The 56,960-nt window shown below is 71.4% G+C and carries 53 protein-coding genes and 1 tRNA gene (2 of these 54 running past the window's edge); 28 read left to right on the top strand and 26 right to left on the bottom strand.

The window, feature by feature from the left end:
* The 3 genes from AB0230_RS10695 to AB0230_RS10685 form a co-directional block, all read right to left on the bottom strand.
* Window positions 1–393, bottom strand: partial view of a nuclear transport factor 2 family protein gene (locus AB0230_RS10695; RefSeq protein ID WP_363579369.1) — the 5' portion only. 30 nt of this gene lie to the left of the window's left edge; only the first 393 of its 423 coding nucleotides appear in the window; the start codon lies at window positions 391–393; the stop codon falls past the left edge of the window.
* Window positions 394–497: 104 nt separating this feature from the next.
* On the bottom strand, window positions 498–1,304 hold the full coding sequence (locus AB0230_RS10690) for a carbon-nitrogen hydrolase family protein (protein ID WP_366375681.1): 807 nt from the start codon (window positions 1,302–1,304) through the stop codon (window positions 498–500).
* Window positions 1,301–1,798 carry a DUF6328 family protein gene (locus tag AB0230_RS10685; protein ID WP_315995412.1) on the bottom strand — a complete coding sequence of 166 codons (498 nt, stop codon included), beginning with the start codon at window positions 1,796–1,798 and terminating at the stop codon, window positions 1,301–1,303. Before AB0230_RS10685 ends, AB0230_RS10690 begins: the two co-directional genes overlap by 4 nt.
* A gap of 83 nt (window positions 1,799–1,881) precedes the next feature.
* On the opposite strand from AB0230_RS10685, the gene AB0230_RS10680 reads away from it, so the two are divergent.
* The 5 genes from AB0230_RS10680 to AB0230_RS10660 all read left to right on the top strand — a co-directional run bounded on the left by AB0230_RS10680 (window position 1,882) and on the right by AB0230_RS10660 (window position 4,696).
* Window positions 1,882–1,955 (top strand) — tRNA-Met (locus AB0230_RS10680).
* 253 nt (window positions 1,956–2,208) lie between these two features.
* Window positions 2,209–2,571, top strand: coding sequence for a hypothetical protein (locus AB0230_RS10675; RefSeq protein ID WP_366375678.1), 363 nt, complete (start codon window positions 2,209–2,211; stop codon window positions 2,569–2,571).
* 9 nt (window positions 2,572–2,580) lie between these two features.
* On the top strand, window positions 2,581–3,069 hold the full coding sequence (locus tag AB0230_RS10670; RefSeq protein WP_366375676.1) for a hypothetical protein: 489 nt from the start codon (window positions 2,581–2,583) through the stop codon (window positions 3,067–3,069).
* A gap of 50 nt (window positions 3,070–3,119) precedes the next feature.
* The gene (locus tag AB0230_RS10665; protein WP_366375674.1) at window positions 3,120–4,040 is read left to right on the top strand and encodes an SMP-30/gluconolactonase/LRE family protein; all 921 of its coding nucleotides are present in this window, start codon (window positions 3,120–3,122) and stop codon (window positions 4,038–4,040) included.
* Entirely contained in the window at window positions 4,037–4,696 is a 660-nt protein-coding gene (locus tag AB0230_RS10660; RefSeq protein WP_315995408.1) for an SUMF1/EgtB/PvdO family nonheme iron enzyme, read from the top strand. The genes AB0230_RS10665 and AB0230_RS10660 overlap by 4 nt, the downstream gene beginning before the upstream one ends.
* Before the next feature lie 125 nt (window positions 4,697–4,821).
* On the opposite strand, the gene AB0230_RS10655 is transcribed toward AB0230_RS10660, so the two are convergent.
* Entirely contained in the window at window positions 4,822–5,292 is a 471-nt protein-coding gene (locus tag AB0230_RS10655; protein ID WP_363579379.1) for a MarR family transcriptional regulator, read from the bottom strand.
* Window positions 5,293–5,364: 72 nt separating this feature from the next.
* On the opposite strand from AB0230_RS10655, the gene idi reads away from it, so the two are divergent.
* Genes idi through AB0230_RS10620 form a run of 7 tightly spaced genes read left to right on the top strand, consistent with a single transcriptional unit; the run spans window position 5,365 to window position 10,937 of the window.
* A complete protein-coding gene (gene idi / locus AB0230_RS10650) occupies window positions 5,365–5,916 on the top strand; it encodes an isopentenyl-diphosphate Delta-isomerase (RefSeq protein WP_366375671.1) in 552 nt (183 codons plus the stop codon).
* On the top strand, window positions 5,913–6,980 hold the full coding sequence (locus AB0230_RS10645) for a polyprenyl synthetase family protein (protein WP_363579381.1): 1,068 nt from the start codon (window positions 5,913–5,915) through the stop codon (window positions 6,978–6,980). The genes idi and AB0230_RS10645 overlap by 4 nt, the downstream gene beginning before the upstream one ends.
* Window positions 6,977–7,846 (top strand): squalene/phytoene synthase family protein, encoded by an 870-nt coding sequence (locus AB0230_RS10640; RefSeq protein ID WP_315995404.1) that lies wholly within the window; start codon window positions 6,977–6,979, stop codon window positions 7,844–7,846. The genes AB0230_RS10645 and AB0230_RS10640 overlap by 4 nt, the downstream gene beginning before the upstream one ends.
* Window positions 7,843–9,399, top strand: coding sequence for a phytoene desaturase family protein (gene crtI, locus AB0230_RS10635; RefSeq protein ID WP_315995403.1), 1,557 nt, complete (start codon window positions 7,843–7,845; stop codon window positions 9,397–9,399). Before AB0230_RS10640 ends, crtI begins: the two co-directional genes overlap by 4 nt.
* Before the next feature lies 1 nt (window position 9,400).
* Window positions 9,401–9,736: a lycopene cyclase domain-containing protein gene (locus tag AB0230_RS10630; RefSeq protein WP_363392099.1), complete on the top strand. Its 336-nt coding sequence runs from the start codon at window positions 9,401–9,403 to the stop codon at window positions 9,734–9,736.
* Window positions 9,733–10,050 carry a lycopene cyclase domain-containing protein gene (locus AB0230_RS10625; protein WP_363579386.1) on the top strand — a complete coding sequence of 106 codons (318 nt, stop codon included), beginning with the start codon at window positions 9,733–9,735 and terminating at the stop codon, window positions 10,048–10,050. Before AB0230_RS10630 ends, AB0230_RS10625 begins: the two co-directional genes overlap by 4 nt.
* Window positions 10,047–10,937 (top strand): prenyltransferase, encoded by an 891-nt coding sequence (locus tag AB0230_RS10620; RefSeq protein ID WP_315995400.1) that lies wholly within the window; start codon window positions 10,047–10,049, stop codon window positions 10,935–10,937. Before AB0230_RS10625 ends, AB0230_RS10620 begins: the two co-directional genes overlap by 4 nt.
* A 392-nt stretch (window positions 10,938–11,329) precedes the next feature.
* Here the strand turns inward: AB0230_RS10620 and AB0230_RS10615 are convergent, their stop codons facing one another.
* Window positions 11,330–14,281 carry a UPF0182 family protein gene (locus AB0230_RS10615; RefSeq protein WP_363579413.1) on the bottom strand — a complete coding sequence of 984 codons (2,952 nt, stop codon included), beginning with the start codon at window positions 14,279–14,281 and terminating at the stop codon, window positions 11,330–11,332.
* Between the two features lie 43 nt (window positions 14,282–14,324).
* Window positions 14,325–15,452 carry a S16 family serine protease gene (locus tag AB0230_RS10610; RefSeq protein WP_366375667.1) on the bottom strand — a complete coding sequence of 376 codons (1,128 nt, stop codon included), beginning with the start codon at window positions 15,450–15,452 and terminating at the stop codon, window positions 14,325–14,327.
* A 128-nt stretch (window positions 15,453–15,580) separates the two neighbouring features.
* Here AB0230_RS10610 and AB0230_RS10605 point away from each other — a divergent pair, with 128 nt between their 5' ends.
* Window positions 15,581–17,017 (top strand): zinc-dependent metalloprotease, encoded by a 1,437-nt coding sequence (locus tag AB0230_RS10605; protein ID WP_366375665.1) that lies wholly within the window; start codon window positions 15,581–15,583, stop codon window positions 17,015–17,017.
* Window positions 17,018–17,321: 304 nt separating this feature from the next.
* Here the strand turns inward: AB0230_RS10605 and AB0230_RS10600 are convergent, their stop codons facing one another.
* The 3 genes from AB0230_RS10600 to nudC all read right to left on the bottom strand — a co-directional run bounded on the left by AB0230_RS10600 (window position 17,322) and on the right by nudC (window position 20,711).
* A complete protein-coding gene (locus tag AB0230_RS10600) occupies window positions 17,322–17,627 on the bottom strand; it encodes a hypothetical protein (RefSeq protein WP_366375663.1) in 306 nt (101 codons plus the stop codon).
* Between the two features lie 412 nt (window positions 17,628–18,039).
* Window positions 18,040–19,791 (bottom strand): ATP-dependent helicase, encoded by a 1,752-nt coding sequence (locus tag AB0230_RS10595; RefSeq protein ID WP_366375661.1) that lies wholly within the window; start codon window positions 19,789–19,791, stop codon window positions 18,040–18,042.
* Entirely contained in the window at window positions 19,788–20,711 is a 924-nt protein-coding gene (gene nudC / locus AB0230_RS10590) for an NAD(+) diphosphatase (protein WP_366375659.1), read from the bottom strand. Before nudC ends, AB0230_RS10595 begins: the two co-directional genes overlap by 4 nt.
* A 109-nt stretch (window positions 20,712–20,820) precedes the next feature.
* Here nudC and AB0230_RS10585 point away from each other — a divergent pair, with 109 nt between their 5' ends.
* Complete coding sequence (locus AB0230_RS10585; RefSeq protein ID WP_366375657.1) at window positions 20,821–22,275, top strand: phosphotransferase; 1,455 nt, start codon at window positions 20,821–20,823, stop codon at window positions 22,273–22,275.
* A 230-nt stretch (window positions 22,276–22,505) separates the two neighbouring features.
* Here the strand turns inward: AB0230_RS10585 and AB0230_RS10580 are convergent, their stop codons facing one another.
* Together AB0230_RS10580 and AB0230_RS10575 are read right to left on the bottom strand one after the other, a co-directional pair.
* Window positions 22,506–25,793 carry an ATP-dependent DNA helicase gene (locus tag AB0230_RS10580; protein WP_366375655.1) on the bottom strand — a complete coding sequence of 1,096 codons (3,288 nt, stop codon included), beginning with the start codon at window positions 25,791–25,793 and terminating at the stop codon, window positions 22,506–22,508.
* Entirely contained in the window at window positions 25,790–28,933 is a 3,144-nt protein-coding gene (locus AB0230_RS10575) for an ATP-dependent DNA helicase (RefSeq protein WP_366375653.1), read from the bottom strand. The genes AB0230_RS10580 and AB0230_RS10575 overlap by 4 nt, the downstream gene beginning before the upstream one ends.
* A 302-nt stretch (window positions 28,934–29,235) precedes the next feature.
* Here AB0230_RS10575 and AB0230_RS10570 point away from each other — a divergent pair, with 302 nt between their 5' ends.
* Complete coding sequence (locus tag AB0230_RS10570; protein ID WP_315995391.1) at window positions 29,236–29,460, top strand: DUF3107 domain-containing protein; 225 nt, start codon at window positions 29,236–29,238, stop codon at window positions 29,458–29,460.
* A gap of 10 nt (window positions 29,461–29,470) precedes the next feature.
* Entirely contained in the window at window positions 29,471–29,755 is a 285-nt protein-coding gene (locus AB0230_RS10565; protein ID WP_366375651.1) for a hypothetical protein, read from the top strand.
* Window positions 29,756–29,969: 214 nt separating this feature from the next.
* Here AB0230_RS10565 and AB0230_RS10560 read toward each other — a convergent pair whose 3' ends face one another.
* Complete coding sequence (locus AB0230_RS10560) at window positions 29,970–30,686, bottom strand: ferritin-like fold-containing protein (protein WP_315995389.1); 717 nt, start codon at window positions 30,684–30,686, stop codon at window positions 29,970–29,972.
* A 149-nt stretch (window positions 30,687–30,835) separates the two neighbouring features.
* Between AB0230_RS10560 and AB0230_RS10555 the strand changes: the two genes are divergently transcribed.
* On the top strand, window positions 30,836–32,290 hold the full coding sequence (locus tag AB0230_RS10555) for a DEAD/DEAH box helicase (protein ID WP_366375649.1): 1,455 nt from the start codon (window positions 30,836–30,838) through the stop codon (window positions 32,288–32,290).
* Window positions 32,291–32,364: 74 nt separating this feature from the next.
* Here AB0230_RS10555 and AB0230_RS10550 read toward each other — a convergent pair whose 3' ends face one another.
* Window positions 32,365–33,225, bottom strand: a complete 861-nt coding sequence (locus AB0230_RS10550) for a PHP domain-containing protein (protein ID WP_366375647.1) — start codon at window positions 33,223–33,225, stop codon at window positions 32,365–32,367.
* A 193-nt stretch (window positions 33,226–33,418) separates the two neighbouring features.
* On the opposite strand from AB0230_RS10550, the gene AB0230_RS10545 reads away from it, so the two are divergent.
* The 3 genes from AB0230_RS10545 to AB0230_RS10535 all read left to right on the top strand — a co-directional run bounded on the left by AB0230_RS10545 (window position 33,419) and on the right by AB0230_RS10535 (window position 37,749).
* A complete protein-coding gene (locus AB0230_RS10545) occupies window positions 33,419–34,450 on the top strand; it encodes an endonuclease/exonuclease/phosphatase family protein (protein WP_315995386.1) in 1,032 nt (343 codons plus the stop codon).
* A 75-nt stretch (window positions 34,451–34,525) separates the two neighbouring features.
* Complete coding sequence (locus AB0230_RS10540) at window positions 34,526–35,971, top strand: aminopeptidase P family protein (protein WP_315995385.1); 1,446 nt, start codon at window positions 34,526–34,528, stop codon at window positions 35,969–35,971.
* Window positions 35,968–37,749: a gamma-glutamyltransferase gene (locus AB0230_RS10535; protein ID WP_366375644.1), complete on the top strand. Its 1,782-nt coding sequence runs from the start codon at window positions 35,968–35,970 to the stop codon at window positions 37,747–37,749. Before AB0230_RS10540 ends, AB0230_RS10535 begins: the two co-directional genes overlap by 4 nt.
* A gap of 31 nt (window positions 37,750–37,780) precedes the next feature.
* On the opposite strand, the gene AB0230_RS10530 is transcribed toward AB0230_RS10535, so the two are convergent.
* Both AB0230_RS10530 and AB0230_RS10525 read right to left on the bottom strand, forming a co-directional pair.
* Complete coding sequence (locus tag AB0230_RS10530) at window positions 37,781–38,386, bottom strand: alpha/beta family hydrolase (RefSeq protein ID WP_366376229.1); 606 nt, start codon at window positions 38,384–38,386, stop codon at window positions 37,781–37,783.
* A gap of 77 nt (window positions 38,387–38,463) precedes the next feature.
* On the bottom strand, window positions 38,464–39,261 hold the full coding sequence (locus AB0230_RS10525) for a general stress protein (RefSeq protein ID WP_366375642.1): 798 nt from the start codon (window positions 39,259–39,261) through the stop codon (window positions 38,464–38,466).
* Window positions 39,262–39,332: 71 nt separating this feature from the next.
* Here AB0230_RS10525 and AB0230_RS10520 point away from each other — a divergent pair, with 71 nt between their 5' ends.
* The 3 genes from AB0230_RS10520 to AB0230_RS10510 are packed head-to-tail and all read left to right on the top strand — an operon-like array spanning window position 39,333 to window position 42,342.
* The gene (locus AB0230_RS10520) at window positions 39,333–40,652 is read left to right on the top strand and encodes a CBS domain-containing protein (protein ID WP_315995382.1); all 1,320 of its coding nucleotides are present in this window, start codon (window positions 39,333–39,335) and stop codon (window positions 40,650–40,652) included.
* Window positions 40,652–41,197, top strand: a complete 546-nt coding sequence (locus AB0230_RS10515; RefSeq protein WP_315995381.1) for a DUF1003 domain-containing protein — start codon at window positions 40,652–40,654, stop codon at window positions 41,195–41,197. The genes AB0230_RS10520 and AB0230_RS10515 overlap by 1 nt, the downstream gene beginning before the upstream one ends.
* Entirely contained in the window at window positions 41,194–42,342 is a 1,149-nt protein-coding gene (locus AB0230_RS10510; RefSeq protein WP_366375640.1) for an Mrp/NBP35 family ATP-binding protein, read from the top strand. The genes AB0230_RS10515 and AB0230_RS10510 overlap by 4 nt, the downstream gene beginning before the upstream one ends.
* Window positions 42,343–42,492: 150 nt before the next feature.
* On the opposite strand, the gene AB0230_RS10505 is transcribed toward AB0230_RS10510, so the two are convergent.
* A complete protein-coding gene (locus AB0230_RS10505) occupies window positions 42,493–42,864 on the bottom strand; it encodes a Sec-independent protein translocase TatB (protein WP_315995379.1) in 372 nt (123 codons plus the stop codon).
* A 72-nt stretch (window positions 42,865–42,936) separates the two neighbouring features.
* On the opposite strand from AB0230_RS10505, the gene AB0230_RS10500 reads away from it, so the two are divergent.
* Window positions 42,937–43,575 carry a class I SAM-dependent methyltransferase gene (locus AB0230_RS10500; RefSeq protein ID WP_315995378.1) on the top strand — a complete coding sequence of 213 codons (639 nt, stop codon included), beginning with the start codon at window positions 42,937–42,939 and terminating at the stop codon, window positions 43,573–43,575.
* An 81-nt stretch (window positions 43,576–43,656) separates the two neighbouring features.
* Here the strand turns inward: AB0230_RS10500 and AB0230_RS10495 are convergent, their stop codons facing one another.
* The 3 genes from AB0230_RS10495 to dapE form a co-directional block, all read right to left on the bottom strand.
* On the bottom strand, window positions 43,657–43,830 hold the full coding sequence (locus AB0230_RS10495) for a DUF3117 domain-containing protein (protein ID WP_076490128.1): 174 nt from the start codon (window positions 43,828–43,830) through the stop codon (window positions 43,657–43,659).
* Between the two features lie 107 nt (window positions 43,831–43,937).
* Entirely contained in the window at window positions 43,938–45,161 is a 1,224-nt protein-coding gene (locus AB0230_RS10490; protein WP_366375637.1) for a hypothetical protein, read from the bottom strand.
* Window positions 45,158–46,234 (bottom strand): succinyl-diaminopimelate desuccinylase, encoded by a 1,077-nt coding sequence (dapE, locus tag AB0230_RS10485; protein ID WP_366375635.1) that lies wholly within the window; start codon window positions 46,232–46,234, stop codon window positions 45,158–45,160. Before dapE ends, AB0230_RS10490 begins: the two co-directional genes overlap by 4 nt.
* Window positions 46,235–46,277: 43 nt before the next feature.
* Here dapE and dapD point away from each other — a divergent pair, with 43 nt between their 5' ends.
* Window positions 46,278–47,198: a 2,3,4,5-tetrahydropyridine-2,6-dicarboxylate N-succinyltransferase gene (dapD, locus tag AB0230_RS10480; protein WP_366375633.1), complete on the top strand. Its 921-nt coding sequence runs from the start codon at window positions 46,278–46,280 to the stop codon at window positions 47,196–47,198.
* Between the two features lie 88 nt (window positions 47,199–47,286).
* On the opposite strand, the gene AB0230_RS10475 is transcribed toward dapD, so the two are convergent.
* From AB0230_RS10475 to AB0230_RS10455, 5 genes are all read right to left on the bottom strand, one after another.
* Window positions 47,287–47,481, bottom strand: a complete 195-nt coding sequence (locus tag AB0230_RS10475; protein WP_315995374.1) for a hypothetical protein — start codon at window positions 47,479–47,481, stop codon at window positions 47,287–47,289.
* Window positions 47,482–47,726: 245 nt separating this feature from the next.
* Window positions 47,727–49,022 carry a citrate synthase gene (locus tag AB0230_RS10470; RefSeq protein WP_366375631.1) on the bottom strand — a complete coding sequence of 432 codons (1,296 nt, stop codon included), beginning with the start codon at window positions 49,020–49,022 and terminating at the stop codon, window positions 47,727–47,729.
* Between the two features lie 321 nt (window positions 49,023–49,343).
* Window positions 49,344–50,447, bottom strand: a complete 1,104-nt coding sequence (gene dapC / locus AB0230_RS10465; RefSeq protein ID WP_366375629.1) for a succinyldiaminopimelate transaminase — start codon at window positions 50,445–50,447, stop codon at window positions 49,344–49,346.
* A 3-nt stretch (window positions 50,448–50,450) separates the two neighbouring features.
* Window positions 50,451–50,771, bottom strand: coding sequence for a ferredoxin (gene fdxA, locus AB0230_RS10460; protein WP_076676249.1), 321 nt, complete (start codon window positions 50,769–50,771; stop codon window positions 50,451–50,453).
* Between the two features lie 52 nt (window positions 50,772–50,823).
* Window positions 50,824–51,222: a DUF6113 family protein gene (locus AB0230_RS10455; RefSeq protein ID WP_366375626.1), complete on the bottom strand. Its 399-nt coding sequence runs from the start codon at window positions 51,220–51,222 to the stop codon at window positions 50,824–50,826.
* Between the two features lie 341 nt (window positions 51,223–51,563).
* Between AB0230_RS10455 and AB0230_RS10450 the strand changes: the two genes are divergently transcribed.
* The 3 genes from AB0230_RS10450 to AB0230_RS10440 all read left to right on the top strand — a co-directional run bounded on the left by AB0230_RS10450 (window position 51,564) and on the right by AB0230_RS10440 (window position 56,535).
* Complete coding sequence (locus AB0230_RS10450) at window positions 51,564–54,503, top strand: Ig-like domain-containing protein (RefSeq protein ID WP_366375624.1); 2,940 nt, start codon at window positions 51,564–51,566, stop codon at window positions 54,501–54,503.
* Window positions 54,504–55,023: 520 nt separating this feature from the next.
* The gene (locus AB0230_RS10445; protein ID WP_366375622.1) at window positions 55,024–56,271 is read left to right on the top strand and encodes an Ig-like domain-containing protein; all 1,248 of its coding nucleotides are present in this window, start codon (window positions 55,024–55,026) and stop codon (window positions 56,269–56,271) included.
* Between the two features lie 33 nt (window positions 56,272–56,304).
* Window positions 56,305–56,535, top strand: a complete 231-nt coding sequence (locus tag AB0230_RS10440) for an RCC1 domain-containing protein (RefSeq protein WP_366375620.1) — start codon at window positions 56,305–56,307, stop codon at window positions 56,533–56,535.
* A gap of 54 nt (window positions 56,536–56,589) precedes the next feature.
* Here the strand turns inward: AB0230_RS10440 and AB0230_RS10435 are convergent, their stop codons facing one another.
* Window positions 56,590–56,904, bottom strand: a complete 315-nt coding sequence (locus tag AB0230_RS10435) for an AzlD domain-containing protein (RefSeq protein WP_366375618.1) — start codon at window positions 56,902–56,904, stop codon at window positions 56,590–56,592.
* A protein-coding gene (locus AB0230_RS10430; RefSeq protein WP_366375616.1) for an AzlC family ABC transporter permease crosses the window boundary here: on the bottom strand, window positions 56,901–56,960 show its 3' portion. It continues 669 nt past the right edge of the window; the window shows 60 of its 729 coding nt (coding positions 670–729); its start codon lies off the right edge, out of view; the stop codon is at window positions 56,901–56,903. Before AB0230_RS10430 ends, AB0230_RS10435 begins: the two co-directional genes overlap by 4 nt.

The raw sequence follows: 56,960 nt of genomic DNA, 5'->3' as shown, positions 1-56,960 counted from the left end.
CTCCTCCTCGCTCGACGTTGCCCGCAGCAGCGCGATGCGCCCGTCGACGACGTCGTAGACGCCGAGGCTCGACGAGTGCACGCGCTCGCCGTCGAAGCCCCGCATCGACCACGCGGTCCTCACGACCAGCGATGCCCCCTCGAGATGACTTCCGGTGGCCTCCACCGAGACCTCGCGCGAGATGATCTCGGCCAACCAGGCGCGGATCTCGTCGCTCCCCACCGCGAGGGTCCGGCCGCCGCAGGCCCGGCCGTCGGCGTAGCGCACCCGGATGATGCGCGCTGCGTCGGCGAATACCCGAGCGGCGGTCTCGAGGTCGCCGTCCGTGATCGCCGCCAGCAGGCGTCGCACCGGCTCGATCGGGGTCGGAGGGGTGTGCAGGTCTGCGGTCATGGGGGAGAGGGTAGACAGCCGGCGCACACCGTTGCGCCGAGACCGGCGGGCGCACACCGGGTGATCCGCGCTGACCAGGCGCGCGGAAACGGGCCCCCGTGCGGTCAGCGCGGCGTGACGCGGAACCGGCGCAGCGCCAGCGCGGGATTCACGCGGCGCACGCGGGCGATGGCATCCGGGTCGATGTGGGCGACCGCGACGTCGGTGGACGTGCCGATCTGCGCCATCGCGACCCCCTGCGGGTCGACGATCATCGAGTGCCCCACGCCCAGCGGCGGAGAGTGGTCGGCCGCGGCGACGAAGAAGGTGTTCTCGATCGCCCGCGCCTGCACGAGGGTGCGCCAGTGATGCTCCTTGAGCGGCCCCCGCACCCACTCGGCGGGGATCAGGGCCACGTCGACCGCGGCATCGGCCAGCGTGCGGGCCACCTCCGGGAAGCGCAGGTCGTAGCAGGTCATGAGCCCGAAACGCAGCCCCGCGGTCTCGAACGTCTGGGGCGGCGCGATCTCGCCCGGCTCCACCCAGTCGGACTCCCGTTGCCCGAAGGCGTCGTAGAGGTGCAGCTTGCGGTACACCGCCTGGATGCCGTCGCGCGCCACCGCGACGACCGTGTTGCGCACGCGCCGGCCGTCGTCGGCGCGCTCGAGCAGCCCCGCGACGACCATGACGTCGAGCTCGGCCGCGAGCGCGGTGAGGGCCCGGACGAAAGGCCCGTCGAGATCTTCCGCGTTCTCGGCGAGCGACGCGTCGAACGGGTCGACGAAGTAGCTGGAGTATTCGGGGAACACCACCACCCGGGCCCCGCGCGCGGCGGCCGTGCGGGTGGCATCCGCGATGTGGGCGAGGTTGGCCTCACGCGACGCCGCGGGCGCGAACTGCGCCACCGCGACGCCGACGGTCTCGTGGCTCATCGTGCGGTTCCCCTCCCCCGGTGTCGGACGGACACCGGCACCACGACCCACAGTACGAGGATCACCAGCCCGAGGACGACCCCGGCCGTCACGGCCGCACCCAGGCTCACGACGACGTCGAAGACGAACACCACCACGCCCACCAGCAGAAGGGACACCAGGGCCAGGGCGCCGCGGAGCGCGTTGTGCCCGAACCGCACGAGCGACGGTTTGACCTGCAGATGGAAGACCGCCCGGTGCAGGGCCACCGGCGCCAGCGCGACCACGGCGCTGAGGGCTGCGAGACAGATGAGCACGAGGTAGAACGTGCGCTGCGACGACGACAGATCGGCGAACGACGACTGGAAGGCGAGCGCCAAGAGGAAGCCGGTCAGGATCTGCGTACCCGTCTGCAGCACGCGCAGCTCCTGCAGGATCTCGCTCCAGTTGCGGTCGGCGCGCTGCGCGGGGCTCTCCGGGCGTCCGTCGGCGAAATCGTCGAAAGTGTTGCTCACCAGCCCATCTTGGCGCGACACTCCCGGGAGGTGCGTCCGGATTTGCCATGTCGTTCATCTCGGCGTAATGTTTTCTCTTGTGCCGCGGGGTGGAGCAGCTCGGTAGCTCGCTGGGCTCATAACCCAGAGGTCGCAGGTTCAAATCCTGTCCCCGCAACAAGAAGAAGGCCCCGGATCGCGAGATCCGGGGCCTTCTGCCTTTTCCCCCGCGGTCGTTTCCCGGGGCACCGCGTGCGTCCCCCGATCTCTCGCCGGGCGCCTGGCCGCCTCGACCTGTGCGGGGGTCGGTGTGTTGTGCATCGGGTTCACCCGGGGAATACTGGGGGAATTGATTGATTTCGCTCAACGATGTGTGAAGACCCGACAGGTCACCGTGGCCTTCGTCGCGGACCCCTCGAAAGAAGGCACTCGTGAGACGTACGTTCACGCACGGCGTGTTGTCGCTGGCGCTGGCGACCTGCTTCGCGGTGGGCGGTTCGGCCGGCGCCGGAGCCGCCTCGGCATCCGTCGACACGTCCGCGTCCGCCGCGGCGACCGTCACGACGCCGCGATCGACCGTCGACGGGTCGGGCATCGCGCCCTCGCCGACAGCGCACGCCCTGCGGTCCACGGGTCTCGACGCGTCCACCCTGCTGGGCTTCTGGGTGGGCGGAGGCGCATTGGCGCTCGCGACGGCCGCCGTCCTGGTCACCGTCAAGGTCCGGCAGGCGCGCAAGGAGACGGCCGCGGCGAGCTCGTCAAGCGGGATCGGCGCGCCTCCGCCGCGCGGTTGACTCGCTGTCATGCACACCACCACCACCGCGCCGCTCGACACCGACGGCCGCGACGCCTCGACTCCGCCGTCACTGCCCTTCGTCCACATGTGGACCGATGTCGACGGCACCAGCCGGCTCGATGAGTCGGTGCTCCGCGGCTTCGGGCTGCAGAGCGTGGGCGGCGGCGCCGATCCGCAGTGGATGCGGCCGTTCCCCGGCGAGGTCTCCGCCGTGCTGTTCGCTGCGCTGCCGGTGGGATGGGTGGGGCAGTGGCATCCCTCCCCGCATCCGCAGTGGGTGATTCCCCTGCGGGGGCGCTGGTTCCTCGAGACGCAGGACGGCTCGCGCGTCGAGATGGGACCCGGCGACATCCACTTCGGGCAGGACACCGACACGGCCGAGATCGACGGGACGACGGGGCACCTCTCGGGCACCGTCGGTGACGAACCGTGTCTGCAGGTGCTGATCCAGTTCGCCGCGTCGCCCGCCGCTCCCACGCCCCACCCCTTCGGCTGAGCCCCGTCAACCCGCCTCGGGGTGACCATCTCACGGGGTTGACTGGGCTCATGCCCCAGATCCCCATCGACGGACGCGTCCTGCAGCCTCCCCGCGAACCCCGCTCCGTCGACGTCGCTCCGCCGCGCGTGTGGGACGAACGCCTCGCCGCCGTGCTGCCGGCATCCTCGCGTCTGCTCTCGCTCTACGACGACGCGACCTGGGCCGAGGGGCCGGCGTGGTGGCCGGCCGAGAACGCTCTCGTGTTCAGTGACGTGATCGGGCGTCGCACGCTCGCCCGCTTCGAGGACGGCCGCATCGTCACGGTGCGCGACCGCAGCGACTTCGCCAACGGCAACGCCTTCGACGCCCACGGGCGCCTCGTGCAGGCCGAACACGGCCGCCGTGGCGTCAGCCGCACCGACGCCGACGGCACCCGGCTGCTCGTCGACGCCTACGAGGGTGCTCCCCTGAACTCCCCGAACGACCTCGTCGTGGCCTCCGACGGGGCGATCTGGTTCACCGACCCCACGTACGGCATCTCCGACCCGCGCGAGGGATACCCCGCCGAACCCGCGCTCTCGCACCAGAGCGTGTACCGGTGGCACGACGAGACGGGGCTCGAGCGCATGATCGACCTCGACCAGCCCAACGGCCTCGCCTTCAGTCGCGACGAGCGCACGCTCTACGTCGCCGAGTCCGACGCCACCGCCCTCCCCCGCGTCGTCGCCTGCGCGTGGGACGGGGAGACCCTCGGCCCCCCGCGCACCTTCGCGACGGTGGACGCCGGCATCCCGGACGGATTCGTCGTCGACAGCCGCGACTGGCTCTGGATTTCGAGCGAAGCGGGTGTCGTCATCGTCGACGAGGAGGGTCGGCGGCTCGGGATGATCCCCACGCCCCATGTCGTGAGCAACTGCACCTTCGACGCCGACGAGAAGCGTCTGTTCATCACGGGCGACAGCGACCTGTGGCTCGTGGAGCTGGCGTGACCGACGTCGAGATGGCGCGCATCCCCGCGGGTCGCGTGCTGCGCGGCGATCAGCGGGGCGCGGAGCGGCGCGAGATCGAGGTCGCCTCGTTCGAGATCGGCGTCTATCCCCTGACCGAGGAGCAGCTCGCCGAGCTCCTCGGCATCCCGTCACGGCATCCGCGTCGCCCGGCGACGCAACTCAGCTGGCTGCGGGCCATCCGCCTGTGCAACGCCCTCAGCGAATGGGAGGGGCTCGACCCCCTCTACTCCTTCGACGGCGAGGTGGTGACCGCGGATGCCGACGCCGACGGCTTCCGCCTGCCGACCGAGGACGAGTGGGAGTACGCGTGCCGCGCCGGCTCGACGGGCCCGGCTTACGGCCCCGTGCGGGAGGTCGCATGGACCGCCGGCGACGGTCTGAGCGGCCCCGTCGACGTCGGAGCCCGGATGCCGAACCTCCACGGTCTGTTCGACACCCTCGGCAACGTGTGGGAGTGGTGCAGCGACCTGTACGACCCCGAGGGGGAGAGCGATGCGCGGGTGTTCCGCGGCGGTGGATGGTCGGACGCCCCCGCGCTCGTGCGCGCCTCGGCCCGGCGCGGCGGGCGGCCGCGCGACGCGTTCGACGACGTCGGCGTGCGGGTGGCGCGCGGCCCGCTGCCCTCGCGCAGCTGAGGCGCGGGGGGCACGGACCCCTTCGACAGGCTCAGGGTCCCTCGCGCACGGGTGGGTGAGGGCACGACGGGGGTGGCTGAGCCTGTCGAAGCCACCGACCCCGCGACAGCCGACGGCAACGCGCGTCAGTCGTCGGTCGAGATCGCCTCGGTCAGCTGGTCCATGAACGAGGCGACGGTCTCGAGCTGCGCGTCGTCGAACCCCGCCGCCATCTCGCGCATCGCGCCGAGATGGGCTCCGAAGTGCTGGAAGAACTCGCGCCGCGACTTGTCCGTGAGCACCACCACCCGTGCGCGCCCGTCCGAGGGGTGCGGGAGCCGCTCGAGATGTCCCGAGGCCACCAGACGGTCGATGAGTTTCGTCGTCGACGCCGTCGAGATGCGCAGATGGGCCGCGACGTCGTGGGGACTCACCATCTCTCCGCGCGTCTCGCGGATGGTCAGCATGCGCAGCGTCGCCAGGTCGCTGGCGTTCATCGCCATGTCGCCTTTCATCCCGCTGTGCATGCGATCGAGCGCGTCGCTGAGCGTCTGCACCGCGCGGAGGGTCTGGACCACCGCGGGCCTCGTACCAGAGGTGGAAACGGTCTTGTCCACGGTGGACACCCCCTTTCGCGCTGGGTATAGTCGGGCTCACATCGCTAGCTAAACTAGCAAACGGGAGGCACGATGAGCGAGACCGAATATGTCGTCCTCCTGGACGACTTCGGCAACGAGATCGGCACGGCACCCAAAGCGAGCGTGCACGGCACCGATACGCAACTGCACCTCGCCTTCTCCTGCCATGTCGTGAACAGCCGAGGCGAGGTGCTGGTCACCCGCCGGGCGCTGCACAAGACGACGTGGCCGGGTGTGTGGACGAACTCGTTCTGCGGCCACCCCGGTCCGGCCGAACCCGTGCTCTCGGCCGTGCATCGGCGTGCGGAATTCGAAGTGGGCCTCACGGTCCGCGACCTCGAGCTCGCCCTCCCCCTCTTCCGGTACCGTGCGGTCGACGCGAGCGGCATCGTCGAGCACGAGATCTGCCCCGTCTACGTCGCCCGCACCGACGACGACCCCCAGCCCAACCCCGACGAGGTCGCCGAGTACCGGTGGGTCGACCCGCTCGACCTCGCCGCATCCCTCGAGGCGACGCCGTGGGCATTCAGCCCGTGGTTGGTCCTTCAGGCGCAGCAGCTTCACCTGTTCGAGTCTCCACCCGTGGTCCGGCGCGCGTCATGATCGCGCTCGACTCCACCCCCCTCGCCCGGCAGGGCATCGACGCCGCGATCGACGTCGCCCTCGAGCGCCTCGATCGGCGGGTGGCCCCGCTCGGCGACGGCGCGCGCGCCCTGGCATCCTCGATCCGTCGTGCCGCCTCCGGCGGGAAGCGCTTCCGCCCGCTGCTCGTCGTCGCGGCCTTCGAGACCCTGCACGGCCCCACGATCGGCCGACCGGCGCTCTACGAGGTGGCCGCAGCCTTCGAGCTGTTGCACACGGCCTTCGTCGTGCACGACGACGTGATCGACCACGACGTCGAACGCCGCGGCGTGCCCAACATCGGCGGCGAGTTCCGCCGACGCGGGCTCGAGAAGGGCGCGGATGCCGGTGGCGCGGCGCTCCTCGGAGACGCGGCCGCGATCCTCGCCGGAGACCTGCTGCTGCACGAGGCCGGGCGCATGATCGCGGTCGCCGAGATCCCGGCATCCCTCCGCGGACAGCTGCTGCAGCTCGTCGACGACGCGGTGCTCGTCTCGGCCGCGGGAGAGCTCGCCGACGTCGAGAACGCCGTCTCGCCGGGCGACGTCGACCCCGAGACCGTCCTGCGCACCACGCACGACAAGACAGCCGTGTACTCGTTCTCGGCGCCCCTGCAGGCCGGGGCCGTGATGGCCGGGGCGGAGCGCTCCACCCAGTGGGCGCTCGAGCGCTTCGGCGAGCGGCTCGGACTCGCCTACCAACTGGTCGACGACCTCATCGGCGCCTTCGGCACGGCCGAGGCATCGGGGAAGGACGAGGGCTGCGACCTGCGCGAGGCGAAGAAGACGCACCTCATCACGCTCGCGCGCGAGAGCGCCGATTGGCCCGAGGTCAGCGCGGCGCTCGCGCAGGCGCACACCGGCCCGGTCGCCGTGCGTGCCGCCCAGAGCGCTCTCGCGAAATCCGGCGCCCGTTCGCGGCTCGAGGTGCTCGTGTGCGAGACGCTGGACGAGGCGGTCGCGATCGTGGAGGCGTCGACGCTGCCGACCGAGTGCCGTCTGATGCTGATCGAGTTGGTCGAGGCCGTGCAGGAGCGCATTCCGTGAGCAACGCCCCCACGGGTCTCGAGCTGTATTCGCAGACGGCCGACGACGTCGCCGCCGCCGTCATCTCCCGCTACTCCACCTCGTTCGGCATCGCCGCGCGGCTGCTCGGCCCCCGCCCGCGACCGCACGTGCGCAACATCTACGCCCTCGTTCGCGTCGCCGACGAGATCGTCGACGGACCCGCGCACGATGCCGGGCTCTCACCCGACCGCGAGCGCGCGGTCCTCGACGGGCTCGAAGCCGAGGTGGCGGAGGCCATCGTCACCGGCTTCAGCGCCAATCTCGTCGTGCACGCCTTCGCCCGCACGGCCCGCGAGTGCGGGATCGGCGACGACCTCATCGCCCCGTTCTTCGCGTCGATGCGCACCGATCTCGACACCGCCGCCCACGACGACCTCTCGCACGACGCCTACGTCTACGGCTCGGCGGAGGTCGTCGGGCTCATGTGCCTGCAGGTGTTCCTGAACGCCGGGATGTCGGCGCCCGCGCGCCCCGCCGCCGACCTCGTCGATGGAGCCCGGCGACTCGGGGCGGCGTTCCAGGACGTCAACTTCCTCCGCGACCTCGCCGACGACGCCGACCGTCTCGGCCGCGACTACCTCGACGGCGCGGCCGACGACGAGCGCCGGGTCGCCGTGCTCGACCGCATCGACGCCGACCTCGCCGCCGCGGCATCCGTCATCCCGCACCTTCCGCCGGACTGCCGCGCGGCCGTGACCTGCGCGCACGACCTCTTCGCGGAGTTGTCGCGCCGCCTCCGCCTCTCCCCCGCCGGCGCACCCCGCGTCCGCGTCCCCGACGGTGTCAAAGCCACCCTCGCCGCCCGCGCCCTCTTCGGGCGTCCTCCGAAAGGTTCACGCTCATGAGCGCCCAGCGCATCGTCGTCGTCGGTGGGGGCATCGCCGGACTCGGCACCGCAGCCCTCCTGGCCGACCGCGGCCACGACGTCCAGTTGTTCGAGGCGCGCGATGCGCTCGGCGGCCGCGCCGGGTCGTGGGAGAGCGACGGCTTCCGCTTCGACACCGGTCCGAGCTGGTACCTCATGCCCGAGGTGTTCGACCACTTCTTCCGGCTTCTCGGAACGAGCGCCGACGAGCAGCTCGATCTCGTGCGCCTCGACCCCGCCTACCGCGTCTACGGCCCTCCCGGAAAGGGCGAGCCGATCGACATCGTCTCGGGCCGCGAGGCCGTGCGCGCGCTGTTCGAGGAGCACGAGCCCGGCTCGGGCGACAACCTCGAGGCGTACCTCGACTCCGCGAAGGACGCCTACGAGCTGTCGACGTCGAAGTTCCTCTACGACCCGTACTCGTCGACCAAGGGGCTGCGCGACCCGGCGCTCGTGAAGCGGCTGCCCACCCTCATCCCGCTGCTCACCCGCACGTTGTGGAAGCGCATCACCGACTCGTTCACGAACACGCGCCTGCAGCAGATCCTCGCGTACCCCGCGGTGTTCCTCGGCGGATCGCCGTTCGAGGTGCCGAGCCTGTACCACCTCATGAGCCACCTCGACCTGGGCGACGGCGTGCTGTACCCCAAGGGCGGCATGACCGAGATCATCCGGGCGATCGAGAAGCTCGCCCGCGAGCGCGGCGTGCGCATCGAGACATCCTCTCCGGTGGATGCCATCATCACCGAGTCGGGGATCGCTCGCGGCGTGCGCCTGGCCGACGGGCGGGTCATCTCGGCGGATGCCGTGGTCTCGGGCGCCGATCTGCATCACACCGAGAACGACCTCCTCGAGGAGAAGGACCGCCAGTACCCCGAGAAGTGGTGGAAGGACAAGGTGCCCAGCCCCGGCGCACTCCTGCTGCTGCTCGGGGTGAAGGGCGAGCTGCCGCAGCTCACGCACCACACCCTGCTCTTCACCGACGACTGGCACACGAACTTCGACGCCATCTTCGGCGCGGACAAGAAGATCCCCGACCCGGCGTCGATCTACATCTGCCGCCCCAGCGCATCGGACGACTCGGTCGCACCCGAGGGTCACGAGAACCTGTTCGTCCTCGTGCCCGTGCCCGCCGACCCCGTCAGCGGACGCGGCGGCGTCGACCGGGCCGGAGACGAGCGGATCGAGCAGGCCGCCGACCGCGTGATCGCCCAGATCGCCGAGTGGACCGGCGTCCCCGACCTCGCCGAGCGGATCGTGGTGCGCAAGACCATCGCCCCCGAGGACTTCGCGCACGATCTCAAGGCGTGGCACGGCAACTCGCTCGGGCTCGCGCACACGCTGAACCAGAGCGCGATCTTCCGCCCGAAGAACCGCTCGCGAAAGGTCTCGAACCTCTATTACGCGGGGACCTCGGTGCTGCCCGGCATCGGTCTGCCCATGTGCCTGATCTCGGCCGAGCTGGTGGTCAAGCGCATGACGGGCGACAAGACCCCCGGCCCCCTGGCAGAACCCGCGCGCGCGGTGGTCTGAGGTGCCGGGGATCTACCTGGGTGCGATCCTCTTCTCGCTGGTCGGCATGATGCTCATCGACGGGAAGTACTCGCTCGCCCTCCGGGTCGCGCCCGTGCGCACGGTCGCGGCGGTGCTGATCGGGACGGCGTTCTTCCTCGCGTGGGATCTGGTCGGGATCGTCACGGGCGTCTTCGTGAAGGGCGAGAGTCCGCTCTTCGTCGGCGTGATGCTCGCTCCGCACCTCCCCCTGGAGGAGCTGTTCTTCCTCCTCTTCCTCAGCTACCTCACCGTCGTCCTGTTCGCCGTCTTCGAGCGACGCGCGCGGGCGCGAGCCCGCGTGCGGGAGTCGTCGTGACCTACCCGCTCATCGTCGTGCCGTTCGTGGTGCTCACGGCCATCGTGACCGTCTCGACGGTGCGGATGCCGGGATTCCGCCGCCGCATGGCATCCTCCGGTGTCACCGCCCTCGTGCTGATCGGCCTCACCCTCGTCTTCGACAACCTCATGATCGCCGTCGACCTGTTCTCGTATCCTCAGGAGCACCTGAGCGGGCTGCGGCTCGGCCTCGCGCCGATCGAGGACTTCGCGTACCCCCTGTGCGCGGCGTTCCTGCTCCCGGCGCTGTACACCCTGCTCACGCCCCGCCCTCTGCAGAAGGACTCCGCATGACCACGCCCGCCCTCACCCCCGGTCGCGTGGCGCGCGAGCTCTTCGTGTCGTCGCGGCCGGTCAGCTGGATCAACACGGCCTTCCCCTTCGCCGCCGCCTACCTGCTGACCACGCGGCAGATCGATGCACCGCTGGTCGTCGGCATCCTGTTCTTCCTCGTGCCGTACAACCTCGCGATGTACGGGGTCAACGACGTGTTCGACTACGAATCCGACCTGCGCAATCCCCGCAAGGGCGGCACGCACGGTGCCGTGCTGGCCAAGCGCATGCACCCCATCACCCTGTGGGCCTCGGCCCTGTCGTGCCTGCCGTTCGTGGTGTACCTCGTGATCATCGGGTCGCCGCTGTCGTGGCTCGTGCTCGCGCTGAGCCTCTTCTTCGTCGTGTTCTATTCGGCGCCCCCGCTGCGGCTCAAGGAGCGCCCGTTCCTGGACTCGATGACCAGCAGCATCCACTTCTTCTCCCCCGCCGTCTACGGGCTCGTGCTCGCCGGTGCGGTCTGGACGTGGCAGCTCGTGTTCGTCTTCATCGCCTTCGCCCTGTGGGGCATCGCGTCGCACGCTTTCGGCGCGGTGCAGGACGTCGAGGCCGACCGCGCGGCCGACATCTCGTCGATCGCCACCGCCCGCGGAGCGCGCTGGACCGTGCGCTTCGCCCTGACGGCCTACGCGCTGGCGGGGGTGGCGATGCTCTTCACGGCATGGCCGGGGCCGCTGGCCGCCGTCCTGGTCATCCCGTACCTGGTGGTGTGCTGGCCGTACCGGAACGTGACGGATGCCGAGAGCGACCGCGCCACTGCCGGGTGGAACCGCTTCCTGTGGCTCAACCAGTTCGCCGGCTTCGGTACGACGATGCTGCTCATCTGGTGGTGGTTCCTGAGCGCCTGACGCGCTCCGCGCGCGGGGCGCCCGGCACCCCGTCGAGTGTCCAGGACACGCCGCTGTCCGCCGGTGGATGCGGCGTGTTTCGGACACTCGCGTGCCCTCCGAGCGCCACGCCGACGCTGCTCCCGCGCTGACGAGACGAGGCGCGAGCCGCCCCGCGCCCGCGCGCCGGCGCTCTCCCGCGCCAGCGTGTTGAGGCCGCGGCACCCCCGCGCCCCCGCGGAAACGTCGAGTGTTCAGGACACGCCGCTCGGCGCGCGAGGATGCGGCGTGTCCTGGACACTCGACGGGTTGGGCAGCGCCCGGGAGCGTGTGCGAGCGACCGGAGACACCGGCAACGACGACGCCGGCGCCCCGCGCGAAGCGGGACGCCGGCGTCGTCGTGAGGAGCGAGGTCAGCCCGCGGGCGTGGCCTCGGGGGTCGGCGTCGCGGTCGGCGACAGCGTCGCCGTGCCGCCCTGACCCTGGCTCTCGAGGTCGAGCAAGCGCTGCACGGCCGCGGTCAGGCGGGCGTCCTGCGTGGCGAACTCGGCGAGGTCGCCGCTGGTCAGCGCCGCCTGGCGCGCGCTCAGCGCGTCGCGCGCCTCCTGCAGCGCCGCCGCATAGTCGCCGGCCGGAACCGTGGGATTCGTGGTCGTCCCGTCGCCCGCGTTCTGATCCGTCGGTGTGACCGTCGAGTCACCGGTGCTGGCACCGGAGTCGCCGCCGAACAGCGTGTCGAGGGCTTCGCTCAGCGTGTTCTCGAACGCGATCTTGTTGCCGAAGGCGACCAGCACGCGCCGCAGCTGCGGGAGCTTGGTGTCACCCGACGACTGCACGAACACCGGCTGCACGTACAGCAGACCGCCGCCGACGGGGAGGGTGAGCAGGTTGCCCGGGAGCACCTGCGACTGGCCCTGCTGCAGGATGTTGATCTGCGACGACACGTTCGTGTCGGAGTCGAAGGTGTTCTGCACCTGACCCGGACCGGGCACCGTCGTCGTCGAGTCGATCACGAGCATGCGCAATCGTCCGTAGTCCTCGCGCTTGGTCCCCTTGACGTCACCGGCGTTGGCGTCGACGGCGAGATAGCCGGTCAGCACGTTTCTCGCCTGACCGCCCTGGGATGCCGGGATGAAGCTCGTGAACATCGAGAACGTCGGCTCGTCCTGGCTCGGCATCTTCATCGTCAGGTAGTACGGCGGCTGGAACGTCGCCGGGTCCTGCGGGTCGTTCGGCGTGGTCCACCGGTTGTCCTGGCGGTAGAACGAGGTCGCATCGTCGACGTGGTACACGCCGAGCATCGAGCGCTGCACCTTCATGAGGTCGGTCGGGTAGCGCACGTGGCTCATGAGGTCGGCCGACATGTCGCTCCAGGGCTTGAGCGACGAGGGGTAGATGTTCTGCCATGCCTGCAGCAGCGGGTCCTGGTCGTCCCACGCGTAGAGCTGCACCGAACCGTCGTAGGCGTCGACCGTGGCCTTCACCGAGTTGCGGATGTAGTTGATGTCATCCAGCGCGTAGGTGGGAGCCGGGTTGTTCGAGTCCGCGATGGCGCGCGAGAGCGAGACACCCGTGGAGTACGGGTAGTTCGAGCTCGTGGTGTAGCCGTCGATGACCCACTTGATGCGACCGTCGACGACCGTGGGGTACGGGTCGCTGTCGAGCGTCAGGTACGGCGCGACCTTCTGCACGCGCTCCTTGGGGTCGCGGTCGTAGAGGATCTGCGAGTCGGCGTTGACGCTGTCGGAGAAGAGGATCTGTTCCGACTGGAACTTCAGCGCGTAGATGAGGCGGTTGAAGACGTTGCCCACGCTCGGCCCGCCGTTGCCGGTGAACGTCGTGCGGGTCTCGGTGCCGCCATCGGCGCCCAGGGGGTAGTCGAGCTCGATCGGGTCGGTGCCCTCGGGCGCCCCGACGATCGAGTACTGCGGCGAGCTCTCGCCGAAGTAGACGCGCGGCTCGTAGTTCAGGTCGGTCAGGAAGCCCGTCCCCGGGATCGCCTGCTCGAGGAACACGGGGTCGCCGTCGGCGGTGCGCTCGTTACCGGCGGCCGCGACCATGCCGTAGCCGTGCGTGTAGACGAGGGTGGTGTTCTGCCACGACGCGGCGTCGCCCAGCTGCCCGATGTTCAGCTCGCGCAGCGACACCACGGTGTCCTGCGTCTTGCCGTCGATCGTGTAGCGGTCGACGTCGAGGGGGTTCGTGAACTGGTAGTAGGCCCGGTACTGCTCGAGCTGGCGGACGGTGGGGCCGATGATCGCCGGGTCCATGATGCGCAGCTGCGCCGTGGACTCGGCGTCGTTGCGCAGCTGACCGGCCTCGGCCTCGGTGGTGGCCTGGAAGTTCTCCTTCTCGACGTTGTCGATGCCGTAGGCGGCCTTCGTCCCGTCGAGGTTGCGCTGGTAGTACTGGCTCTCGAGCGTGAGCTCGTTGGGACGCACCTGGAACGTGGTCACGGCCCACGGGATCGCCGCCCCCACCACGATCGCCGAGACGACCAGGAGGGCGGTTCCGATGAGCGGGTAGCGCCAGCGTCCGATGAACGCCGTCACGAAGAACGCCAGGGCGACGATGACCGCCGCGATCGCGAGGATCGTCTGACCGGGGATGACGGCGTTGGCACCCACGTATCCCGGACCGGTGATGCGCTCCGACGGCTCCACGAGCTGGCGGAACCGGTCGAGCCACAGGCTCGCGCCCTGCAGGAGCAGGTAGAGGCCCGCGAGCACGGCGAGCTGGATGCGTGCCGCCTTGGAGATGCGCAGCTCGCGCTGGCCGATGCGGACCGAACCATAGAGGTACGACACGACGCCGGTCAGCAGCAGGCACACCAGCACGACCGCCGACGCGAATCCGAGGGCGGCGGCGTAGAACGGCATCCCGAACAGGTAGAAGCCGGTGTCGAGGCCGAACTGGGGGTCGGTGGTCGAGGTGGCGACGCCGTTGGCCCAGAGCCACGTGGTCTCCCACTGCGCCGAGGCGGCGAAGCCGGCGAAGAAGCCGAAGAAGATCGGGATGCCCCACATCGCCAGGCGACGCAGCGGCTCGACGACCTCCTGGTAGCGGTCGAGCTGCGAGCTCAGCCGCGCGTAGACGGGACGAAGGCGGTACGCCAGCTGGATGACGCCCCAGACCGGGATCGCCATGGCGAGGAAGCCGACGACGAACATCACCGTCCGCGCGATCCATTGGGTGGTCAGCACGCCCGTGAACCCGAGCTGCGAGAACCACAGCCAGTCCGAGTAGAGGTTCGCGAAGACGAAGAACGCCACGACCAGCGCGGCGATCACCGCCAGGGTGATCGAGATGATCCGTCGAGAGCGATTCGGGGGCGTGGCCTGGTTCGGCGCTGAGGTCGTGGTCACCCCTTCATCCTAGGCGCGGCGTTCCGGGGGTTCGCCGTGAATGCTACGTTCCCGAACCACACGTGGGCAGCGCGTCGAGATCACCGCCCTCGCGAATCGTCCGCAGCACCGTCATCGACTGTTCCAGGGTCGAGGTCGAGAACACCCGGATGCCGTCGGGCACGTGGCCGACGACCTCGTTGCAGTTCGATTCCGGGGCGAGGAACACCGTCGCTCCGGCATCCCGCGCTCCGTACAGCTTCTGGCGGATGCCGCCGATCGGGCCCACGTTGCCGTCGGCGTCGATCGTGCCGGTGCCGGCGATGTGCTGGCCGCCGGTGAGGTCTCCGTCGCTCATCTTGTCGATGATGCCGAGGGCGAACATCATGCCGGCGCTCGGTCCGCCGACGTCGTTGAGCTGGATCTTCACATCGACGGGCAGGTCGAAGGACTCCTGCAGGCCGATGCCGAGCAGCCACTGCGGCTGACCGTCCACCTCCGTCTGCTTCGGCGTCACGGTGACCGTGCCCGGGGTGTCGTCGCGGGTGTACGCCACCGTGACCGGCGCTCCGGCCGCGGCCTGCACCGCGGCGCGGACCGCGTCGACGTTGGCCGCGGCCACCGCATCCACCGAGGTGACGACATCGCCCACCTGCAGCGCTCCCGCGGCGGCTCCGGCGTCGTCGACCGTTCCGACGGCGATCTCACCGGGCACGTCGTACCCGAGCTCGCGGAGCGCCGCGGCGCTGGCCTCCAGCTGCGAATCGCTCATCAGGGCGGCGTTCTCGGTGTTGCGCTGCTCGGTGGTCTGCCCGGCGGGGAAGATGCGGTCGATCGGCACGACGGCGCGCGAGCCGTCGAACCACGCCTGGGCGAGCTCGAGCCACGAGGGCGTGCGCTCGCGGTTGCCGCTGACCTGGACCGTGAGCAGGTCGAGCTGGCCGGTGGTCGTGCTGTCCTTCTCCTCCGGTACCGAGATGAGCGGGACCTCCTGGCCGTCGGCGGTGGTCGTGGTGCCGAGGGTGTTGAAGACGGGGCCGGGCTGCTGGATGACGTAGGCCGAGGGCAGCAACGACATCACCAGCAGGATGACGAACGCCACCGCGAGCGACCACACGCCGACGACGGAGCCGCGTCGCCAGCGCTGTCGGGGCGCGGGCGCGGGAGAGGCGTTTTCGTCGAACAGCGTCACAGTGGGGAGTCCTTCGTCGGGGTCGTTCGCGCGCGGCGTAAGCGGCGAGGGGCCGGGCCGACTGTTGCGGGGAAACGTGCGACTAGCGTAGATCTCGTTCCCCCAGACCTGGCTGAAAGGCGGCTGAAGTGGCAGACGACGACAAGAGCCCTGAAGAAGAGTTCCAGGAGCTCATGCGTCGCCTCATGTCGGGCGACACCAGCGGCATCGATCCCGAACAGCTCTCGCGCCTGTCGGGCATGCAGATCGACCCCGCGATGCTGCAGCAGGTGATGAATCAGCTCCAGGGCGCGTTCAACGGCACGCAGGAGGGCGTCGACTGGAGCCTCGCGGAGCGCCAGGCCCTGCACATCGCGAACCAGGACGGTCTCGGGGTGACCACCGGCCAGCGCACCGACCTGGATCAGGCCTTCACCCTCGCGGGTCTCTGGCTGGGCGAGGCGACGGCGATCAGCGACCTCCCGCGCCCCCCGCGCGCCGTCACGCGCGGCGCCTGGGTGAGCGCCACCCTGCCGGTGTGGCAGGAGCTCGCGGAGCCCGTGGCCACGAGCATCGCCGACGCGCTCACCGCCGCCCTCGGGCAGCAGGCTCCCGACGACATGCAGGACATGATCGCGGGCGCCGGACGACTCATGCGCACCGTCGGCGGATCGCTGTTCGCCACGCAGCTGGGTCACGTCGTCGGACGCCTGTCGACCGAGGTCGTGGGCGGCGGAGACGTCGGCATCCCGCTCATGCCCGACGGCGACGCGGCGATCCTGCCGCAGAACTTCGCGGACTTCGGCCGCGACCTCGAGATCCCCGACGATCAGCTCGCCCTCTACCTCGCCACGCGCGAACTCGCCCATGCACGCCTTTTCCGGCACGCGCGGTGGCTGCGGCTGCACGTCATCTCGCAGGTGCGCGACTTCGCGCACGGCATCCGCGTCGACACCGACGCGCTCGAGGAGCTCGCCACGCGCTTCGACCCGTCGCAGCCCGACGAGCTCCGCGGCGCGCTCGAGAGCGGAGCGCTGCTGCCCGAACGCTCCGAGGAGCAGACGGCGGCGCTCACGCGGCTCGAGAACCTGCTCGCGACCATCGAGGGATGGGTCGACGTCGTGACGGAGGACGCCACCTCGCGCCTTCCCTCGGCCGCCCGCATCGCCGAGGCCGTGCGGCGCCGCCGCGCGGTGGGTGGTCCCGCCGAGCAGGCCCTCGGCTCGCTCGTGGGCCTGGAGCTGCGCCCCCGGCGCATGCGCGAAGCCGCCGCCATGTGGCGCGCCGTGACCGCGGCCGTCGGCGTCGAGGGCCGTGACGCGCTGTGGGACTACCCCGACCTCATGCCCTCGTCCGACGACATCGACGACCCGGCCGCCCTCATCGCCCGTGTCACCGCCGCCTCCCGCGGCGAGGCCGCCCCCGCCGACGCGATGGACGACGCGCTCGCCCAGCTGCTGGCCGAGGAGGCCGGCGGCGGCCGATCGGATGCCGACTCCACGACGACCTCGGCCGATGCGGACGGCGCGGCGCCCGAAGCCGACCCCGACGACGACGCCGCACCGGGAGACCAACGACCGGTGTGACGGCGATGGTCGTGGCGAGGGGCTGAGGCTCCTCGCCACGGTCGTCCGTGCGCGTGCGGACGGGTGCGGTCGCGCGGGGCACGCGAGCACGTGGCGGTGGGCGCGGCGCGGGCAGGGTCGGCGCCGGGGCGGGTCGGTCGGCGCGGGGCGGGTTCTTCGGCGCGGGGGCGGGGTGACCGCGCGGGGCGGGTTCTTCGGCGCGGGGACGGGGTGACCGCGCGGGGCGGGTTCGTCGGCGCGGGGTGGGTTCGTCGCGGCGTACACGGGTCGGCCGGCGCGGTGACGCCTCCTCCCCACCCTGTCCTCACCGACGGTACGTGTGGACAACGGCATCCCGGGGCGAGGGTCGCGCGATGATCGGGCCATGATCCGCCTCTCCCCCTCCGCCGTCCCCCTCTGGCGCGATGACGGCCGCGTGCAGTTCGGCGCTCCGGCTCTTGCCGTCACCCCCTCCGCCGCAGAGTGGGTCGACGTCGTCGTGAGCGCTCTCGTCGAGGGCACGACGCACGCGGCCGTCCGCAGCCTGGCGCGCCTGCACGGCGCGCCAGAGAACGAGGCCGATGAGCTGCTCGCGGCCGTCGGCCCCGCGCTGCGCACGCGTCGACGGCATCCCCCGATCGCGCTCCAGACCGCCGACGACCTGCCACCACGCGCTGTCCGCGCGGTCCTGGCCGCCCTCCCCGCGCGCAGCCGGGTGCTCCCGTGGGCCGGGCCGCTGGCGGAAACGGCCCCACCGGGCACCGTGGTCGTGATGCTCGGCGCCTACCGCGTCGACCCGCGTCGGGCCGCGACGTACATGCGCGACGACGTCACGCACCTCCCGCTCACGCTCGACGGAGGGCGGGCGCGGATCGGCCCGGTGGTACGGCCGGGCCGCACGGCCTGCCTGGCCTGCCTCGACGCCGATCGACGTCGCGACGATCCGCAGTGGCCCGTCGTTGCCCCGCAGTTGATCGGACGCCCCCGACCCGACGTCGACGTCGCCCTCGCCGCCGAGGCCGGGCGCGCCGCGCGGTTTCTGCTCAGCGCCCCGACCGGGGTGACGACGAGGTCGCTGCGCCTCGACGTCGATTCGTTCCCGCGGGTCTGGGAGCTTCATCGGCCGAGCGCAGACTGCCACTGCCGATCTCCCGCAGGAAGCGCGACGGCGACCGCTCCATCCGCCCGTAGCCACGAGCCCAGCTCACCGACAACGTCCGCGCGGCGCGCGTGACCCCGACGTAGGCGAGACGACGTTCCTCGTCGACCGCCTCGAACGTCTTCGCATATGAGATGGGCAGCAGCCCCTCACTGACACCGATGAGGTAGACGTGGCTCCATTCGAGACCCTTCGCGGCGTGCAGGGTGGCCAGCGTCACCGTGCGGGTCGTCGGCTCGTGCTGGTCGCGCGCGCGTGCCTGCAGATCATCGGTGAAGCCGCGCAGGTCGGTGCCCTCCGGTGCCTCCTCGGCCAGGCGCAGCAGCGCCGCGCGCGCCTCCCACGCCTCGCGCAGGGCGCCGCCCGCCTCCGGCGGGTCGTCGGTGAGGCCGACGCTGCGCAGCACGTCGCGCACCGTCGGGAGGAATCCCGTCTGCATCGGAGCGACCGAGGCGGCCCGCAACGCCATGAGCGCCTGGCGCACCTCGGGCAGGTCGAAGAACTTGCGTCCTCCGAGCACGGATGCCGCGATCCCCACCGCGGCGAGAGCCGAGATCACCGCGGCGGACTGCGCGTGCGATCGATACAGCACGGCGATGTCGTGCGGATCGACGCCGCGGGCCAGAGCCTCGGCGATCGAGCGCGCGACGGCCGCGGCCTCGGCCTCGTCGTCGTCGTAGGCGCGCACGGTCGGCACCGGAGCCTCGTCGGCGCGGGCCGCGACCAGCTCGAGGGCGCCCACCCGGCCCCGCATGAGGTCGTTGGCGACGGCGAGCACGGGCGCGGCGGAACGGTAGTTGCGCTCGAGGCGCACCACCCGTGCGTCGTCGTGCGTGCGTTCGAACTCCAGCAGGTATCGCGCGTCGGCTCCGGTGAAGGAATACACCGTCTGGCTCGCGTCGCCGACGACGCAGAGGTCGCGCCGGTCGCCGAGCCACAGTTCCAGGAGGCGGTTCTGCAGGGGCGAGACGTCCTGGTACTCGTCGACGGTGAAGTGACGGTACTGCTCGCGCACCGCCGCCGCGACCCTCGGCTCCGCCTCGATCATGCCCGCGCAGGTCAGCAGGACGTCTTCGAAGTCCATCTGTCGACGCTCGTCCTTGAGTTTCTCGTACGCACGCTGCAGCGCGACCACCTGGTCGACGCCGAGACGACCGACACCCTCAGGTCGATCCGTCGCATACTGCTCGATCGAGCGCAGGGTGACCTTCCGCCACTCGATCGCCGCCGCCACGTCGCGCAACGTCGCGGTATCGGGGGCCAGCCCCACCCCGTCGGCGGCATGCGCGAGCATCCGCACCTTGTTGTCGATGATCGACGGGGCCTGGTCGCCCGCGAGCGTGGGCCAGAAGAAGTTGACCTGGGCCAGGGCCGCGGCGTGGAACGTGCGCGCCGACACCCCCGACACCCCGAGTGCACGGAGTCGGCCCCGCATCTCCCCCGCCGCCTTCGCGGTGAAGGTCACCGCCATCACCCGCTGCGGCGAATACGCCCCCGTGTCGACCCCGTGCGCGATGCGCCGCGTGATGACGCGGGTCTTGCCCGTTCCGGCACCCGCGAGCACGCAGACCGGACCCCGCAGGGCGCGCGCCGCCTCGAGCTGGTGCTCGTCGAGGCCGTCGAGAGGCCCCGTCACGCGACGCCCCGGAACCAGTCGTCGATCAGCTTTCGGGCGATGGATGCCGGCCCCGGCAGCTGCACCGATCCCTCGCCCCTCAGGGCGGCGCCGATCTCCTCACGGTCGAACCAGCGCACCTCGACGATCTCCTCGCCATCGGCACGTGCTTCGTCATCGGCCACCACGCGCGCACGGAAGCCCAGCATCAGCGAACGCGGGTACGGCCACGCCTGCGAGCCGCGGTACGAGATGTCGTCGAGCCGCACGCCCGACTCCTCGCCGACCTCGCGGCGCACCGCGTCTTCGAGCGACTCCCCCGCTTCGGCGAACCCGGCGAAGCAGGAGTACCGGTCTCCACCCCAGGCGGCGTTCGCGCCGAGCAGGATGCGGTCATCCGACTCGGCCGACTGCACCAGCACGATCACCGCGGGGTCGGTGCGGGGGAAGTGCTCGCGTCCGCACGAGGGGCAGTGCCGTGACCATCCGGCGTGCCGGAGGTCGGTACGCGCCCCGCACGCGGGGCAGAAGGGCGCGTCGCGCAGCCAGCCCGCCAGAGCGACGGCGGTGGTGAGGACCTCCGCCTCCGACTCGGGCAGATCGCCTCCGGCGGTACGCAGCGCGGCCCATTCGGCATCCCGGACGAGATCGTCGGGGGCGTCGTCGGGCAGCACCGCGAGCAGGAGCGCGACGCCGTCGACGGCGCGCCCCAGGAACGCCCATTCGCGCACCTCGACGCCGGCGGATGCCGGGTGCCCGCGCTCCAGGAGCGCGAGGCGACCGGCACGCACCGGTGCCGCGTCTCGCCGCACCGCCAGGATCCGGGTCGCCGCGTCGGCTCGAGCGCGCTCGAGAAGGCCCTCGTCGTCGCGCTCCGCTCCAGAGCGGTCGACGTGCAGCGGAAGCGGGGACTCGGCCGGGGCGGACGCGGGATGCGGCATCGGACACCTCTCTGACGGGCGGACGCGGACGGGCGGATCGACGGCCCGACCTCACCGCAGAAGGGCGTGGCGCAGGCAGACGGGAGAAAGCCCGACCTACCCTGGGGGCATGGCACGCTCGCCCCTCATTTTAGCCGCGTCGGCGACGGCGGCCCTCCCGCGCACCGCCATCACCAACGTCAGCGCGCTGACCGAGAACAGCGGCGGACGCTTCGATTCCGCCCTCGCTCGAACCGATGACGGGCGCGAGGTCGTGGTGCGCATGCCCGCGACCGAGGAGGCCTCGGCCGACCTCGCCGCGGAGACCCGGGCGCTGCACGCGCTCACCGCGGGCGTGCGGGCACTGCTTCCTTTCGCGGTGCCCGAGGTGCTCGGCGAGGCCGGCTCCGGCGTCCAGCGTGTCCTCGTCGTCGATCACATCGACGGATACCGCATCGACCCCGCGCACCTGCCGAAGGGCCCGGGCTACGCCCCCGCGATCGGTGGAGCGCTGGCCGCGGTGCACGCCCTCCCCGTGTCGATCGTGCGCACCGACGGACTGCCCGTGCGCTCCCCCGAGCAGGTGCGCGACGATGTCCGACGCCTCCTCGACCGTGCCGATGCGACGGGCCGGGTCGGCGACGATCTCATGATGCGCTGGCGGCGCGCTCTCGAGGTCGACGACCTCTGGCGTTTCGAGTCCGCCGTGATCCTCGGCGGAGCGACGAGCTCCTCCATCGTGCTCGCGGACGATGAGCACGATGTGCCACACGTGGTGGGCATCCTGGATTGGGCGGGACTCAGCGTCGGCGATCCCGCCGTCGACCTGCGCTGGCTGGCCTCCTCGCCGCTGGCAGCCGACGACGTGCACGCGGGGTACGCCGGCGCCGGCGAACGCTCGCCCGATCCGCTGCTGCGCGAGCGTGCTCGCCTGTACGCGGAGCTCGAGTTCGCCCGATGGCTCGTGCACGGTCACGACGCCGGTGAGAGCGAGGTCGTCGCCGACGCGGTCGCCCTTCTCGACGCCCTGGCGGACGGCGTGCGCGGCGACCACATCGTCCCGGACTCGCGCAGCGACATCGACGACGCCCTGGCCCTCGTCGAGGCCGTTCCGCCCGTCGTCGCGCCCGCCGTCGTCGACACGTCGATGCAGACCGACGCCTACGATCCCGAGGCTCTCTCGCTGTACCTCTCCGCCGAGCGCGATCGGGTGGCAGCAGCCGAAGCGCTCGCCGAGGCCCTCGACACCCCCGGACCGGATGCCGACACCGGCGCGATCCACATCGACCAACTGCCGGCGCGCGACGATATCGACCCCGAGGCCACTGCACCGATCGACCTCGACGGGTGGGACGATGCCGCGCGCGAATCCACGCCGATCCCGCGCGCAGAGTCCAGCGCGCCGTCGGCGATGTCGGACCTGCCCGGTGCCTCGGAGACCCCCGTCACCGACGAAGAGACCCCCCTCCGCCAGCCCCGCCCCTCCGACGACCCGGCCGTCACTGCGGTCGACGATGAGGAGGACGCTGCGCGTGCGAGTCGCGCGGCGCTCCGCCGCTGGGGCGTGTCGGACGACACCGTCTGAGTCCGCCTCGCGCGCACCGACCAGAGATCCTGCGGGCGCATCGGGTGACACCGCCCGAGCCGGCGTCTCGCGCGCCCGACCCGAACGGCTCGGGGCCGGCTGGCTCGGCTGCGTTCCCGCCCCGGCCTCTTCGCGATCCCACGTCGCCCGTGGCCGACAGCCACGCCGGCAGGACGCCTCGCCCCACTTCACCCGCGCAGGGCGTGCACCTCGGCCCGGCAGAGGCCCCGTCAGCCGCGCAGCACCAACTCGTCACCGACGTAGAACAGGGCGACGTCGATGCGGTCGAGATCGATGCCGTGCTTGGCGTGGTACGCCTCCCGGTACAGCTCCAACTGCACCATGCGCGCACGGCGTTCGGCCTCGCTCGCGGGCGGGCGGCCCGTCTTCCAGTCGACGATCTCGTATCGGTCGCCGCGTCGGTACACGGCATCCAGCTTGCAGATGACGACGTGATCGCGCCCGTCGAGTCGCCGCGTGACGAAGTCGATCTCGGTCTCGACCTCGAGGGGGCGCAGCGGCGCCCACTCCGATCGCTCGAAACATTCGCGCAAGCGCTGCAGCTCGGCGGCGTCGGCGGTCGATGCGCCTCCCTCGTCGTCATCCCAGAGCGCGTCGTCGTCGAGGCCGATGCTCGATCCGACGAGTCCCGAGCGCTGCTCGACCCACGCGTGGAACAGGGTGCCGAGGCGTGTCTGCCGGTACGGACGCTCCGGCATGGGGCGGCGCAGGTCGTCGACGGCGCCCCCGTAGTCGGCGACGAAGTCCTTGAACTTGGATGCCGGAATGCGCGTCGGGGCGGGCGCATGGGCAGGGCGTAGCCGAGCGGCCCGCTCGGCCAGGAGCAGCTCGAGGTCGGGATCGGCGTCAGCCGCCGGCTGCGCCCTCGCGGCCTGCGCCTGCGTCGCCGCGGCGGCGACCGCGGTGCGGCGGGAGCCCAGCGGATCGAGCGGCCAGTGCAGGAGCCGCCGCTCGCCGTCGTAGGGGTCGTCGCCCGGCTCGTCGATCACCGGATCGAGACCGAGCGCTTCGACGGCCTCGTCGAGGAAGACGCTCGGACGACGGGGGCGCTTCGTCCCGGACCAGCTCGACCCCGACAGCAGCAGATGGTCGCGGGCGCGGGTGAACGCGACGTAGGCGAGGCGGCGGTCCTCGTCGAGCTGACGCGCCCGATTGTCGGCGACGAAGGCGTCGATCGCCGCTTTCAGGTCCTGCTGCGTCTCGGCGCCGCGCCACGCGAACACCGGCAGCCACGCCGCGTCGCCGCGGAACTCCGAGGGAAGGATGCCGAAGCCGAGCCACCCCTTGGTATCGCGGGCGAGAGAGGGCAGCTCGTCGGTCACCAGACGCACCACGGCCACGGCATCCCACTCGAGCCCCTTCGACCCGTGGATCGTCAACAACTGCACGACGTCGTCCTCGGGCGGCTCGGTCCGCGGAGCGAACTCATCGGCCTGCTCGGCGTGGTCGAGCCAGGCCAGCAGACTCGAGACCGACCCGGACTCGTCGGCGGCGAGGAAGCCGCGGATCTCGTCCACGAAGGCCCGCAGCTGCGCCGACGCGATGCGCGCGGGACCGCGTGCCTCGTTCGCCGCGAGCTCGATGTCGAGCCGCAGTTCCGTCTCGATCAGGCGGATGAGCTCGGGCACGGGAGCGCCCACGCTGCGACGCAGCCCCGCGAACACCGCCCCCGCCTCGCGGAGCCGCGCGCGTCCGTCCGGTGTGATGTCGGCCAGCCACCCGTGCGTGTCGCTCTGCCGGGTGACGAAGTCGAGTGCGTCGACGAGCGAGGCGCGGTCGGCACCCGGGGTGGATCGGAGCCGATCGACGACCTCGGGCGCCAGCGGCTGCAGCGCCACGTCGTGCGTGGCGAGACGCCGTGCCAACTGGGCCAGCGCACGCAGGTCGGCGAGACCCACCGCCCACCGCGGTCCGGAGAGGAGGCGGATCAGCGCCGACCCCGCCTCGGGGTCGCTGATCACCCGGAGCACGGACACGACGTCGACCACCTCGGGCGTGGTGAGGAGCCCGCCGAGTCCGAGGATGCGGTGCGGGATGCCGCGTCGGCCGAGCGCGTCGCCGAAGCGCACCATGTGCTTCTTGCTGCGGAACAGCACCGCGCCGGTCGTGGAGCGCCCGTGGGCGGCACGCGCGGCGCGCACGCCGACGAACCAGGCCGCGACGCGATCGGCCTCGGCATCGAGGTCGTTTTCGAAGACCGTCTCGACGAGTCCCTCCGGCGCGCCGGGGCGGGAGCGCAGCTCCTCGACCGCCACCGCCGCGCGGGGCGCCAGGGGGGCGAGTACCGCGTTGGCCGCGGTGAGCACCTGCGCGCTGTTGCGCCAGCTCGTGAGCAGAGCGAAGCGCTGACACTCGGTGCCGGGTGCGAAGGCGTCGGGGAATCCGCCGAGGTTGCCCGCGCTCGCCCCGCGCCAGGCGTAGATGGCCTGGTGGGGATCGCCCACCGCCATCACGCCCGTGCCGCCGAACAGCGTCGCCAACAGGTCGGTCTGCACGACAGACGTGTCCTGGTACTCGTCGAGCAGCACGACGCGATAGCGGGCGCGCAGCTCGGCCACCACGGCCGGGTGCTCCCGTGCGATCCGCAGGGCGCCGGCCACCTGGTCGGCGAAGTCCATCACCCCGAGTCGGGCCTTCTCGCGGTCGTAGGCGGCCGCGAGGGTCGCCAGCAGCGACAGCGCCGAGACCTTCGCGGCGGCATCCCCGACCTCCTTGTAGACGCTCACCCGCGCGGAGGTCGAGGGCCGCTCCACGATCCGTCCGAACTGCTCGGGGAACGCGGCGAGCTCGTCGAGATCGACGAGGTTGTCCACCCCGTCGCGTGCGATGCGCAACGCGGCGTCGATCAGCGTGCGGGGCGACTCCTGGCGCTCCTCGAGGCGTGGATCATCGGAGGCGAACACCACGCGTCGCATGAGCAGCCACGCCGCCGACTCCGACAGCACCGCGGCTTCGGCATCCCGACCGATCCGCAGGCCGTGCTCGCGCACGATCGCGTCCGCGAAGCTGTTGTACGTCGACACCGTCGGCCGGTGCAGCAGCTGATCGCCGTCGTGCGAATCCGGTACCTCGGCACCGGTCTCCGCCACCAGGGCATCGAGCGCCTCCCGGCGCGCCGCGTCGCCCCGCGCGCCCTCGAGGGCGGCGAGCTCGGCGAAGACCGCGAGGCGGCCGTCCTCGTGCAGGCGCGGAAGGAAGGGAAGGAGCCCCCGCACCTCGAACTCCGACAGGCGCTGCAGTCGGCGTTGGATGCGCTCGGCCAGCTCCCCCGCGGCCTTGCGCGTGAAAGTCAGCCCCAGCACCTCGTCGCGGCGCACGAGGGCGTTCGCGACGAGCCACACGACGCGACCGGCCATGGTCTCGGTCTTGCCGCTGCCGGCCCCCGCGACGACGAGGGCGGGCGCGAGCGGCGCCTCGATGACGGCGGTCTGCTCGACGGTGGGCGGGAACTGGCCGAGGGCTGCGGCGATCGTCGCCGCTGACAGCGATTCGCTCACGAGGCGCTCACCGCTGAGACCGTGTGGATGCGACAGAGACCGTAGGAGAACTCGTCCCGGCAGTGCACCTCGTAGGGGGCGGCGAACGACGTGCCGCGCATGATGTCGACCGCTCCCTGCACCCGCGAGACGAAGGCCGCCCGCTGCTCGTCGTCGAACGGCTTCTGCGTCGGCTCGGCGTAATCCTTCGTCGCGGCGGTCGGACGCAGCACGAGCAGCTTCGCCCCGCCGGAGGCCAGGCCGTGGACCTGTTCGATCGCACCCGACGAGAACGCCAGCTGGTAGGCCGCGAGCTGAGGGTTGTCGGCGACCTTGGCGTCGGTCTGGGGCTCGCTCTTCCCGGTCTTCAGATCGACGATGACGACCTCGCCGGCCGGCGTGAGCTCCACCCGATCGATGTCGCCGCTGAGAACGGCGCCGTGCTCACCGGCATCGGGAACGGGGATGGGGACCTCGAAATGCCGTTCCGCGCCGATGAGGCGGCCGCCGGCGTCGTCGAAGCGCCGCAGGTAGGCGGCGAGCCGTCTCACGAGGTCGCGGGCGCGGGTGCGCTCCGCCCGCTCGCGCCACGCCGCGTCGAACACGAGCTCGCCCCACCGCTCGTCGACCACGGCCCAGAGGTCGTCTTCGGACGAGGATGCCGCGGTCTCGAGCGCCGCGTGGATGATGGTCCCGATGCCGGCCGTCGTGCCACCGCGGTCGCCGCCGAGGTCGGCGATCACCCAGTCGAGCTGGCATTCCTCCAGCGCGTGCAAGCGGGACGGCGAGACGCGGACGTCTTCGCGTTCGAGGTCGCGCAGCGGCGCCGTGGAGCTCGGCGGCGCGACGCCGTACCAGTCCTCGACGGCGGCACCGGCGACCCCGGCGCCCGCGAGGATCGCGAGCTGGCCGGCGGCGTGCGCCCTCTCGCCCGCGGGAACGCGCGGGGCCGTCAGGGAACGGCGATGCCGGGCGACGAGCCCGCGCAGCGACAGCGGATGCTCGGGGATGGCCGCGGCCGGTTCGGGAGTGGGGAGCATCTCGAACAGCACGCTGGGCCCGGTGTCGTCGTCGTCGACGGCCGTCACGATCACGAGGGCGTCCGCACGGCTGACGGCGCGCACGAACAATCGCAGCTCGTCGTGCATCGCGGCGCGGCGACGGTCGAGCATGCCCGCGGCGGGAAGGTCGGGATTCTGCACGGCGTCGGCCAGACGCCAGGTCTCGAGCAGTCCCCCACGCAACCGCGTGTTCGGCCACACGCCGTCCTGCACCCCCGCGATGACGACGGTGTCGAATGCCGTTCCGGCCGCGGCTGCGGGGGTGAGCACCCGCACGGTGTCGACGACGGCCGGTTGCTCGATGCGGTCTTCGGCGACGTCGGAGTCGAGCACCGACCGCAGGAACACCGACGCTTCTCCGTCGGGTTCACGCTCCGTGTAGCGCTTCGCCGCCTGGAACAGCGCCACGACCGCATCGAGATCGCGATCGGCCTGCTCGGCGACCGCACCGTGTCCTCTCGCCGCTTCGCGCCAGGTGCGCGAAAGGGCGCTGCGCTCCCACGCCGTCCACAGCAGCTCGTGCGCGGTCGCCTGCTGCAGGGCCTGCCCGCGCAGAGCGCTCAACGTCTCGCCGAGACGGATCGCGCGACGGGCCTCGCGCGAGTCGATCACGGCGAGCTCGAGGGGGAAGCGCACCCCCGACACGAGCAGGTCGGTCGCGGGGCGCGTGCCCCCGGCCGTGACCTCGTCATGGCGCAGAGCCGTACGCAGACGCCGCAGCTCGATGGCATCGAGCCCGCCGAAGGTGCCCAGCAATGCATCGACGACCTCGTCGGCCACCCACTCGTCGGGATCCGTCATGCCCAGTTCGACCAGGCGCACGAGGTCGCGCACCGGGCGCTTCGCCCCCAGCGCCAGCCCGGGTCCACTCGCGCGGGCCGGAACCTCGCGCGCGGCCAGCTCGGCCTCCAGCGTCGCCACCTGCCGGGAGTCGTGGGCGATGACGGCGCACGAACTCCACGGGATCCCCTCGAGAACGTGCCGCTCGCGCAGCAGACGCGCGATCGCGTCGGCCTCTTCCGCGGGCGAGCGCAGCAGGTAGGTGCGCACCGATCCCTGCGCGGGTGCCCCCTCGGGTGCGCGACGATGGGCGACGACGCCGGCGGCCCCGATCCGGGATGCCACCTGCCGCACCAGGTCGATCTGCTCGGGCGTGCCGCGATGCGGCGTGCCGAGTGCGGCGGTCGAGCCGAGCTCACGGGCGAGCCGCGCGAAGTTCTCGGGCGTCGCGCCGCGGAACGCCCCCGACCCGACGTCCGGATCGCCGAAGGCGACGACTCCGATGCCCGAGGTGCGGCAGGCGCGCAGCAGATCGATCCCGCCGGCGGTGAGCTCCTGCGCGTCGTCGACGAGGATGCACCGCAACGTCGAGAAGCGCCCGAGCAGCTCGCGCTCGGAGCGCGCGGCGTCGAGGACGGCGACGGCCTCGCGCGCGAGATCGGCCGCGTCGCGGTGAGCGCCGCGCATGGCGGACCGCACCGCGCGGTACTCGTCGGCGAACGACGCCAACGATGCCCACACCGGAAGATCGTGGCGCTCGGCGAGCAGCGCGAGGTCGTTCGAGGTGACGCCGAGCTCCGTGCACTCGGCGAGGAAGGCGCGGAGATCGCCGCGGAACCCGCGGGTGGCGCGGATCGTCGGCCCCAGCCACTCGGGCCAGCGCGACACGCCCTCGAGCTCGTCGAGAGCATCGCCCTCGAGCAGATCGCGGATGATCTGGTCCTCGTCGCCGCCGGTGAGCAGCTGCGGCGGCTCCGCGCCCCGCCGCACCTCGGCCCCCCGCACCAGCTGGAAGGCGAACGACGCCACCGAGCGCGCCAGCGCGCCCGAGGTGGCGCGGTCGACCGCGAGGGCGAGGGGGTCGCGCAAGGCCGTGGCCGCCGGCCGGGTGGGGGTGAGCACGAGCAGGTCGTCGGGGTCGACACCGGATGCCACGAGCTCGCGCACGCGCGAGAGCAGGGTGGTCGTCTTGCCCGACCCCGGCGCGCCGACCACCACGCCGCTCGCGTCGGCGGGCCAGGCGACGACGGCACGCTGATCGCGATCGAGACCCCCGCGCTCACGCACGGCGCCGAGGGCGGCGGCATCCGTCATCTGCATGTGCTCCACGGTAATCGCGACCTCCGACATCGGCCGGGCGCCACGGGCGGCTGCGGTCTCCCACGTCGGCCGGGACGGGCCGAGGCGGCCGGAGCAGGGCGGGCCGCGGCGGCCGGAGCGGGGCGGACCTCACCGGCCGCTCGGAGCCGAGCCCACCGCGTCACCCGGCCCCGGACGGTGCCGGGAGGCGCCGCGTTCGCCGTCCGCGAAGCGCCCCGCGTGACGGGCTGTGGTGTCGGAACCCTGCCCTAGAGTCGAATCACGCGCCGGGCCGACCGCGGCTCGCGGGGAAAGGACGCATCGTGGAGATCCGCATCGGCATCATCAACACCGGCCGTGAGCTGAACTTCGAGACGAACGAGAGCTCCGACGTCGTCAAGTCGACCATCGCCTCGGCCCTCGACAGCTCTGCCAGCCACGTCACCTTCACCGATGTGAAGGGCAACTCCTACCTCGTCCCGACCGCCAACCTCGCTTTCGTCGAACTCGGCACCGAAGAGTCGCGTCGCGTCGGGTTCGTCGCCTGACCTTCCCGCCGTGCAGATCCTGCTCGGTCTCCTGATCGGCGCGGTGATCGGCCTGGCCGCGCACGTCGCGCTCCCCGGCCGGCACCTGCGCGGTGCGGCGTTGGCACCGTTCGCCGGGGCGTCGTCGGCCGGCGTCGTCTGGACCGTCGTCACGTGGGCGGGCCTCGGCGATTCGCCGCTGACCTGGGTGCTCGCCGTGATCGCGCCGGTCGTCACGACCGTGCTGCTGGTGACCCTCGTCACGCGTTCGCGTCTCGCGCGCGACGACGCCGACCGTTCGCGATTGCCCGTCTGAACCCTCGGCGAAGGCGCTCGCGCCCCGCCCTTTCGAAGCCCGCACCGCGCCCGCCGGAACCCCCGCCGCCGAGCGATCGGTCGTTCCGGATGCCGCGCACCCACCCGCCCCCAGACGCCGGACATCGCGGCCGACGCGCTCGAAACCGGTGCGACACGCGCTGAGAGGGTCGCGGGTGCCGCGCGCCCAGGCCACACGGCTGGGCCGCGCGCCCTCAGGCGGCCAATCCCATGGCATCCATCCGCCGGGCGTGCGCGCCCATCAGCTCGCTGAAGACGGGTTCGACCTTGGCCTCCTCGGCGCGGTCGAGGTGTCCGTGGCGCAGCGCCGTCCGAGCGACGAGGAGCGTGTCGCCCACGAGACGTCGTCCCCACAGCGCCAGCAGCCACCGCCACTCCTCGTCGCTCTCGATCGTGGCGCCGAGGATGTCGACGATCGCCTGACGGTCGTCATCGGCCTGCAGGATGCGGGCGACGCGGCGTCCCGTGTCGCCGTAGCTCGACGACAGCGCGAGGTAGAAGTCGTCGAGCAGCCCCGCCGTGATGTGCACGGTGAGCATCGTCTCCTGCGGCCGGACGCCGTGGGTGTTGCGGCGGAAGGCGTCGAGCGACTCGCGGAAGGGCAGCATGAGCTGCGTCGGATCGGCACCGCGCTCACGGATGACCGCGACGAGCTCCTGGTGCTTGATGAGCGCCGCGCCGGCCGCGCGCGACAGGGACTCCTTCTCCGCCAGCTCGGGCGTGAGGGCGATCAACTCGCTCAGGGTCTCGAAGAACCCCAGCTGCAGATAGGCCGCCTGGCCGAGGAAGGTCTCGACGTCGGGCGCGAGTTCCGCGAAGTCGACGCGCATCGCCTCGCCGAGGTCCCCTCGCGACCGCAACTGCAGCGTGCGACCCACCGGGCGCTGACGACGACGTAACCACGCGAACACGTACGACAGCCTAGGCGTCGGGGCCCGCGGAGACACGCCGGGTAGAGTGGACGGGTCCCGGCGATGGATCGGGACCCCGCGCCTGTGGACGAGTGAGGCGTGGATACGACTCCCCCAGGCGGTCTCTCGCCGCCGGAACAGGCACGCACATGACGACATTCGCCGAGCTCGGCATCGATCAGGACATCGTCGATGCCCTGGCAGCGAAGGGCATCGTCGATGCCTTCCCCATCCAGGAGCAGACGATCCCCCTGGGCCTCCCCGGACAGGACATCATCGGCCAGGCCAAGACCGGTACCGGCAAGACCTTCGGCTTCGGCATCCCCGTCGTCCAGCGTCTCGGTCTCGACCCCGAGCCCGGCGTGAAGGCGCTCATCGTCGTCCCCACCCGCGAGCTCGCGGTGCAGGTCTACGAAGACATGGACATGCTCACGAGCAACCGCTCGACCAGCGTCGTCGCGATCTACGGCGGCAAGGCGTACGAGGGTCAGATCGACCAGCTGAAGGCCGGTGCGCAGATCGTCGTCGGCACCCCCGGCCGCCTCATCGACCTCGCGAACCAGCGCCTGCTCGACCTCTCGAACGCGACCGAGGTCGTTCTCGACGAGGCCGACAAGATGCTCGACCTCGGCTTCCTCGCCGACATCGAGAAGATCTTCTCCAAGGTCCCCGCCGTCCGTCACACGCAGCTGTTCTCGGCGACCATGCCGGGCCCGATCGTCGCCCTCGCGCGCCGCTTCATGTCGAACCCCATCCACATGCGCGCCAACGACCCCGACGAGGGACTCACCCAGGCGAACATCAAGCACCTCGTCTACCGCGCGCACTCGCTCGACAAAGACGAGGTCATCGCCCGCATCCTGCAGTCGGAGGGTCGCGAGAAGGCCGTCATCTTCACCCGCACCAAGCGCGCCGCGCAGAAGCTCGTCGACGAGCTGGGCGACCGCGGCTTCAACGCCGCCGCCGTCCACGGCGACATGAGCCAGGAGGCGCGCGAGCGCTCGATGGCCGCGTTCAAGGCCGGCAAGAAGGACGTGCTGATCGCCACCGACGTCGCCGCCCGCGGCATCGACGTCAACGACGTCACCCACGTGATCAACCACACGATCCCCGACGACGAGAAGACCTACCTCCACCGCGCGGGCCGCACCGGCCGCGCCGGCAACACCGGTATCGCCGTGACCTTCGTCGACTGGGACGACGTGCACAAGTGGGCGCTCATCAACCGTGCTCTGGAGTTCGGCCAGCCCGAGCCCACCGAGACCTACTCGTCGAGCCCGCACCTCTACACCGACCTGAACATCCCCGAGGGAACGAAGGGCCGTCTGGTCACCGCGCCGAAGGCCGTCGCGCCCAAGCAGGTCGAGAAGAAGACCGAGGGCCAGGATGCCGAGGGCGACCGCGCCCCGCGCCGTCGCCGTCGTCGTGGCGGATCGTCGACCGGCGAGGCGGGCGGCGAGGGTGCCCCGCGCACCGAGGGCGGCGCCGGGACGCACGACGGAGCGGGCAAGGAGCATCACGACGGCAACGCGGCCCCGCGCCGCCGTCGCCGCCGTCGCAGCGGCGGGGGCAGCTCGGGCGCCCCGACGGCCCCCGTGGCCTGACGCACACTCGCCGAACGGCGCTGCTCCCCCCGGGGGCGGCGCCGTTCGTCGTCGGGGTCCGTCGGAGCCGCGGGTTACGGGAAGACCGGCGCCGATCCGCGACCGCGCGCGAACAGGCGCGCCACCATGTCGTCGGCCGTCGTGTTCTCGCCGGGCACGTTCGGTTTGCCGAGTCCGTGGTAGTCGCTCGACCCGGTCACGATGAGGTCGCGCTCGGCGGCGAGGTCCGCCAACAGGGCGGTCGGCTCGGGCAGGTTCTCGCGGTGCGCGAGTTCGAAGCCCGCGAGTCCCGCGTCCAGCATCGCCCGCAGCACGCCGTCGGGCAGCAACGCCCGCCCCGCCGGGTGGGCGATGATCGGCACGCCCCCGGCACCCACGACGAGTTCGACCGCCGTGACGGGGTCGGGGGCGTAGAGGGCGACGTAGTAGTCGCCGGCCGGATGCAGGATGCCGGCGAACGCCTCCGTGCGGTCGGCCACGATCCCGCGCGCGACGAGCGCGTCGGCGATGTGAGGGCGCCCGACGGTCGCGCCGTCGGTCGTCTGGGCGACGATGTCGTCCCAGGCGATGTCGTAGTCGTGCGAGATGCGCTCCGCCATGATCTGCGCGCGATCCACGCGGGACGAACGGATGCGATCGGTCATCGCTCGCAACGCCCCGTCGTCGGGGTCGACGAGGTAGGCCAGCAGGTGCACGCTGCGCCACCGGTGCCGCGCCGACAGCTCCATTCCCGGGACGAACGTCATCCCGAGCGAGGTGGCCGCCTCGGCGGCTTCGGCCCAGCCCGAGGTCGTGTCGTGATCGGTGAGGGCGGCGGTCCGCAGGCCGTGGCGGTGCGCGGCGGCCATGACCTCGGCGGGAGGCTCCGTGCCGTCGGAGTGCGAGGAGTGCAGGTGCAGATCGGTCGGTCCGAGGAATCGACGATCGCGTGGCACCCGTCGAGCGTATCGCTCCGGCTCGCGCCCGGGCGCAGCGTCCATGCCCGGGCCGTGCTGCCGGTCCGCGCCGCCCACCGATGCGGTGACGGCACCCCGCCCGCACGCCCGTCCCCCTCGACCGTCACGACGCTCGGGCAGCACCCTGCCGGCATCCGTCGATCTCCCAGACGGCTCCCCTAGGGTCGATCGGGTGCGTCGACTGCTCGGATTCCTCGTCGCGCTCGTCGTCGCGGCGGGCGCTGCGGTGCTGACGTGGCCGTCGGCCTTCGGACTCGAGCGGACGTTCCCGCTGGCGCAGATCATCTCCTTCCGCGCCGCTCTGGCGGCCGTGCTGGTCGCCGCGACGCTGCTGATGCTGTTGTTCGCGCTCCTCCGGCCGATCCGCGCGCTCGCGCTGGTGCTGGCGCTGATCCTGGGGATCGCGGGCGGGGTCAACGTCGCCCTGCTCTCCGGGCGGGGGCTCGGCACCGAAGGGTTTCCTGCGAAGACCGACACGAGCCTGCGCGTGATGACCTGGAACACCGCGGGATCGGCCACCTCGGCGGAGACGATCGCCCAGTTCGCCGTCGGGATGCAGGCAGACGTCGTCACCCTCCCGGAGACGACCATCGACACCGGGGCCGAGGTCGCCGAGCTCATGCGCGGCATGGGGCAGCCGATGTGGGCGCACCACGCGGAGTACGGCGAGTACGGCATCACCGGGTGGGACGCCACCTCCACCACCGTGCTGATCCGGCCCGAGCTGGGCGACTATTCCGTCATCCAGTCCTCGCTCGACGGGTCGAGCAACACCTCGACCGTTCCGAGCGCTGTGGCGATGCCCGTGTCGGGAGACGGTCCGATCATCGTCGCCGCGCACGCCGTCGCTCCGCGCGAGGAGTACATGCCCCAGTGGCGCAGCGACCTGCAGTGGCTCGCCGACCAGTGCGCGAGCGACAACGTCATCCTCGCGGGCGACTTCAACGCCACCCTCGACCACATGACGGGGATGGGTGTCGACGGCGGCACGCTCGGCCGATGCCACGATGCGGCGTCCGAGAGCGGAAACGGCGGAGTGGGCACGTGGCCCACCGATGCCCCCGCCCTCCTCGGCGCACCGATCGACCACGTCATGGCCACGCCCGACTGGACCGTCTCGGGGTCGGTCGTCATGCGCTCCCTCGACGGGTCGGGCAGCGATCATCGGCCGATCGTGGTGCAGCTGGAACGCACCGGAGGCTGAGTACGGCTCCTCCCCCGCCCGCGCCGGTGCGGCGGCATCCGTGCACGAGAGGGCGACGGGTGCGAGACTGGAACGATGGACGCCCCCTCCACCAGCGACACGACCGCCCCCGCCGAGCCCACGACCGCCGAGCCGCAGACCGATGAGGTCGCCCTCGAGGCCCCCAGTAATCGCAAGGCGCCGTTCCCCCGCGGATTCCTCGACACGATCTCCACCGGCTGGGCGGAGCACCCGGCGTCGACGCCCGAGCCCCGTGAGCAGGCGGCCTGGGCCGCACGTCGTCGTGCGCGCGTGTCGCGCGCCTTCCCCGGCCAGCGCGTCGTGGTCCCCGCCGGCGGGCTGAAGCAGCGCAGCAACGACTGCGATTACCCGTTCCGCGCGCACTCCGCGTTCTCGCACCTCACCGGGTGGGGCAGCGACGCCGAGCCCGACGCCGTGCTCGTCTTCGAGCCGCGTGACGAGGGCCACGAGGCGGTGCTGTACTTCCGCGAGCGCGCCGACCGCACCACCGCCGAGTTCTACTCGGATGCCACGATCGGCGAGTTCTGGATCGGCCCGCGCCCCGCCCTCGACGGCGTCGCCGCCGACCTCGGCCTCGCGACCGCCCACCTCGACGACTTCGCCCCCGGCGACGACGACCGCACCGTCGGCACCGACGACGAGCTCACCCGCTTCGTCTCGGAGCTCCGCCTGGTGAAAGACGAGTACGAGCTCGCGCAGATGGCGCTGGCCGTCGAGGTCACCGGACGCGGGTTCGACGACATCGTCGCCGAGCTGCCGCGCATCATCGAGCACCCGCGCGGCGAGCGCGTGGTCGAGGGCGTCTTCCACCAGCGTGCGCGTTCCGACGGAAACAGCGTGGGCTACGACACCATCGCCGCGTCGGGCCCCCACGCCTGCTACCTGCACTGGACGCGCAACGACGGCATCGTGAAGCCGGGGGATCTCATCCTCATCGACGCGGGCGTCGAGGTCGACAGCCTCTACACGGCCGACATCACGCGTACGCTCCCGGTCTCGGGCACGTTCACCGACATCCAGCGCCGCATCTACGAGACGGTGCGCGAGGCCGCTGACGCCTCGTTCGCGGCTGCGCGGGTCGGCGTGCCGTTCCGTCGACTGCACGAGGCGGCCATGGAGGTCATCGCGGCGCGCGTCGCCGAGTGGGGACTGCTGCCGGTGACCGCCGAAGAGGCGCTCGACGCCGATTCCGGCGGCCAGCACCGCCGCTACATGGTGCACGGCACGAGCCACCACCTCGGCATCGACGTGCACGACTGCGCGCAGGCGCGTCGCGACATGTACTACGACGGCCTGCTGGAGCCCGGAATGGTGTTCACGATTGAACCCGGCCTGTACTTCCAGATCGACGACCTCACGGTCCCCGAGGAGTACCGCGGCATCGGCGCGCGCATCGAGGACGACATCGTCATGACCGAGGACGGCCCGGTGAACCTGTCGGCGGGCATCCCCCGCACCGCCGACGAGATCGAGGAGTGGATCGCCCGGCAGTCGCGATGACCTTCACGCCCCCGGTGCCGTTCACGACGCGGCCGACCCTCCGGGGCACGTTCGGCATGTCGGCGTCCACGCACTGGACGGCGACCGCGACGGCGCAGGCCGTGCTCGAGCGCGGCGGCAACGCATTCGACGCGGCCGTCGCCGGGGCGTTCGTGCTGCACGTCGTCGAGCCGCACCTGAACGGACCGGGTGGCGACCTCGTCGCGCTCGTCCGACCCGCCGGCGCGTCGGTCCCCGTCGTGCTGATGGGGCAGGGGCCGGCGCCGGCCGGAGCCACACTCGCGCACTTCCGCAGCCGTGGCCTCGATCTCGTGCCCGGCGCCGGCGGTCTCGCCGCCGCGGTGCCCGGCGCGGTCGACGCGTGGCTCCTCCTGCTGCGCGACCACGGTACGTGGGACCTCGGCGACGTCCTCGCCTTCGCCAGCGGCTACGCCCGCGACGGTCACCCGCTCGTGGCGGGAGCCGCCACGACCATCGCGCGGGTCGCCGACCTGTTCCGCGACCACTGGCCCACGTCCGCCGAGAGGTGGATGCCGACCGGCCGCCCGCCCGCGCCCGACACCCTCGTGACCAACCCGGCGTGGGCCGACGTGCTCGATGCGCTCGTGATCGCCGGCGCCGCCCTGCCCGACCGCGCGGAGCGCATCGACGCAGCGCGTGAGCACTGGATGACGAAGGTGCTCCCGGAGGCGGCGTCGTTCATCGCGCGGCCGCACCGACATGCCGACGGCGCCGATCACCCGGGCGTCCTGTCGGCTGAGGACATCGCATCCTGGCGTGCCGGGTGGGAACCCGCGGTGACCGCGCGCTTCCGCGGATGGGACGTCTTCAAGGCCGGCACCTGGACGCAGGGACCGGCGCTGCTGCACACACTGCGGCTCCTCGACGACGTCGATGACGCCGAGCTCGACCCCGCCACCGTCGAGGGGGCGCACCTCGTGATCGAGGCGCAGAAGCTGGCCTTCGCCGACCGCGACGCGTGGTTCGGAGACGCCGGAGGCGCGGTCGAGGTCGAGGCCCTGCTCGCCGATGACTACGTCGCCACCCGCCGCGCACTGATCGGCGACGAGGCCTCCACGCAGTGGCGGCCGGGTTCCCCCGACGGCCGCGACCCGGTCCGTCCGCCGCTGCGCACCGCGCACGGGGTGAACGACGGCTCCACCGGCGAGCCCACCGTCGACCGGTCGGGCCAGACCCGCGGTGACACGTGCCACATCGACGTGATCGACCGCTGGGGCAACGTCGTCTCGGCCACGCCGTCGGGCGGATGGCTGCAGTCCTCCCCCACCGTCCCGTCTCTGGGCTTCTGCCTGGGCACGCGGGTGCAGGCGACGTGGCTCGTGCCGGGGCACCCGGCATCCCTCACCCCCGGTCGCCGTCCGCGCACGACGCTCACCCCGACGCTGATGTCGCGCGCGGACGAGGTCGTCGCGCTGGGATCCCCTGGCGGCGACCAACAGGACCAGTGGCAGCTCACCGTGCTGCTGCGCATGCTGGTCGGGGGATACAGCCCTCAGCAGGCCATCGACGCCCCGAATCTGCACACGACGGCGCTCGTCGACTCGTTCTGGCCGCGCACGTGGGCTCCGGCGGGTGTCGCGGTCGAGGATCGCCTCGGTGCCGCGGTGATCGCGGGCCTCGAGCAGCGTGGACACCGGGTGCACCGCTCGGGCGACTGGTCGCTCGGGCGCGTCACCGCTGTCGGACGCTCCGCCGATGGCACGCTGTGGGCCGCGGCGAACCCGCGCGGCGCCCAAGGCTACGCAGCGGGTCGCTAACGGAACGGGGGTGCGGCTCGCCGGCGCACCGTCACAGCGATCGCACGAACTCCGCCACCACCGGCGCCAGCCCCGCGCCGATCTCGTCGGCCGGCCGGCGGGCACCTCTCACCTCGAAGGAATGACCGCCCCCGGGGATCCAGTGCACCCGCGCGTCCTGACACGACCCCACGACCTCGTCGAACTGCTCGCGCGGGTCGATGAACGGGTCGTTCTCGCCCTCGACGAACAGCTGCGGCAACCCGATCGCCGACAGGTGCGCGCCGCGGGGCTTGTCGGCCCGTCCCGGCGCGTGCAGGGGGTAGCCGAGGTACGCGAGTCCGGCGGGAGAGATGACACCCTCGGCGGCGGCGACGGATGCCATGCGCCCGCCGTACGACTTGCCGACGGCCGCGTACGGTCCCGGAGCCGTCTCCGCGAGCCAGGCCTCCACGCCCGCCCACGTCGCCACGGCGTGCGCGGCGGGTCCCGGCATCCGTCGTCCGGCCTCCACGTAGGGGAAGACGAACCGCAGCACGGACACCCCGTCCGCGACGAGGGCGTCGGCGAGCCCGGCGAGGAAGGGGTGCTCCATGCCCGCGCCCGCGCCGTGCGCGAGCGCGACGGTGCTGTCGGATCCGGATGCCGGTGACCACAGCCCCGAGACCTCCGTCGCGCCGGCCGGGAGCTCGACGGCGATGCGGACCGCCTCGGTGGGAGGGGCTGCGTCGGCGCTCACCGCTCGGTCGGTTGCGAGCCGCGGTCGGTGCCGCTGTCGGTGGAGGCGTCAGCGTCGTCCGGGCGTGCGGCGGGCGTCGGCTCGTCGGCCGTCCTCTCCTCACCGTGCGTTCCTCGGTCGGCCGCCGCGTCACCCTGCGGCGTCGGCGCCTGCGGCGCGATGCGTTCGCCGTATCGCGGCGGTTCGTCGTCCGAGGGCGCCGCCGTCGGTGCGGGCGGCCGCGGCGGCGCGGCGGGAGCGCTCGAGCCGGGGGTCACGCGTTCGCCGTACCGCGGCGGGTCGGACGGCGACGCCGAGGGACGCGAGACGACCGTGCGCGGCGCGCCGGACGGACCCACGATCCCCCGAGCCTTGTGAACGCTCGTCGCCGCCACGCACACGTCGTAGTGATCGGCGGCGACCTGCATCACCGACGCGAAGTCGCGACGACGGCGCACGATCGAGTACGTGCCGAGGCTGAGGAGCATGCCGAGCGCCATGCCGACGAGCAGCACGCCGACGAACAGCGAGATCTGCAGGGTGGGCTGCCCGAGCACGAAGATGAAGGCGAACAGCAGTCCGAGCATGAGACCGTTCAGCGCGCCCGAGCGCGCGGCCGTGGCGTAGCCGAGACGCCCGGTCACGCGTTCGATCGAGCGCAGCCCCGACCCCACGATCGCGATGTCGCGGGCGGGGACCTCTCCCGCGATGAGCGACGAGACGGCCTTCTGGGCCTGCTCGTACGTCGGGAACGAGGCGACCTTCTCGCCGACCTCGTCTCGACCGGCACCCGGGCGCTGCGCGAACATACTCATTTCACCATCCTGTCACGCGCGCCTGGGGCGTTCCGAGGTGTTGCGCATGAGGCGCGGACTACGCTGGACCGGTGAGCACGCAAAGGGTTTTCGTCGCCCGCTTGGCGGGCTGCACGGTGTTCGACCCGGCGGGCGACCGTCTGGGCAAGGTGCGCGACGTCGTGGTGATCTACCGCGCGTCGGCCGCACCGCGCGTCGTGGGCCTCGTCGTCGAGATCCCCGGGCGCCGACATGTGTTCGTGTCCATCGGACGCGTCACCTCGATACAGGCCGGTCAGGTCATCACGACCGGCCTCATCAACGTGCGTCGCTTCCAGCAGCGCGGCGGCGAGGTGCGCGTCATGGCCGAGATGCTCGGCCGGCGCGTCAGCCTCGTCGACGGCTCGGGCGGCGCCGTGATCGAAGACGTCGCGATCGAGCGCAACCGCCTCGGCGAGTGGGACGTGGGGCAGCTGTTCCTGCGCCGCCCGCGCACGAGCGCGTCGCCCTTCGCCAAGGGGGCGACCACCTTCGCCGCGTGGGGCGAGGTGCGCGAGAACCAGACCCCCGGCGAGGCGCAGTCCGCCGAGCAGCTGGTCGCCACCTACTCAGAGCTCAAGCCCGCCGACCTCGCCAACACGCTCCTCGACCTGCCGGAGGAGCGCCTCATCGAAGTCGCCGAGGAGCTCAGCGACGACCGCCTCGCCGACGCCCTCGAAGAGATGCCCGAAGACGAGCAGGTGCACATCCTCGAGCAGCTCGGCGACGAGCGTGCCGCCGACATCCTGGATGCCATGGAGCCCGACGATGCGGCCGACCTCCTCGGTCAGCTCCCCGAGTCGCGCTCGGAGCAACTGCTCGACCTCATGGAACCGGAGGAGGCGGACGACGTCCGCGCCCTGCTGCAGTACGGCCCCGACACTGCCGGTGGTCTCATGACCCCCGAGCCCATCGTGCTGTCGGCGGATGCCACCGTGGCCGAGGCCCTGGCCCTCATCCGCCGTCACGAGCTGCACCCCGCCCTCGCGGCATCCGTCTTCATCACCCTCCCGCCCTACGAGACGCCCACGGGGCGTCTGCTGGGCACGGTGCACTTCCAGCGGATGCTGCGCTACCCGCCGCACGAGCGCCTCGGCGCGATCATCGACGACACGCTCGAGCCGGTCCCCTCCGACGCGACGGCGGCCGAGGTCGCACGCCTGCTCGCGAGCTACAACCTCGTCTCGCTCCCCGTGGTCGACCAGGCGCATCGCCTGGTGGGCTGCGTCAGCGTCGACGACGTGCTCGACTACCTGCTGCCCGACGACTGGCGCACGCACGACAGCGACGATCCGAAACCCCCGACCTCGGTCAGGCCCCTGCAGACGCAGAGCATCCCCACCCAGATCCCGCAGACCCCGAGGAGGCGCTGATGGCACGCAACAACAAGACGCCCGCCCTCGATGCGCCCCGCGGGCGCACCGGCGTGCTCGCCCCCCGCACCCCGCAGCCCTCCCGGGACCGCTTCGGTCGGTTCACCGAGTGGGTCGCGCGGGCCATGGGCACGCCCACGTTCCTTCTCTCGCTGACGATGTTCTGCGTTCTGTGGATGGGGTGGAACTCCATCGCCCCCGACGACTGGCGTTTCGACTCGGCCGCGATCGGGTTCACCGCGCTGACGCTGGTGCTGTCGCTGCAGGCGTCGTACGCCGCGCCGCTCATCCTGCTGGCCCAGAACCGTCAGGACGACCGCGACCGCGTGCAGATCGAGCAGGACCGCCAGCGCGCCGAGCGCAACCTCGCCGACACCGAGTACCTCGCACGCGAGATCGTCGCGCTGCGCATGGCGGTGAGGGACCTGACCGACGAGGTCATCACCAAGGACACGCTGCGCACCGAGCTGAAGGCCCTGCTGGAGCGCCTCGACGAGCAGCCCGACACGGGAGCGCGCCCGGCCTCGCCGCGGGCGACCCCGTGACGGCCGAGCTGACCGCCCGGGTCCGCGACGCGGTGGCGGGCGTCACCGACCCGGAGCTGCGACGCCCCCTCGGCGAGCTCGACATGCTCCGCGACATCGCGGTGCGCGACGGTGTCGCCGAGGTCGGTATCGCCCTGACGATCGTGGGGTGCCCCGCCGCCGATCGCATCGAACGCGACGTCCGGGATGCCGCGGCCTCGGTCGCCGGGGTCGACGCGGTCGACGTGCGCGTCGGCGTCATGTCGCCCGACGAGCGCAAAGAGCTGACCGAGAAGCTGCGCGGTGGCCGCGCGAAGCGCGAGATGCCCTTCGGACCCGACTCCCTCACGCGCGTCATCGCCGTGACCAGCGGCAAGGGCGGCGTCGGGAAGTCGACGATCACCGCGAACCTCGCCGTCGCGCTCGCGGCGCGCGGCCTGCGGGTGGGTCTCATCGACGCCGACGTGCACGGGTTCTCGATCCCGGGTCTTCTCGGCCTCGTCGACACCGACGGCCTGCCGCCGGCACCGACCCGCCTCGACGACCTCATCCTGCCTCCCGTGGCGTACGGGGTGAAGGTCATCTCGATCGGCATGTTCCTCCGCCGCCCCGGAGAGGATGCCGCGGGCGCGGTCGCGTGGCGCGGTCCGATGCTGCACCGGACGGTGCAGCAGTTCCTCACCGACGTCTTCTTCGGCGACCTCGACGTGCTGCTGCTCGACATGCCGCCGGGGACGGGCGACGTGGCGATCTCGGTGGGGCAGCTGCTCCCCCACGCCGATGTGCTCGTGGTGACGACACCGCAGGCCGCCGCCGCCGAGGTGGCCGTTCGATCGGGGCTCGTGGCACGGCAGACCGGGCAGCGCCCGATCGGTGTGATCGAGAACATGGCCGCCATGACCCTCCCCGACGGAACCGTTCTGGATCTGTTCGGCGCGGGTGGCGGCGACGAGGTCGCCCGCGCGCTCTCGGACGATGAGTCGTCGGTGCCGTTGCTGGCATCCGTCCCCCTCAGCCCGGCCTTGCGTTCGGGCGGCGACGACGGTCGACCCGTGGTGCTCTCGCAGCCCGACGACCCCGCCGCGCAGGCGATCGACGCCGCCGCCGCCGCGCTCGCCATCCGCCCCCGCGGTCTGGCGGGCAAGCCCCTGCGCCTGAACGTCTGACGGCTCTGCTCGGCGCGGTCGGGTGTCCGGACCTGTCGAAGCCACCGCCTGCACACGCCCAGGCCAGGCGACTGAGCCCGTCGAAGCCACCGCCCCACAGCGGCACAGGTCCCTTCGACACGCTCCGGGACCTCCCTCACGAGCCCCGGCTCAGGTCGCTTCGTCGTCGAAGGGCGGGCGCTCGCCGGGCGCGAACGGCGGCACCGTCGGCTTCGGCTTCGCCGCGAGCGCGGCGGCGCCTGCCGCCCGCATGGTCGCTGTGGGAGTGTCGTCGAGCAGCGCCTCGCGGATGATGCGCCGCGGGTCGTACTGACGCGGGTCGAGCTTCTTCCAGTCGACGTCGTCGAACTCGGGGCCCATCTCGTCGCGCATGCGCGTCCGGGCCCCCTGCAGCGTCTCTTTGGCGCGCTTGGTGAACTTGGCGAGCGTCTCCGCGTAGCGCGGGAGCCGCTCGGGGCCCACGAGGACGGCGGCGATCACGCCGATCAGCAGCAGCTTCTCGATCGTGAGGCCGAAGAACATGGCACCAGATTACCGGCCGCGCCTGGGGGGTGCGCACCCTTCGTCCGTCTAGCCTGAGTCGAGGAGGTCCACGTGAGCGGTCAACAGGCGAACGAACGGTTCGTGCAGGAGTCGACGGTCGAGCCCGAGCACATCGCTCGCGCCCGAGCGCACGCGCTCGAACTGGGCGCTGCGCCCGTGAGCCCCGCCGTCGGCGCACAGGCGGCCGTGATCTCGGCGGCGTCGCGCGCCCTGAACATCGTCGAGGTCGGAACCGGCGGCGGTGTCTCCGGACTCTGGCTGCTGCACGGCTCCCCGCGCGCGACGATCACGACCATCGACAGCGAGCCCGAGCACCTCGGCGCCGCCCGTCAGGCCTTCCTCGACGCGCGCGTGCCCGCAGCTCGCGCCCGCTTCATCACGGGCCGCGCCTCCGACGTCCTCCCGCGCATGAACGAGGCGTCGTACGACATCGTCTTCATCGACGCCGATCCCGAGGGCGTCATCGAATACGTGGAGTACGGTCTCCGCCTGGTGCGCGCCGGCGGAACGGTGCTCATCCCGCGCGTGCTCGCGGGTGGCGCGGTGGCCGATCCCGTTCGCCGTGACGCCGTGACCACGGCCTACCGCTCCCTGATCCAGGAGGTCCAGGCCTCCCCCGCCGTCATCGGCGCCCTCTCCACGACCGGCGAGGGCCTGCTGCAGCTCACGACGCGCCCGACCGACGCCTGAGGCCCGGCCGACACGACGTCGCCCCGCCGACATGACGAAGGCCGGCCCCCGTGGGGACCGGCCTTCGTGCGGAGATGTTCGTCAGGCGGCGCCGACGACACCGCCGAGCACGTCGTAGAGTTCCTTCGCCTCGGCGTCGTTCACCGAGACGACGAGACGCCCGCCGCCCTCGAGCGGCACGCGCACGATGATCAACCGGCCCTCCTTCACGGCCTCCATCGGTCCGTCGCCGGTACGCGGCTTCATGGCTGCCATCGCGGCCCCCTTTTCCTCGTTGGTCTGTGAAGTAGTTTACTGTGTCGGCGCGCGCGCTCGACGTATCGCCGTCCCCGCCCGTCATCTGCGGCGGCGCGGAACCGCGTTCAGGGGATCTGCCAGAAGGCGTTCCCCAGCGCGTACATGTTGTAGATCCACCACCACTGACCGAGCAGGGCCACGGCGAGCACGCCGAGGCGCCAGGCGCGAGAGCGCGGGATCGCGAGTGCCCCCCATAGCGGCGACACCGGGACCAGGAGGCGGAAGATGCTCGACTGCGGGAAGAACACCAGCAGCAGGTAGATCAGATAGCTCACCGACCAGAGGCGCACCTCGATCCCGAGCGCACGCACCTGCGGCAGCACAACGAGCGCGACGGTGATGCCGCCGACGAGCAGCACGAGGGCGACCACGCCCGCGAGCGGCCCGAGCCCCCACTGGGTGAACCAGAACCGGGCCCCCTGCACCCACCCCTCCACGGGGACGAAGGTGCCGCCGGCATCCGCGATCCAGTTGCGGCGCCAGGCCAGCTCGGTCGCGAGGTAGGCGCTCGGTTGCCCGGTCACCACCGCCGCGATCGCCTGCCAGGCGAACCCCACCACGCTTGACAGCACGCCCAGCGCGACGACGTGCACGATCTCCGACACCGGAAGCGACTCGGCGCGGCGACGCAGGAAGCGATGGATGCCGTAGAGCCCGAGGAAGAGCGCGAAGGCCAGCGCGCCGGGGCGCGTGAAGCCCATGACGGGCACGAGCACGTAGAGCCACCCCCACCGTCGCCGCTGGACGCACCACAGCGCCAGGAAGAGGAGGAAGAGGAAGAGCGCCTCCGCGTAGCCGACCTGGAACAGAGCGGCGAGCGGGCCGCTCGCGAAGAACACGACGGCCCACATCGCCGCGGATCCGCCGATCCGTTCGCGCAGAAGCGCATACAGCATGACGCTCGCGCCGTAGCCCGCCGCCAGCGAGATCGCGACGGCTCCCGCGCCCCACGAACCGAGGAGCGACCCCAGGCCGGCGGAGAGGAAGGCGTACAGCGGCATGAACGCCCAGGCGTTCTCCGCCACGTCGCCCGTCGTGGTGATCGGCAGATGCTCGGGATACCCCGACACCGCCGCGAACCAGTACCACTGAGCATCCCACCCGAGGGCCAGGTCACCGAGCGACGGGGAGACGCCGTACCGCGAGCCCGGGCCCGACAGGGCCGATGCGAGGAGGAAGAAGCCGGTGGTCACCAGCCGCGCCGCGACGTAGATCAGCGCGATACGTGCGGCGACGGGCAGACGCTCCCATGCGCGCACGGGAGCGGAGATCGTGGCCGCGGCGGTCACGACCCGCTCAGCCAGGCGCGCAGACCCCGCTCGACGGCATCGATCTGCGCGACCGGCACGCGCTCCTCGTCGTGGTGCGCGAGGTGCGGGTCGCCGGGGCCGTAATTGACGGCCGGGATGCCGAGGGCCGAGAACCGCGCCACGTCGGTCCAGCCGTACTTGGGCTTCGGCGTGGCGCCCACGGCTTCCACGAACTCCTTCGCGAGTTCCGCGTCGAGACCCGGTCGCGCCCCCTCGGCGATGTCGACGATCTCGACCTCGAAGCCGGTGAAGACATCGTGGACGACGCGCGACGCGGAGGCCGCGTCGCGGCTGGGAGCGAAGCGGTAGTTGACCTCGACCTCGCAGGCGTCGGGGATGACGTTGCCCGCGACGCCTCCCGTGATGCGGACCGCATTCAGCCCCTCGCGGTAGACGAGACCCTCGACCTCGATCTCGCGGGCGCGGTACTCGGCGAGCCGGGCGAGGATGGGCGCCGCCTTGTGAATGGCGTTCTCGCCGATCCACGACCGGGCGCTGTGGGCCCGCACGCCGTCGGTACGGACGAGCGCGCGCAGCGTGCCGTTGCATCCGCCCTCGACCTCGCCGTTGCTGGGCTCGCCGAGGATCGCGAAGTCGCCCGCGAAGAGGTCGGGACGGTTGCGGGACAGGCGGCCGAGGCCGTTGAGCGAGGAGTCGACCTCTTCGTGGTCGTACCACATCCAGGTGATGTCGACCCCGGGCTCGGTGAGTTCGGCCGCCAGCTTCAGCTGCACCGCGACACCGGCCTTCATGTCGACCGTGCCGCGTCCCCAGAGGTAGGCCTCGCCCTCGATCTCGCGTTCTTCGACGGGCAGGTTGCGGTTGATGGGAACGGTGTCGATGTGCCCGGCGATGACCACCCGGCGCTCACGACCCAGGGTGGTGCGGGCGACGATCGTGTCGCCGTCGCGAACGACGTCGAGGTGGTCGTGGGCGGAGACCGCGGCCTCGATCGCATCGGCCAGCGTGGTCTCGTCGCCCGACTCGCTGTGGATGTCGCAGACGGCCCGCGTGAGGGCGACGGAGGAGGAGGTCAGATCGAGCGCGGCCATGCCCCGATCATTTCACACGCGGTCCCGCCGGTAGCCTGGGCCTGTGAGCAACGAACGACGCATCAGCGCTGCCGGCCTCTCGACACGGACCACCGACGGGACGGTGCTCGACGCCTGGTTCCCGAACCCCGTCCTCGGCGACCCCGGTGACCTGGATGCCGCCGTCGCGGCGTTGGAGCCCTCGGCCGGGGCGGACGAGCGACGCGATGTCGTCGTCGAGGCGATCGCCCTCACCATCGACGTCGATGCGGCCCCCGCCTCGACGGCTGACGCGTACCTCCGTCTGCACGCGCTGTCGCACCTGCTCGTGCGCCCCAACGAAATCAACCTCGACGGCATCTTCGGGCACCTCCCCAACGTCGCGTGGACCACCGCCGGCCCGATGCATCCCGAGACCGCGGCGCGCGCCCTCCCGCAGCTCAAGCGGCACGGCATCCAGCTCCAGGGGCTCGACAAGTTCCCGCGCCTCACCGACTACGTCCTGCCCGCGGGCGTCCGCATCGCCGACGCCTCGCGCGTGCGGCTCGGTGCGCACCTCTCCCCCGGCACGACCGTCATGCACGAGGGCTTCGTCAACTTCAACGCCGGCACGCTCGGCTCGTCGATGATCGAAGGCCGCGTCTCGCAGGGCGTCGTGATCGGCGACGGCACCGACATCGGCGGCGGCGCCTCGATCATGGGCACCCTGTCGGGCGGAGGAACGCACCGCGTCTCGATCGGGGCGCGCACGCTCCTCGGCGCGAACGCGGGCATCGGCATCTCGCTCGGCGACGACTGCGTCGTCGAGGCCGGCCTCTACGTCACGGCCGGAACGAAGGTGCGCGTCGGCGACGAGACGGTCAAGGCCGGCGAGCTGTCGGGCCGCGACGGCATCCTGTTCCGCCGCAACTCCCTCACCGGCGCCGTCGAGGCGTCGGCCCGCGCCGGTGTCGGTGTCATCCTGAACGAGGCGCTGCACGCCTGACCCGGGCCGGGCAGCCGGAGCCGCACCGCTCGCGCAGCCCTGCCCCGCCCCATTCCAAAGGGGGCGGGGCCGGGCGCGGTGATACCGATCAGCGCAGGTGCTGCTCGTCGAGTTCGAGCGGGTCGGCGGCATCCGTGCCGTTCTCCTCGATGGTGCGTGGCGGCCAGGTGCGGAACACGAGCACGGCACCCACGCCCGCGATCAGAACCGTCACCAAGGGGGCGAGCGATGTCAGGACGCCCGCGTTCACCTCGGTCAGGGTGATTCCCACCGCGGCCGCCACGATCCACACGATCGCGCCGGGGGTGACGGTCGACAGTCGGTCCCGGCGTACCTCGGGCAGCGATCGCGACCTGCGCCTTGCCCTACACATAAACGCTGTTCATCGGCAGAAACACCCCGTCCCCGCGTTTCTGCGCACGGATGCCGTTCATGCCCGCTGTCGCGGCCCCTGCGCCGCCGAAAGCCCGGCCCCGCACAGCAGAACGCCCGCCCCTCGCGAGAGGGACGGGGCGTTCCGCATGCCGGTCAGACGCCGGGGTAGTCCCGCTCCGCGGCACCCGTGTACAGCTGCTGCGGGCGGCCGATCTTCGTCTGCGGGTCGGTGATGGCCTCACGCCACTGCGCGAGCCAGCCCGGCAGGCGCCCGATGGCGAACAGCACGGTGAACATGCGGGTCGGGAAGCCCATCGCCTTGTAGATCACGCCGGTGTAGAAATCGACGTTCGGGTACAGGCGACGCTCCTTGAAGTAGTCGTCCTGCAGCGCGATCTGCTCGAGCTCCTTCGCGAGGTCGAGGAGCGGGTCGCTGACGCCCAGGGCCTCGAGGACCTCGTCGGCGGCTTCCTTGACGAGCTTGGCGCGCGGGTCGTAGTTCTTGTAGACCCGGTGGCCGAAGCCCATGAGCTTGACGCCCTCTTCCTTGTTCTTCACCCGCTCGACGAAGCGCTCGACGCTCTCGCCGGAATCGCGGATGCGGCCGAGCATCTGCAGCACGGCCTCGTTCGCGCCGCCGTGCAGCGGGCCGGAGAGGGCCTGGATGCCGGCGGAGATCGACGCGAACTGGTTCGCCCCGGTCGAGCCGACAAGACGCACCGTCGAGGTCGAGGCGTTCTGCTCGTGGTCGGCGTGCAGCATGAGAAGAAGGTCGAGCGCCTTCGTCATGACGGGGTTGACCTGGTAGATCTCGCTCAGCACGCCGAAGTTGAGCTTGAGGAAGTTGTCGACGAAGCCGAGCGAGTTGTCGGGGTACAGGAACGCCTGGCCGATGCTCTTCTTGTGCGCGTATGCCGCGATCACGGGGAGCTTGGCGAGCATGCGCACGGTGTTGAGCTCGACGTGCTCGGGGTTGTGCGGGTCGGACTCGGCCTCGTAGTAGGTCGAGAGCGCGGCGGTCGCGGCCGACAGCACCGACATGGGGTGCGCGGTCGGCGGCAGTGCCGAGAAGAAGCGCTTGAGGTCTTCGTGCAGGAGCGTGTGACGGCGGATGCGCTCGTCGAACGACGCCAGCTCGGATGCCGAGGGCAGCTCGCCGTAGATCAGCAGCCAGGCGACCTCGAGGTAGGTGCTGTTCTTCGCCAGCTGCTCGATGGGGTACCCGCGGTAGCGCAGGATCCCCTGGTCGCCGTCGATGAAGGTGATGTCCGACTTCGTCGACGCGGTGTTGACGAAGCCGTAGTCGAGGGTGGTGTGCCCCGTCTGCTTCGTCAGCGACGCGATGTCGATGCTCGGGACGCCGTCGGTGCCTCGCAGGACCGGGAATTCGGCGGTGGAGCCCCCTACCGTCAGAGTGGCCTTGTCCTGCTGCGTGCCCGCGTCGCTCACCGCGCCTCCTTGCGATTTCTGGTCGCCCATGTGGTCGATCGCGGGAGCGGCGGCACCCGCGGTCTTCTCGACCGGTGGATGCCACGGGTATGGCCTCCGGGTCGGCACGCGCACGGAAGGTACCCGGACACAGTGCTTTTACAGCCTAGTAGGCACGCCGACGTACAGATGACACCACCAAAGGATCCCCCCATCGAATGGAGGGATCCTCCTGATCAGCGCACCGGATGCCGTCCACCACGACGCTGCAGCCCGGGCGGGTCGGCCGGCAGCGCTCGTGGACGAGTCACCGCCCCCGCAGCTCGCCGGCTCCCGGCTCGCTCAGCCTGCCAGGCGCTCCGCCGCCGCGGCGATCCGCTCGTCCGTCGCCGTCAACGAGAACCGCACGTGGTTCGGGAAGTGCGTGCCGTAGAAATGCCCCGGCCCCACGAGGATGCCGAGATCGGCCAGACGCCCGACGCTCTCCCACGCGTCGCGACCCTCGGTCGCCCAGAGGTACAATCCGCCCTCGCTGTGGTCGATCGTGAACCCGGCCGCCTCGACGGCGGGCTTGAGCACTGCCCGACGTCGGGCGTAGCGCTCGCGCTGCTCCTCGACGTGGGCGTCGTCGCCCAGGGCGACGGTCATCGCGCGCTGCACCGGCGCGGGGGGCATGAGGCCCAGGTGCTTGCGGCCGGTCAGCAGGCGCGTGACGAGCGCGGGGTCGCCGGCGAGGAACGCCGCGCGGTACCCCGCGAGGTTCGACTGCTTGCTGAGCGAGTACACCGACAGCACCCCGGTGAGGTCATCGCCCACGACGGCGGGGGCGAGCACGCTGGGCACGCGCTGCGCGTCCCACGGCGCCTCCCAGCCCAGCTCGGCGTAGCACTCGTCGGAGGCGAGGACGGCTCCGAGTTCGCGCGCCCGAAGCACGGCATCCCGGAGCTCGGCGACGGAGAGCACGCGCCCGTCGGGGTTTCCCGGTGAGTTGATCCAGACGAGCCGCGTGTTCTCCGGCCATTCCTGCGGATCGTCGGATGCCACGGCCTCGGCGCCGACGAGACGGGCGCCGACCTCGTACGTGGGGTAGGCGGCGCGCGGGTGCACGACCGCATCGCCCGGACCGAGGTCGAGCAGCAGCGGCAGCAGGGCCACGAGTTCCTTCGACCCCACGGTCGGGAGCACGTGCGTGGCATTCAGTGCGGGAACCCCGCGCCGGCGGTGATACCACTCCGCGATGGCCTCGCGCAGCGCGGGCGTCCCCGCGGTCTGCGGGTAGGCGTGCGCGTCGGTCGCAGCGGCGAGGGCATCGGCGATGACGGTGGGCGTCGGATCGACGGGTGAACCGATCGACAGGTCGACGATCCCGTCAGGATGCCGTCGCGCACGCTCCGCGTAGGGGGCGACCGCGTCCCAGGGGTAGTCGGCGAGGTCGGCGACGCCCACGGCTCAGTGACTCTGCGGGGGCAGCGACGACACGACCGGGTGATCCTTGGCGATCACGCCGACCTTGGCCGCGCCACCGGGAGATCCGATGTCGTCGAAGAACTCGACGTTGGCCTTGTAGTAGTCGGACCACTCCTCGGGCAGGTCGTCTTCGTAGTAGATCGCCTCGACGGGGCAGACCGGCTCGCACGCACCGCAGTCGACGCATTCGTCGGGGTGGATGTAGAGCGACCGCTCGCCTTCGTAGATGCAGTCGACCGGACACTCGTCGATGCAGGCGCGGTCTTTGACATCGACACACGGGAGGGCGATCACGTAAGTCACGTGCCCAGTCTAATCGCGCTGCGGCGCACGGCCCTTCCGCCGAGCCGCGGACCTATGATCCGCTGGTACGAGCCGGGGCCGGGAGCCGGGAGAAGTCGGGCCACAACGCCACGAGCACCATGAGCGCGGGACCCACGACCGTCCAGACGAGCGGAATCCACTCGGTCCCCGCGGTCGGGGCGGCCACGATCGCCGATCCGCCGGGGCCGACCTGCGAGAACACGTAGGTCGCGAGTGTGATGCCGAGCCCACCGGCCAGGGCGTTCACGCGGTCTCCCGTCAGGGTGCGCAGCGCGATGAGCAGGGCGGCGCTGCCGACCGTCGCGAGCAGCAGGCCCACGGGGGCCGGACCGAGGAGGAACGCCTGCGTCACCGTGCCGGCCGCGCCGTAGAAGGCACCGATCGCCGCCGCGACGATCCAGCCGACGACGCGGAGAATGCCGTACTTCACGAATCCGATCCTACGGTCGCCGCCGATGGCGCGGCTGTGAGCACGGTCGCCCCCTGCCGCCACGGAGCACGGAGACGGAGAGCCCGCGTCGACCTGCTCGGCAGAATGACCCGCGCCGAACGCCCTGTCGTCGTCGATGCGAACGACGTGCTGCGGGTGAAACCGCCGGGGCCGCCTCGGCTCTCGTGGGTGAATCCGCCTCTGGGGAGGACGCGTCGATGTCGCGAAAACGTCGCCTATACATGCTCACCCCGCCCCTTCGGGCCTCCCGACCCCATCCGGGAACCCGCGGGCGCGCGGCACGCTGATGCCATCGCTGTCGCCATGACCTTAGGACCCTGATGAGTTCTCTCTCGCCCACGCCGCCTTCTCCCTCACCCGACGCGCCCACGCAGGCCGCGCGGAGCGTCTCGCGCCGCGCGCTCATCGCGGGCGGCGCCTGGGCCGTTCCCGCCATCGTCACGGCGACCGCGGTCCCCGCGGCCGCGGCGGCGTCGGATGGCGCGCCAATCGACAGTCTCAACATGAACGTCGGCCGCCTCGAAGCCGGCGGGTCTGCGCCGGTTGAGGTGCTCGTGCGGGACGCGAACTACTCCCCGAAGGTCGGGGTCCTCGTAACGTTCTCGTCGTCGGCGAACGTGACCATCTCCCCGACATCGACCCTCACCGACAGCGATGGATTCGCACGGGCGACCGTGACATCGACGTCGGTGTGGGAGCGGCCCGGCTCCGGCACCTCGGAAACCGCGCAGGTGACGGACAAGGGCAACACCCGCACCATCGGGGTCGGTGCGGTGATCGGCGGAGCGAACGCCTACGGCGTGGGAGACAACGCGAAGAGTCACCTCGGCACCGGGTCGACCGATGCGTACGGGGCGACTGCCGCTCAGCTTGCGCGGAAGTTCTACTCCACCCTCGAATCCGTCGTCTCGGGAGCCGACTTCACGCTCGCCTGGAGCGCCGAGGGCAACGTCATCTCGGTCATCGGCGCCAACGACCGGGGGCAGCTCGGTCTCGGCGACACGCGGGACCGGTCGGAGTGGGAACAGGTCGGCGGCAACTGGGACGACGACCCGTCGCAGCGACCGTGGTGGGGAAAGTCGGACGATACGGCCACAGTGCAGATCGCCGCGGGGCGTCAATCGGCATACGTGCTGCTGGCGAACGGAGACGTGTACGCCTGGGGGGCGAACGAAGCCGGCCAGCTCAACCTCGGCAATATGACCGACCAGCTCCAGCCCGTGCTCGTCGCGAGAGACGTGGCGGCGATCGCGGCGGGAGACGCCTTCCTGATCATGCTCGACCGCGGAGGGAAGATCACGACGGCCGGCAACAACGACCACGGCCAGCGCGGTGACTTCACTCTTCGAAATCACTCGGGCATCGCGCAGGTCGCGGCAGGGGACAAGACCGGGTACGCCCTCACCGACGACGGCAAGGTGCTCGTGTGGGGAAGCAACGACAAGGGCCAGCGAGGCTTGGCTTTCGGAGAAGAAGATGACGACCGGACCAACTGGGCGACGTGGGCGACCCTCGCGGTCATCAGCGGGGTGATCCGTATCGCCGCCGGACACCAGACCATTTACGCCTTGCGGTCGGACGGCACCGTCTGGGCCTGGGGTCGCAACAACGTGGGACAGCTGGGCGACGGGACGACGACAAACCGGAGCACGCCCGTGCAGGTCACTGGCCTGGAGAACGTGGTCGAGATCGCCGCGAACGGGGAGAGCGCACGGGCGCTGCTGTCGAATGGCGAGATCCGCTCCTGGGGAGGCAACGGCGCGGGCATCCTCGGAGACGGGTCGACGGCCAACCAATCGACCCCCGTCACGACGGCGGGCACGCAGAACGTCGCACGGCTCGGGGCATCGTCGAGCACCGGCACCGCGTCGTACCTGCTCACCGAGGACCGCCGCGTGCAGCTCGACTTCACGGATCCGCAGTACCTCACGGCGGGCGACGAGACGCGGCTGAACGCGAAGGTGGCCTCCCCCACGGGTGCCCCGGTCTCCGCACGGGGTATCGCCTTCACCACGCGGGGAGCGACCGTGAACGGCGTGAACACGTCCAACGAGTCCGCCTCCGCGCGCGTGGAGATCGAAGACGTCTGGACCACCCCCGGAACGGTGGTGCGTGCGGAGGCGAAGTCAGGCTTCGCCCGTGCGAGCCGACTTCTGAGCGTGCGCGGCGCCAACGCCTTGGCCGTGGGTGACAACCAGCACGGACGCACCGGCACGGACAGCTCCAGCGACGTTGTGGGCTCACCGTTGCAGCTTCCGCGCATCTTCCCGTTCCCCATCACCGCCATCGCGGGCGGGCTCGAGTTCACACTCGCGCTCCTTGAGAACGGGACCGTCTGGTCCGTCGGCTCCAATTACAGCGGTCAGCTCGGTGACGGCACCACCACGGACCGCACCACATGGGCTGCAGTATCCGGCATCAGCAACGCAGTCGGGATCGCGGTCGCGAGCCGCACCGCGGTGGCCCTCCTCGCGGACGGGACCGTGATGCAGTGGGGATCCGATCTCGACGAGCTCAGCGACAATCCTCCGGCCCTGTCTCCGACACAGGTCGTCGGCATCGACGACGCGATCCAGATCGCGGCGGCTGCCGGTACCATTTACGCGCTTCGCCCGAACGGCAGCGTCTCCGCGTGGGGCTCGAACCTCTCGTGGATGCTCGGCGACGACTCGGCAGGTTACTACCGCGCGACCCCGGGCCCCGTCCCCGGCATCACTAACGCGGTCGAGGTGGCCGCGACCAACGACACCGCGCTCGTCCGTCTTTCCACCGGAGAGATCTACGCGTGGGGGTCCAACGGCAGCGGCGCGCTGGGGAACGGAACGGAGAACGACTTCTCCATCCCGGGTTCCATCTCGGTTCCCAGCCAGAGAAACCCCCAGCCGGTGACCGGCATCTCCACGGCCAAGAAGATCGTCGCCGGGGGGTACTCGGTCTACGCGCTCCTGACCTCTGGGGAGATTCGCTCCTGGGGATGGAATGATTCTGGGCAGCTCGGTGACGGCACCACCACCGACCGCACCACTCCCGTCTCCGTCTCGGGCATCACGAACGCTGTCTCGATCGGCGCCGGGTTCAACAGCGCCTACGCGATCCTCGCCGACGGCACCAGCCGCGCGTGGGGCGACAACAGCAACGGCCAGCTCGGCGACGGCACCACGACGAACCAGAACACTCCGATCACGCTGTCGCTCGGACGATCCCTGAAGGGCTTCGGCATCCGACCCCCCTGGAAGACGACGCACTTCATCACCGACTGATCCAGCCGCCGAACGAGACGCTTCGGAGCCGCCCTCACGCGCTCCGGAGCGTCTCACGCTTCACACCGTGGGCATCCCGTCTCGCGTCGACTCGAATCCGGAAGGCACACACGGGACCCACACGTCGTCCACCAATCCCACGTCTCGCGCTCTGACTCGGCAAGGTGAAGCGCACGGGGCGCACGAAGGACCAAACGGGTGGCGAACAGACCACGACGGCGGGGAGGGCGGAGGGTGACTTTTCGTCACGTGAGGATGAAGACCCCGGTGAGGCTTCCCCGGAACGCTCCGCCCCGGCGGCGAACGAGCATCGACAAATCAGGGTGAGAGGCGCATCGTTTCGCGCCGCCACCCGCCACCCCCGACTGACGCACCCGCGCATGCATACATCTCGCCAGGACCGCGGGGCCCGCAGCCACCTCGGAAGCATTCGCTCAGCCTCCATCCTTGATGGCACCGGCGACATGCCGGGATTCGCTTCCGCTCTTCACTGAGACGCCTCGACGGAGGACACGCCACGATGCCCATCGCCCCCTCGACTTCTTCCGCCGCCTCGACTGTCAAGCCCGCAGGGCCGTCCCGTCGCGCGGTCATCGCCGGCAGCGCTTGGGCCGTTCCCGTGATCGTCACCGCAACGGCGGTGCCCGCCTTCGCCGCCGCCTCCGGCATTCCTGTCGTCACCGCGTCGACGCCGACCGGCAGCGGCCCGGCCGCCGGAGACGTGATCATCACCGTGACCGTCACCGATACCTCTGGCACTCCTCTGTCGGGCCGCGCCGTGTCGTTCACCGGGCCGTCCGGGGTGTCCTTCTCCCCTGCGAATCCCACGACGGACGAATCCGGGGTCGCGACCTCGACGATGACCACCAGCAACACCTGGGCGAAGCCCGGCAGCAGCGTCACCGTCACCGCGCTCGTCAACGGGGCCAGCGGCACGGTCACCGTCACGCAGCTCGGCGCGAACGCGTACGTCGTCGGCAGCAATGCCTCCGGCAAGGCCGGCGTCCCGTCCGGGGTCGACACCGGCGCCCCCGTGCAACCGGCACTGGCGTTCTCCTCCCCCATCCGTTCGGTCGCCTCGGGAACACAGTTCTCCCTCGCTCTGCTGGAAGACGGAACAGTGTGGGCGGTGGGGGACAACACCTACGGCCAGCTCGCCGACGGCACGACGACCTCACGCTCGACGTGGGACAGGATCACGGGCCTGTCGGGCGTCGTCGCTCTTGCCGCCGGAGATGTCGCCGGTATCGCCCTACTGTCCGACGGAACGATCCGCACGTGGGGCGACAACAGCGTCGGTCAGCTCGGCGACGGCAGCGACGTCGCGTTCAGCACCACGTTGGTCACCGTTCTCGGCATCGACAGCGCGGTGTCCGTTGCCGTCGGAAACAACAACGCCTACGCGGCTCTCGCAGACGGCACGGTTCGCGCGTGGGGCGACAACGACTACGGTCAACTCGGCGACGGGACGACAACGCACAGCAGTACTCCTGTGGTGGTGACCGGGATATCCTCCGCCGTCCAGGTGGCCTCGGGCGCGGTCAGCGCCTATGCGCTGCTGACCAACGGAGAGATCCGCGCGTGGGGCAGCAATGACCGCGGCCGCCTGGGCGACGGCACCACCACGAACAGCAGCATCCCCGTTTCCGTCTCCGGCATCACTTCCGCGGTGCATATCAGCGGTGGGTTCGTATCCGCTTACGCTCGCCTCGGTGACGGAACCGTCATGTCGTGGGGTGGCAACGACAGCGGTCAGCTCGGCGTGTGAACGTCGAGCTGGAGCGACGCCACCAGCATTCCCGTGAGCGTTTCAGGGGTTTCGACGGCCGTCCAGATCTCCGCGGCCGCGCAGGGTGCCTACGCCCTGTGCAGCGACGGAACCATCTACGCATGGGGCTCCAACGCGGCGACGACGCCGACCACCTCGCCCGTCGTGGTCACCGGCACGCAGAACGTCACACGACTCATGTTCGACGCCGGCATGTCATCGCAGAACACGCTGTTCCTGATCACCGGCGACCGCATCGTCTGACGCGGTTTTCGCGGCCCCGTGAACCATCGGGCCGTCCGAGCACACGGTCCCGGCTCAGGCGGCCCACCCCCACCAGCGCAAGAGCGCCGCAGTCAGAGCTGCGGTGGCGACCACCACGAGGAACGGCGCGCGCGCCCACAGCAGCACCGCAGCGACTCCCACCGCAGGGAGGCGCGCATCGATCGCGAGGGAAGAACCCGCTGCGATCGTCTGCACCGCCACCAAGGCCGCGAGCAGGGCAACCGTCAGCAGGTCCGTGATGCGCGCCGGCCGCGGCGACTCGAGCCAACGCGCGGGAAGCAGGTAACCGACGCCTTTCAGCGCCAGGCACAGGATGGATGCCAGCAGCACAGCGGTCCACAGAGTCATGGCATCCCCCTTTCCTCGGCGGGCCCTGCGCCGGCGGGCCTCGAGCGTCGCGGATC

The sequence above is a fragment of the Microbacterium sp. NPDC089190 genome (assembly GCF_040701795.1).
In the GTDB taxonomy this organism is placed as follows: domain Bacteria; phylum Actinomycetota; class Actinomycetes; order Actinomycetales; family Microbacteriaceae; genus Microbacterium; species Microbacterium galbum.
The sequence above is the reverse complement of the archived record's forward strand: the minus strand, read 5'-3'. Positions and strand labels throughout refer to the sequence as shown.

Coding starts and splice junctions, on each gene's coding strand:
- AB0230_RS10620 (WP_315995400.1), top strand. CDS start 10,047: ATGACCACGCCCGCCCTCACCCCCGGTCGCGTGGCGCGCGAGCTCTTC.
- AB0230_RS10540 (WP_315995385.1), top strand. CDS start 34,526: ATGGACGCCCCCTCCACCAGCGACACGACCGCCCCCGCCGAGCCCACG.
- dapE (WP_366375635.1), bottom strand. CDS start 46,234: ATGGCCGCGCTCGATCTGACCTCCTCCTCCGTCGCCCTCACGCGGGCC.
- nudC (WP_366375659.1), bottom strand. CDS start 20,711: ATGCCGCATCCCGCGTCCGCCCCGGCCGAGTCCCCGCTTCCGCTGCAC.
- AB0230_RS10515 (WP_315995381.1), top strand. CDS start 40,652: ATGGCACGCAACAACAAGACGCCCGCCCTCGATGCGCCCCGCGGGCGC.
- AB0230_RS10575 (WP_366375653.1), bottom strand. CDS start 28,933: ATGCAGATGACGGATGCCGCCGCCCTCGGCGCCGTGCGTGAGCGCGGG.
- AB0230_RS10670 (WP_366375676.1), top strand. CDS start 2,581: ATGCACACCACCACCACCGCGCCGCTCGACACCGACGGCCGCGACGCC.
- AB0230_RS10585 (WP_366375657.1), top strand. CDS start 20,821: ATGGCACGCTCGCCCCTCATTTTAGCCGCGTCGGCGACGGCGGCCCTC.
- AB0230_RS10525 (WP_366375642.1), bottom strand. CDS start 39,261: ATGAGTATGTTCGCGCAGCGCCCGGGTGCCGGTCGAGACGAGGTCGGC.
- AB0230_RS10690 (WP_366375681.1), bottom strand. CDS start 1,304: ATGAGCCACGAGACCGTCGGCGTCGCGGTGGCGCAGTTCGCGCCCGCG.
- idi (WP_366375671.1), top strand. CDS start 5,365: ATGAGCGAGACCGAATATGTCGTCCTCCTGGACGACTTCGGCAACGAG.
- AB0230_RS10665 (WP_366375674.1), top strand. CDS start 3,120: ATGCCCCAGATCCCCATCGACGGACGCGTCCTGCAGCCTCCCCGCGAA.
- AB0230_RS10450 (WP_366375624.1), top strand. CDS start 51,564: ATGAGTTCTCTCTCGCCCACGCCGCCTTCTCCCTCACCCGACGCGCCC.
- AB0230_RS10445 (WP_366375622.1), top strand. CDS start 55,024: ATGCCCATCGCCCCCTCGACTTCTTCCGCCGCCTCGACTGTCAAGCCC.
- AB0230_RS10505 (WP_315995379.1), bottom strand. CDS start 42,864: ATGTTCTTCGGCCTCACGATCGAGAAGCTGCTGCTGATCGGCGTGATC.
- AB0230_RS10555 (WP_366375649.1), top strand. CDS start 30,836: ATGACGACATTCGCCGAGCTCGGCATCGATCAGGACATCGTCGATGCC.
- crtI (WP_315995403.1), top strand. CDS start 7,843: ATGAGCGCCCAGCGCATCGTCGTCGTCGGTGGGGGCATCGCCGGACTC.
- AB0230_RS10495 (WP_076490128.1), bottom strand. CDS start 43,830: ATGGCAGCCATGAAGCCGCGTACCGGCGACGGACCGATGGAGGCCGTG.
- AB0230_RS10645 (WP_363579381.1), top strand. CDS start 5,913: ATGATCGCGCTCGACTCCACCCCCCTCGCCCGGCAGGGCATCGACGCC.
- AB0230_RS10535 (WP_366375644.1), top strand. CDS start 35,968: ATGACCTTCACGCCCCCGGTGCCGTTCACGACGCGGCCGACCCTCCGG.
- AB0230_RS10435 (WP_366375618.1), bottom strand. CDS start 56,904: ATGACTCTGTGGACCGCTGTGCTGCTGGCATCCATCCTGTGCCTGGCG.
- AB0230_RS10600 (WP_366375663.1), bottom strand. CDS start 17,627: ATGCCGTCGACGCGTGCGCAGCGCGGGGCCGACGGCCGCGAGCAGCTC.